We start from the raw sequence: 57671 nt of genomic DNA, 5'->3' as shown, positions 1-57671 counted from the left end.
GTCATTCAAGATGACGGGATCGGCTTCTCTGCCAGTCAACAAGAGGATCATACGATTCAGACAAAGATGAGAGCAGGAGGGGGAACCGGAATCGGACTGGATAATTTGAAGAAAAGAATGGAGCTTCAATTCGGTGAGGAAGCTTCCTTTAATATGACGAGCGAAATAGGATTAGGCACTACTGTTACTATCAAGATTCCTCAAATCAAACATGCGGGTGATGAAGATGTTCAAGGTAATGATCGTAGATGATGAATGGATTGTGCGCCAAGGAATAAAAATGACGATTCCTTGGCTGGATATGCATTGCCAGGTCGTGGCAGAGGCGGACAACGGATTGGATGCGCTAAGGATATTCCACGAGGTGCTGCCTGATATCGTGCTTACTGATATTCGAATGCCGGGAATGGACGGCTTGTCGCTAATGAGGGAGATTAGAGAACAGTACCCGACAGTTACCGCTATTTTTCTCACAGGGTTCGATGATTTCTCTTACGCTCAGGAAGCGATTAAGATAGGAGCGTTTGAGTTAATATTGAAGCCTTCCGACCCGGAGGATCTGCGGCGTGTAGTTGGGGAAGCTACTCGGCAAATCACGATACAGAGGCAGCAGATCGATTATAGGAGGAGTCTCGAAAATCATCAAAAAACGAATCAGCCTTTTGTTCTGGAAAAGGTGCTGTATCGCCTGATGATGGATAACGCCTCGATTAAAGAAGTGAATTTGCTGTACAAGGCGCTGGAGGGCAGGTTGGAGCTGTTCGATGATTATAGAATTGCCATTCTTGATTATTCCAAGGTTGAAGGGGATAGTGCAAGGACGCGGTCCCTCTCACCAGATCATTCAATTATTGACAGCTTTCTTATGCAGCATGCTTTAACTGAGGCCATAGCATTAGAAGATCATTCGTACGCCATTTTACTTAATGAATCCGGGGGATCAAAATGGCGATTTAGAATGAAGGAGCTAATGGAGCATAAGGATGTTGCTGTAACGTTGAGCTTAAGCCATGTGCATCATGGTTTGTTAACGCTAGGTCAAGCTTACGCGGAGGCCTGTCTGGCACATTTCTATCACGCGTTTCCTGATCATCCTCCCATTATAGATTATGAAGTGATTCATAACGAAGATCGTTCCTCTCTGGAGTGGAATGAAAGAGAGCTTGTTGAGGCCATGAAGTGGGGGGATGATCAGGCTGTCAGGCAGGCCTTGCAGGATTTGTATAAATCAGTGCTATGGGATTTAGGCGGTAGAAAGATGAAGCAGAAGCAGATTGGCATACAACTGTTGTTTGTCGTCTACCATTTGTTAAACCTTCATTTTCGGGAATTCGAAGGATTGCCTGAGCTAAAACAGGTGATGGATGAAGTCAATGGTAAGCGATCCTGCAAAGCGATACTTGAGTGGCTGGAAAATATGGTTACCCAAGTGAATAGCCAATACATAAAAAGCAAGCTTCCTATAAAAAACGAGATGGAAGAGGTACGAGACTATATTAACACCCATTTTACAGAAGAAGTGAAAATGTATGAGCTAGCTTCTGGACTGCATATGAGTGAAAGCAGCTTCAGCAAGCTGTTTAAGAAGCAATTCGGCATTAGCTTTGTAGATTACATTACAGAATTGCGAATCAATAAGGCGAAGGAATTGCTCCTTGATCCAGAGATTAGAATCGGTGAAATTGCTCGTATGGTTGGTTATACTGAGACGCGATATTTCAGTCAACTGTTTAAAAAAGTGACCGGAGAAACGCAGCAAACCTTTCGCATGAAGGTGCAAAAGCTACATTATCGTGCGGAAAAATAACGAACATTTTTGAAAATCTACTACGTTGTTGGATAGCTCTTGCGGTCTTATAGTAAGGATGTACTAAAAAACAGCAGGAGGTTGAACATGATTAAATTTAGAATTGCAGCGTTATCGATTATGGTTGTAATGAGTTTAATGCTATCGGCTTGTGGTACGAGCTCCAACAATGCGGGTACTGGCAAAACGAATAATGCCGGGGGATCGTCAACGACAAGCGAAGCGACTGCAACTGCAACAGATTCTTCAACAAATGCCGGGGGAACGGATACAGTTAAACTAAGCGGGAAGGTTGTTATCTACTCGCCTAATAATGCGGATATTAACAATCCGATCGTCAAGGAATTTCAAGAAAGAACAGGTGTACAGGTGGAGTTGATCGCCGGAGGCACAGGGGAGTTGTTGAAGCGTGTCGAGGCGGAGAAAGATAATCCGCTAGGCGATGTTTTCTTCGGAGGAGATACAGCATCCCTTGGAGCCTATAGCGACTATTTTGAGCCGTTCGAGACGAAAGAAAAGGCGAATCTGAATCCGGCATACCTGCCTGCAAGCAAACTGTATACGCCGTTTACACTTCTGCCAATGGTCATTATGTACAACAAAGAATTGGTTGCTGCAGGAGAAGAGCCAGCGAGCTGGAAAGATTTGCTCGATCCAAAATGGAAGGGCAAAATCGCTTTCGCAGATCCCGGTAAATCGAGTTCTTCTTTTACGCAGTTGGCAACAATGCTGACTGCATTCGGCAAGGACGATGAGAAGGGCTGGGAATTCGTTCAGAAGCTAGTAGCCAATCTTGATAGCAAGCTGTTATCCAGCTCAGGCAGTGTTTATAAAGGTGTAGCAGACAAGGAATTTGCAATTGGCATTACATTGGAAGAAGCAGCACTTCGCTATGTTGAAGGCGGAGCGCCAGTAGGAATTGTATATCCATCGGAAGGTACCGTTGTTACACCAGATGGAATGGCAGTGATCAAGGGTTCCAAAAATATGGACAACGCTAAAGCATTTATCGATTTTGCAGCGGGACAAGATGTTCAGGCGCTGCTTCAGAAAGAATTTTTCCGCAGATCGGTCAGAACCGATGCAGGAGCAATCTCGGGGTTGCCGGATATTTCAAGCATCAAAACTGTTGATTACGATTACGGTTGGGTAACTGCGAACAAGACAGCCATCAACGAACGATTTGCGAAAGTTGTAACGGGTCAATGAAGGTAAGGTTTGATCAGATAACCAAATATTTTGGCCAAGCAGCTGCGGTTAGCGGAGCGGAATTCACCATTGATGATGGTGAGTTCTTCACTTTGCTAGGCCCTAGCGGATGCGGCAAAACAACATTGCTCCGCATCATTGCCGGGTTCTATCAGCAAGATCAGGGTGATCTCTACTTCGGCTCGAAATTAATGAATATTGTCCCTACCCATCAGAGGAATATCGGCATGGTGTTTCAGAACTATGCGATTTTCCCGCATATGTCGGTATTTGATAACGTGGCTTACGGATTGAAAGCCCGCAATATAAATAAAACACAGATTGCCAAGAGGGTTATGGAAGCTCTGGAGATGGTTGAGCTGCAGCACTTGCGGGATCGCTCGCCATCCGATATGAGTGGCGGACAACAGCAACGAATAGCACTCGCCAGAGCCGTTGTCATCGAGCCAGAGCTGCTGCTTATGGACGAGCCCTTATCCAACCTCGATGCGAAGCTGAGAATTAAGATGAGAGCAGATATTAGAGCTTTGCAGAAGAAGCTGAATATTACGACCATCTATGTCACACATGATCAGGAAGAAGCATTGGCGGTATCCGATCGAATTGCTGTAATGAGCCGTGGTGTTATTCAACAGATTGGCTCTCCGCGGGATATCTATTTAAAGCCTGCCAACCAAACCGTAGCAAGCTTCATCGGTACATCGAATTTACTAGAGGGAATTGTGAAGGAGCATGATCCCTCCACAGGATTAGCGGTCGTTCAGTTGGGGAACCAACTGCTCCATATGAAGCTGGTACGAGCTTATGTCGGCAAGGCGTTGTTATCCATTCGCCCTGAGAGAATAAGGCTGTTTGACAACATGCGAAGCGATCTGGCCCATAAGCTAATTGGCATTGTAAGGCAATCAACGTTTCTAGGTGGAAAAATGCATTATGTGGTGGAATCCGAGCAGGGACACCTGTTGGAAGTAGAGCAGCAAATGAGCGTGCTGATTGAGCCTTTCGAGGAGAACCAGCGGTTAGTCGTGGATCTCCAACTGGAACATGCAGTACTGTTCGATGGCAAAGGAGAGGAGGTTCTCAACTTTGCTGCACCGTAAGGCAACCCGTTTAGGGCGAAGAAATTGGTTTGGGTTGAAATGGGATGTTTGGTCAGTCGTTACACTGGCTGCCTTTGCGTTTCTTACATTTTTTGTCGTGTATCCGCTAGTTTCATTATTGCTAAACAGCTTCTATGATCAGACAGGAAAGTTAACATTAGGTAATTATTGGGAATTTTTACGTTTGAAATATTACTACTCGGCCTTGTTTAACAGCTTTAAAATTTCAATACTAGCCACTTTGTTCGCAGTATTGATCGGGTTGCCGCTAGCTTATTTATCGACTCGGTATCAAATAAGAGGCAAAGGCGCTTTGAATATTCTTGTTATTTTGTCTCTGATGTCTCCGCCCTTTATTGGAGCTTATTCCTGGATCTTGTTGCTTGGCAATAACGGCGTCATCACAAGACTGCTGCATAGCATCGGTATTCCGTTTACTTCTATTTATGGTTGGCAAGGCATTGTATTCGTGTTTGCATTGCAATTTTACCCGCATATTTATTTATATGTTTCAGGCGCGCTCCGAACAGCTGATTCTTCACTGGAGGAAGCTGCCGAAAGCTTGGGGATGCCAGCCTGGAGAAGGCTGCTTACGGTGACACTGCCACTTGTTCTGCCAACATTATCTGCGGGTACTTTGCTCGTATTTATGGAGTCCTTCGCTGATTTTGGAACGCCGATGCTTTTGGGCCAAGGCTACAAGGTCATGCCGGTGCTCGCTTATGAGCAGTTCATCAATGAGATGGGCGGCAATATGTCTATGGCAAGCACGGTCAGCGCTTTAATGATTGTGTGTTCAACATTGGCGCTATTCGTTCAACGTTTTGTATCTTCTCGCAAAAATTATGCAACATCCGGCATGAGAATTGCAAAGGTGAAACCGTTGTCCAGAAAGAAAAGCTGGTTGTTCACGATCATTGCCTTCGTTCCGGCCAGTATTTCGATTTTGCCGCAAGCTACGGTCATCTACACCTCTTTCCTGGAGAGAAAGGGACCTGTGTTCCACCGCGGCTTCAGCCTGGATAGTTATATCCAAATAGGCTATAAGGTACAGAAGGCGATTACGAATACATTCAGCTTTTCGTTGATGGCTATGGGGATCATTATAGTTATGGGAGTATTGATCTCTTATGTACTTGTACGAAGGGCATCCCGATTAACCGCATTTCTGGATGGGTTAATTATGATTCCTTACATTATTCCGGGAACGGTGCTTGGCATCAGCCTTATTATCGCATTCAACAAGCCGCCGATCATTCTTACGGGAACGTGGATCATTATTGTTATTGCTTATGTAGCTCGCAAAATATCCTACACAGTCCGGTCTAGTGTTGGCATTCTTCAACAGTTGGATCGAAGTGTAGAAGAGGCCTCTATTAGTTTGGGCGTTCCTCCTATGAAGACGTTCTTCAAGACGACGGTCAGACTGATGATTCCAGGGGTGATGTCGGGCGCGATTATAAGCTGGGTTGCCGTAATTAATGAGTTAAGTACATCTATTGTACTTTACCACGGAGCAACAGCGACGATATCGGTAAGCATATATAGTGAGGTGTTCAGCTCTAATTACGGTACTGGCGCGGCGCTTGCTACAATTTTATCGGTATGCACAATTATTTCACTAATTATTGCCAATTGTCTGTCGAGGGACTCTAGAACGATTGCGTAAATAACAGGATGAGCGGAGGAGAAACATGGTCTGGAAAAATATAGCTGGATGGTCGATTGCGATCATAGGAGTTGTGGCAAGCTTGCTTATTTTAACATGGCTGCAGCCAATCAGCTCTAGCAAATCCCTCCAATATATGGTGCAGACAGAGGTTTCTCTGACGGCTTGGATTTATAGCAAGCCGGTAGGCGAGCTGTTAGCAGAGTACCAGTCCAAACATCCTGAAGTGAATATTGAAATACGTACCTTTCGTTCAGAGCGGCAGCTCTACGAGGAGCTAATGGCAGCGATATCGACGCGAATGCCCCCGAACATGGCAGAGATCGGCAGCGGTTTTGGAATAATTGGGCTAGCTGAAACAGGAGGGCTGGCCCCATTTGATCGATTATCTAGTGAGCCTATGCTTGCGATTGATTCCGATTACTTGGAAACGTTCAAGTATGACGGACAGCTATGGGCTATGCCTTATGGCATGGTTGTACCCGTCCTGTACTATAATGAGAATCTAATGCGCCTCAGTGATGCGCCTTCAGATGCGACATCGCTGAGCTGGGAACAGCTGACTTCGTTTGGAATGAAGATGACACAAGATATTAACGGTGATGGGAGTACGGATATTTGGGGTTTAGTAGCAGATAACAGTGCTCTATGGAATCAGATTCGCACAATTGGTGTAAGGGAGATCGATTCTGCAACGGACGTCGAATATTTGTTCAGTGTATGGCATGATCTGGTTCATCGCTACAAAATAATGCCAGCACTCGAACAGCATCTGGCTTTAAGCAGCTTTATTGACGGAACGGCAGGCATGTTGCTGGCGCCATCGGATATTGCAAAAATGCTTGAAGAATATATTGGCGGCACATTTGAATTCGGTGTACTTCCAGTTCCGCATATTGCGCATAATGATGCAACTCCCGCTCGGGTGAGCGGTTTTGTGATGCTGCGGTCTGGTGCAGAGACCGAACAGAATGTTCGTCAGATCATCTCTTATCTCCTTCAGCCGGAAATACAGCAGCGTCTGTTCAAGGAAACGTCCAAGCTGCCTATCTTAAAGGGGAGCATCGAACAATTGGTTGGGGAAGGCAAAGGTTTAACCGAGCGAGATTACGAATTGTTCCGAATTGCAGGTGGGAAGCTGCAGCTTGAGAGAGCAGGAATGACAAGCAAGGCAGGGCGCGAAAAGCTTCTTAATATTCAATTGCAGTTGGAGGCTAATTCAGAAGCATGTATCCCTTGTATGATGCAGGCTTACGAGGAAACCTTTATGAGGGGAATGAGGTGAGGCATCGATGATTATCGAGAAACTTAGCGTTCAAGGAGACGGAGTATGGAATGAGGATGCTCTTATCATCCGGGAAGAAACCGGCTTGTTCGGCGTGTTGGATGGAGCGACTTCGTTTGTACCCTTCCGAGGACCGAATGGAGAGACAGGGGGGTTCCTGGCCTCACGGCATGTGCAGGAGCAGTTAGAGAAAGTTGAAGGCCGGGAATGGGAACAGTTATCGCTGGAATCTGCCGTATTGCTGGCCAATACAACTTTGCGGCAAACGATGATCCATTACCAGGTGGATCAGACAAGTCCTCAGCAGCTATGGTCAACTGGAATTGCCGTCATTCGAATCACGGAGCAGCGGATTGATTATGCACAAGCGGGTGACTGCATGATCTTGGGGACATATGAATCGGATGAGGTACGGGTTTTGACAAGGGATCAGGTAGATCATTTGGATCAGCAGACGAGAAGGCGCTGGCAGGAGGCTGTCTCTGAAGGGAGTATCACTAAAGAGCAAAGAATGAGCAAGGAAGCCCCCTATATTCTGAAAAACAAAGCGTTGATGAATGGGAAGGGAGGTTACGGTATCCTGAACGGTCAGCCGGAGCTTGTCGATTTTCTTGAATATGGATCGATTAGCCGGAACCGGTTAACCGGGTTAATTCTTTTGACAGACGGCATGTTCCCCTTATCAGAAAAGTACGATAGCCCTGTGGATTTCGCTGAACTTGCAAGGGAGATTCAGACACGGGGATTGGACCAATATACGAAAGAACTTCTGTCATTGGAACAATCGGATGCGAACTGTACACGGTATCCGCGTATCAAAACCTCGGATGATAAAACAGCTATCTGGATCAGGTTCTGAACAGTTACAAATAGGTTTACCAAATTGGAGGTATGTAGGAAAATGAAATCCACAAGGTTTTCACTTAAACAGTTATTTGCTTGTACGATGTCATTTTTAATCTTTTGGTCTCTACTTACCGCAGCTTTCCCCCAATCCATCTCAGCTGCCACAGATGCAAGCGCAATGGCAGCTCCGCTTGAGGTGGGCGGCGCATTATCGGGACTAAGCATAAAGGGAGCAAAGCTGGAGCCGGGATTTGCCGCAGAAGTGCATAACTATGAAGTGCAGGTACCGATTAATACAACGAAAATAACGGTTACGCCAACAGCGATTGATGCGAATGCTAGAATTTCGGTTTCAGTTGGAGGGGGAGAAGCCCAGACGGTTCCAAGCGGAGCACGCAGCCTGCAGATTGCATTGCAGGGAGATCGTACGCTCATACAGATCAAGGTAGAGCCGGCGGCAGATGCTGGGGAAACCAATACTACGGCTACGGTATATTCAATTACAGTAAAGCACAGAGATACAGGTGGCAAAGGTGACGATATCATTCGTGAATTTCTGAACGCGAACGGACGCACGTTAATTGTTGCTCACCGTGGCAATTGGCTGAATGGACTGCCTGAGAATGGACTGGATTCGATTCGTGAATCGATCGATGAAGGAGTGGATATGGTTGAGCTGGACATCCGCACCACAAGAGATGGCGTTCCCGTTCTTATGCATGACAGCAACGTTAACCGTACAACGACTGGCAGGGGAGAAGTGAGGAGCCTTACACTTGCTCAGCTTAAACAGTTGTGTCTCAAGAATAGCGATGGCTCCATCACCAGTCCTTGCGAAACGATCCCAACGCTTGAAGAAGCCATGGCATTGGCTAGAGGCAATATTATGGTGAATTTGGACATTAAGGACGCGAATTGGGATATTATGTGGGACATTTTGGTGAGGACGGATACGACGGATCATGCCTTATACAAAACCAGCGCCAGCAAAGCTTCAACTGCTACCTGGATGGCTCAATTCAAGGATTCTGCCGTGCAGCCGCTCTTCATGCAGCTTACATCAGATCCAGCAGTTGCCTATGACTTTATGAACCCGAATACGACGCCGTTTACAGTGAATGCCTTTGAGGTGAGCTTTGCAGACGATGACGCTGCGGTCATGAACCCTGCTTTTATTGCTGACATGCATAGACTAGGGGCCAGAATATGGGTAAATACCATCTTCTCTGTACCTGGATTGGCAGGCAGGCACGGGGATTATGCTTTCCTGACAGACCCGAACGCTGGCTTCCCTTGGTTGTTGAACCGGGGCGTGGATATGCTCCAGACGGATACGACTGCTCTCCTCATTAAGTATTTGAAGGAAAGAGGAAATACGGATTCTTCTGAGGTGACCCAGACCGTGGTTCTTCAGCAAGGAATCAACGGATATGAGGGCACAGCAGATACACAAGTTGTGGAGCTTCCCGAAAATAACAATCATATTCACAATTTCGGCGGAAATGCCCAGGTTAAGATTGGTCCTCAGAAGCTTGCTCTGCCGTTAATGGCAGGGAACGTAACGTCAAAGATTGCTTCTCTTACTACACTAGGTTCAAGTCCGGCAAATGAAGGCAAGAATAATCTTATTGATTCATCCCTGCAGAGCAAATGGCTCACAGGGCAACCGACCTCTATTATCACTTTTGTAATGAAGGAGCCTACTGTCGTGCGTGGTTATGCGATATCATCCGCTAATGACTCGCCGGCCAGAGATCCTCAAGATTGGAAATTTGAAGGTTCTCATAACGGAAGCAATTGGGTTGTCTTGGACACAAGAACCAGTCAATCCTTCTCGGAACGATTTCTTACAAAAACGTATCAAGGTTTTACGAATGACACTGCCTATTCACAATATCGGCTTAATATTACCGCAAATAGTGGCGAAGTGAATTTACAAATCGCTGAAATTCAGTTATCTGATGGAAGTATGACAGCTCCGGAAGAGCCTGAAAATAAGGATCATCGCTATGGGTTGCTGAAATTCGATCTCTCATCCATACCATCGGATGCCAAGGTAATTTCTGCGAAGCTGGGATTATACTTGGTTGAGACGGGTAGTGCGAATGGCTCTCTCGCGAATGACATTGCTGTGCATAAGGTGACTTCGCCTTGGATCCAGGGCAAGGGTATTGGTGAAAATGGAAGTGCAATCCCTAACGGACAGAATTGGGTGAATTGGGTCACGAAACCTTCCTTTGATGCCGCTCCGTTTGCAATATTCCCGACGGGAATGGAGTTGTATAAATGGAAATATTTTGATATAACCAATATGGCGAAGGGATGGCAGGAAGAGCATTCATCTAACTACGGCTTGCTGCTAAATAATGAAAAGCGGGCGGTTTCATTTGCTTCATCAGAGCATAGCGTAAAGGGCTGGCGTCCCAAGTTAGAGGTGACGTATTCAATTCCGGTCGCTGGACTTTCGGTATCGCCGTCTGTACTCTCACTTGAAGCAGGAGAAAGCTCTAAACTTCATGCAGTAGTTACGCCGGACAACGGTTTGAACCGCGAGGTATTCTGGAAATCGGAAAATGAAGCGGTGGCGCGCGTAGATCGCACAGGCTTAGTTACAGCGACTCGCAAAGGGACGACTACGATCGTCGCTACAACAGCCGAAGGCGGACATACCGCATCCATTCCAGTGACGGTAACCCGATCCGGTGCAGACGCTTATCTGAGCGATCTTAAGCTCAATGCCGGTAGTCTGATCGGGGATTTTCATCCTGAAACGACAGAATACAATGCAGATGTGCCGGAGGTTTACAATCATCTCGCAATAACACCCTTCGCCGAAGATGAAGATGCAGTTGTGACCATATCAGTTAACGGTGGACAGCCTGTGCGGGCGGTTAGCGGACAGCAAAGTGATTCTTTCCCGCTTGAAATCGGAAACAATGTCATCATAGTTAACATATCGACCAATGATGGATCATATGTAAAATCGTATAAAATTAATGTTCCAAAAGCTGCGTTCGCCTTCCAAGAAGGAATTGACGGTTATACAGGAACGGCAGATACTCAGCTGTCCAAAGGTACTGGCGGATCAGGTACTAAATACTATCAGTACAATTTGGGCGCTCAATACGGCTTCGAGGTTGGCTATTATAACCAAACGATTGACGATGAGAAATATGGTTTGGTACGTTTCGATAACCTGCCAATTCCTGAAGGAGCGATCATCAGCGAAGCCAGCCTGAATCTTTACCATTACGCCCAGCGCAGCACGGCAAGAGCAAGGGATGTGTTCGCTCATCAGGCTAATGCGCCATGGGTAGAAGGTCGAGGCGGAAGCGGCAATTCCAATGATGGTTCAATGGCATCTCCGGGCGAGGTTACATGGGAGAACTATATTACGAACAATACGAATCCTTTCAATCCTTTGGCAAGCGGGCAAACTAACATTTCTGGAGTACCGCAATGGTATGCGTTTGAGATTACGGATATGGTGCGGAACTGGACAGATGCTCCGGAAACTAACTACGGCGTCGTGCTCAAGCCGCAGTCTTACCCGAATTCAAATGATCCAACTATGACGGGTACGAAACGATTTTATACAAAGGATTATACAGATTCACAGCTGCGACCATACTTGCGTGTCGTCTACATGATGCCTGTTACAGGTATCGAGCTGGATCAATCTGAAATGGCTCTTAAATTGGGCGGCAGCGGCGGCAAGCTTACAGCATTTGTTAAACCGTTAAATGCAGTCGACAAGTCGGTAACATGGTCCTCCGATAACGAGGAAGTAGCTGTAGTCGATCAGAGTGGGTTTGTTACTGCTATCGCTGAAGGCGCAGCAACCATTACAGCAACGAACGTAAATGGTCAAACAGCTCATGCGGTTATTACTGTTCAAAAGCCGGGTACAGAAGCAGAACTGCATGGGCTGGAGTTGAGCAATGGACAACTGTCATCAGCACTTACAGCGGGTCAATACAAGTATGATGCCATTATACCGATTAGTATGAATGAATTAAGTTTGACACCTACAACTGAACCGGGTACTAAGATTATAGTAAGTTCGGGGAATGGTGCTGAGCAGCAGGTAGAGAGTGGAACTCGCAGTCTTCCGATTGCTATTCAAAATGGGATGGATATTACCATTGTCATTACATCTGAGGACGGACAAACGGTTCGGACGTACACGATTACAATTATCAAGAAATCGGGTTTAATCGGTCTTCAGCTGTCAATTGGCAATTTATCGCCTGCATTCTCTACAGATCAACTGCAATATACGGTTAACGTGCCAAGCTCAACAAACGATATTATGCTGGAGCCTTATGCCATCGATAGCGCAGAGACCATTCGGATCAGCTCCCCAGATGGACAAGAGCAGACGATTTCAAGTGGAAATAGAAGCAATCCGATTAAACTAAAATCTGGCGCGAATATTTTATGGCTGGAAACCAATGCATTCAATAGGGCGGACAGCCGCACTTACACGATTGTTATTCATCGGGAGGCTGCAGCTAATTCCGGTTCAGGCTCTTATGGTTCAGGTTCTTCCGGCTCAGGATCAACGCCGACAGATGCAACTGGAGAAACGATTAAGCTTGGCGATGAACTTGTCGTAAATATTCCGCATGAAGATGCAGGTAATAAATGGACACTTAAGAAATTGCCTCAAGAAACAAATATCGCCCCCTATGATTTATTGAGTGCGGTATATTCGATTACGGCAGAGAAAAATAAGAAAAGCAGTAAGCCATTGACGATTTCTTTGGCCTTCAATTATTCGAAAGTGAAAGAAGGCCGCGCTTCTGTATTCCGATTTGATGAATCGGTTAATCAGTGGATTGAATTGGGCGGATATGTACAAGATGGGATAATTACTATAGCGACCAATTCAATAGGCAAATTTGCTGTATATCTAGTGGATCGTGAACGCGAACATGAACGTGAAGAGCCTGTTGCGACTTGGCCGGATGTACGCAATCACTGGGCAGCGAGCATAATCGCCAAAGCGGCTGAGAAGGGTATTTTGACTGGTTATTCGGATGGTACTATGCAACCTAATCGTCAGATCACGCGTGTTCAATTCGCTGCAATGTTAGTTCGTGCACGCGGATTTAATGAGACATTGAATGCTGGTAATTACAAGGACCAGTCGGAAATTCCGACATGGGCGGAGGGAATTATCGGTGCTGCGGTTGACAATGGTATTATCTTCGGTTATTCAGATGGGTCAATCCGTCCTAATCAACCCATTAATCGGGCAGAGATGATTACCATGTTAATGAGAGCTTTCGATATTAAATTGGATCATCAAGAACAATCCGGCTTCAAAGATGCAACTGCGATTCCTGAATGGTCGAAAGCTTCAGTATTCAAAGCGGAACAACTAAATATTATTGCAGGCAATCAGGGTGTTTTTAAGCCAACTGGTGCCGCAACAAGGGCTGAAGCAGCGGCTGTCATCACTCGTATGCTGGAAGTTTTGGATACATCGAAATAGTTCGCTGAATGGTTAAATAATTAAACAGACAACATTTGTACATTTTATATGTGCAAATGTTGTCTGTTTTTGGTTTGGCGTAATTCAATATGCTACCAAGTTAATGAAGAAATTAAGGTCAACACGCAACCAGACTCTGTAGCCAAAGAGTCTGATTTAAAAGAGAACTATATAATTGCATTACTATAATTTATTGGATATAATCCATAGTAATCCTATTAGAATGATTATACAAAGATGTATTTTGTATATTTGCTGCTAGTAGAAACAGGCGAGGCGAGGGAATGAGCCAAGTTTCGTTAAGCAGACAAGATCGCATACAAACACAGATCGATGCTGCCAAACAGTTATATGTTGAAACCAGTCACGCCATGATGCACTGCACAAGGTGAAAGAGGATTTTGAGCGGAACGTTACCAAACCCAATCCGACAAAATAGGGTCTATTTCATAAAATAGCAATTGACAAATCAGACCCAAATATGGAATATTAGATGTTATACCGATTATTTCTATATGAATAGTATGCTAGATCGGTTTAAGAGCGGTCATATGTGTGCACCATGATTATCGCTCTCAAACAAATTTGCAAAGGATGATGATGTATGAGTAACAAGTTAAAGTCTGGTATGCTATCAGTCTTAATTCTGGCGTTTGTGCTGGCAGGATGCTCGTCCAATTCGAAGAGCCAGTCCGAACAGCCAGCTGCCGCGGAAAAGCCGAAAGCGTCCACGCAAGAACCGGCTGCCCCAGCTCCAGTGTCGCAGGAATTAAACTGGATTATCGCAGCGGAAGTGCCGACTGCCGATTCTGTGAAATCATATGATAGAGTGAGTTCCTCCCAAATTGAAATTTTTGCTGAAGGTCTTTACAAAATTGACGGCGATAACAAAACCGTGCCTGTGCTGGCAACTGGCGATCCGGTTATCAGTGAAGACGGCTTGACCTATACTATCCAACTGCGCAGCGGGCTGAAATGGTCGAATGGCGAACCGCTGACGGCGAAAGATTTTGTATACGCTTGGAAGCGGCTATTTGACCCGAATACGGCAGCGCAGCAGGCGAGCACGTACTATAACATCAAAAATGCCCAAGCAATTAACGAAGGCAAGGCTGCGCTTGATACGCTGGGCATTGAAGCGGTAAGCGACACCGAGCTGAAGGTGACGCTGGAATACCCGGATACATACTTTACCTCCTCGCTGACTTCGGTCAATCTGTTCCCTCAGAACGAGAAGTTTGTTACCGAGAAGGGCGATGCCTATGGATCGTCCAGCGAGAACACACTTGGCAACGGTCCGTTTAATCTGACGAACTGGGATGGTACCGGCTTGACCTGGAGCTTTACGAAAAATGAACATTACTGGGATAAAGACAACATCAAACTGGACAAAATCAACATTCAGGTCGTTAAAGAAGTCGGCACAGGCATCAATTTGTATGAATCCGGAGCGGTTGATGTAGCCGAGCTGTCCGGCGAATATATTAGCCAATACATTAACAATCCGGAATATGTCACTGTTTCGGCGCTGTCCGCTTCCAACGTGGAGCTCGGCATCAGCTCGAACAAGTTCCTGCAAAACGAGAATTTGCGCAAGGCGCTGTCTCTTGTCGTTAACCGGGAAGAACTGGTGAAAAACGTATTGATTGACGGCTCCCTGCCGCTGACCGGCATTGTACCGAAGGGCATTGCGGTCAATCCGGATAACGGTACAGACTTTGCGGATGAAGCGGGCGTACTGGCCAAAACCGATGTGGAGGAAGGCAAGCGTCTGTGGGAACTGGCCAAGCAGGAGCTTGGCACAGATAAAATTACGTTTGAGCTGATTACGAGCGACCACGATGCGGCTAAAAAGACGAGCCAATACTTGCAAAGCCAATTCGAGACAAACTTGCCAGGCTTGAAAATTGAAGTCAGCAACGTGCCGACCAAGGTGCGATTTGAAAAAATGATGTCATACAAATTTGATCTTGCGCTTGGCGGCTGGACCGGCGACTTCGATCCGGTAAGCTATTTGAACCTGTTCTACTCGACGTATGAGCATAATCATGCCAAGTATAAGGACGAAACCTATGATGCGCTTATTACCAAAATCAAAACGGAGGATTCCGTGAATCCGCAGCAGCGCTGGAAGGACCTGCAGGAGGCGCAGAAGCTTGCGCTTAGCAAGGCTGTTGTCATTCCGCTCTATCAGGGAGCTTCCAATTATTTGATTAAGTCCAAGGTAAAAGGCGTTGTGACGCATAATCTGGGCACGCCGCTTGAAATTACCCGCGCCTATATTGAGTAGGACTCTGCCAAGTCATAATCCTCGCCAGAGAAAGGTAAAGTCTGTTCTTGGAATAGGCTTTGCCTTTTCTGGTTTCATCCGCTTCATGATGCTCGTACAAGCAAGGAGATGACTCCCATGACTTTTTTCAAATTTATCCTCAAGCGTTTAGCCTTTATGCTGGCAACGTTATTTTTAATCAGCACGATTACGTTTCTCTTAATGAACTTTTTGCCGGGAAGCCCCTACCAGAATGAGGAGAAGCTTACTCCTGTCCAGCGGCAGATGATGAATGAAAAATACGGTTTGGATAAGCCGGCAGGCGAGCGGTATTTGATCTATCTGTCTGGGCTCGCAAAGGGGGATCTCGGCATCTCCTTGCAGTTTGGCAACCAGCCGGTCAGCAAGCTGTTGTCCAGCCGGATCGGACCGTCCATCCAGCTTGGGCTCCAGGCGATGCTGCTGGGAACGGTCGCTGGCATTATACTCGGAACCATATCTGCGATGTACCAAAACAGCTTCATCGATACGTTCGCCTCTTTGTCAGCGATTATCGGACGCTCCATTCCTAACTTCATATTTGCTGTTCTGCTGCAGCTCGTGTTTGCGGTCAGCTTGAAGTGGCTGCCGATTGCATTATGGGATGACGGCTTCCGATCAACGATATTGCCGACCTTAGCGCTTGCCATAGCGCCAATGGCCGATGCAGCCCGATTTATTCGTACGGAAATGATTGAGGTGCTGAACAGCGATTATGCCGAACTGGCTAAGGCAAAGGGGCAAAGCAAGGTGCGCATTGCATTTGTGCATGGTCTTCGGAATGCGCTAATCCCGCTCATCACAATTATCGGACCGATGACCGTAGGCCTCATGACCGGCTCTCTCGTTGTCGAAAACATTTTTGCCATTCCGGGTATCGGGGAACAGTTTGTCAAGTCAATCGTTACGAATGACTATGCGACCATTATGAGCGTAACTTTGCTGTATTCGGTGCTGCTCGTCGTCATTATTTTGATCGTGGATATTTTGTACGGCTTGATTGATCCGCGAATCAGATTGGCAGGTGCAAAGCAATGAGCGAAGCGAAACGCAGCGTGCTGCATATTCCTGACGCTTATTTCGAGCCTGCGGACAGCAACCTGCTCGCGAAGCAAGAGCGTACGGCTCGCCCTTCCATTTCGTTCTATCAGGACGGATGGCGGAGGCTGAAGAAAAACAAGGCGGCAGTCATTTCCCTTTACATTCTAATCGTCATTGTGTTTATCGCTGTGGCTTCCATCTGGTTTACGCCGCGTGATCCGAATCTCCAGCATGTGCCGCATGCCAATTTGCCGCCGCTCATCCCTGGCATGGATATCAATGGGTGGAACGGATATGCGAAAGTAGCGGATAAATGGGTCAATAAATATGAGCAAGCACAGGTGCCGGAAGGCGTCTATTACTATTTTGGCACAGATGCGTTTGGCCGCGATTTGCTGTCGCGGATTTTGGCGGGTACGCGCGTATCGCTGCTAATTGCCGTACTGGCTGCTTTATTCGATTTGCTGATCGGCATTGCCTACGGTCTCATATCGGGCTGGAAGGGCGGCAAGACGGATATCTTTATGCAGCGCATACTGGAGATTATTGCTGGAGTTCCGACGCTGGTCGTTGTCATTCTGATGCTGCTGATCTTTAAGCCCGGCATTGTCTCGATTGTGGTGGCGCTGGCGCTTACAGGCTGGCTCACGATGGCCAGGGTTGTGCGGGCGCAGACGCTTAAGCTGAAGGAGCAAGAATATATTTTGGCGGCGCGCACACTGGGCGTGTCTTCCTGGAATATTGCGATCAAGCACCTGATTCCGAACTTAAGCGGCATTATCATTATCCAGACGATGTTTACGATTCCTAGCGCGATCTTTTTTGAGGCCTTTCTAAGCTTCATCGGGATTGGCATGCGCGCTCCCGACGCATCGCTCGGCACACTGCTGAACGAGGGGTACAAGACGTTCCGCTTTTTGCCGCATCTGATGTGGCTGCCGGCTGCTGTGCTCTGCCTCATTATGATTTCCTTTAATCTGCTGGCGGACGGACTGCGGGACGCGTTTGACCCGAAGATGAAAAACTAGGAGGAGAGGTTCTATGAGTGAATCGCTATTGGATATACGCAACTTAAATGTATCCTTCCAGACCTTTGCCGGAACCGTCAATGCGGTGCGCGGCGTCTCGCTGACTCTGGAGAAAGGCGAAACGCTAGCCCTTGTCGGAGAATCCGGCTCGGGCAAATCGGTCACCTGCCGAAGCGTGATGGGGCTGCTGTCCAAAAATGCGACTATAGAGCAGGGCGAGATTTTGTTCCGCGGCAGCAATCTCTTGGCCAAAAGCGATAAGGAGATGCAGCGTATCCGGGGCAAAGAAATTTCGATGATTTTTCAGAATCCAATGACGGCGCTCAACCCGACGATGACGATCGGCAAGCAGGTAGCTGAGCCGCTGCGCCTGCATCAGAAATTCAGCAGAACGGCTGCAAGGCGGCAGGCGCAGGAACTGCTGGAGCTGGTAGGCATTCCAAGCAGCACGAAGCGGCTGAATGATTATCCGCATCAGTTTTCAGGCGGCCAGCGGCAGCGTATCGTAACGGCTATTGCGCTTGCCTGCGGGCCTGAAATACTGATCGCCGATGAGCCGACCACCGCGCTGGACGTTACGATTCAAGCGCAAATTCTTGAACTGCTGAAGGAACTGCGGCATACGACCTCGATCATATTTATTACGCATGACCTTGGCGTTGTCGCGAATGTCGCTGACCGGGTAGCGGTTATGTATGGGGGCAGAATCGTCGAAATCGGCAAGGTCGAAGAAATCTTTTATAACCCGCAACATCCTTACACCTGGGGGCTGCTGCGCTCGATGCCGACGCTGGACGACAAAGACGGCGAATTGTACGCGATTCCGGGAAGCCCGCCGGATTTGCTATCCCCGGCGCCTGGCGACCTTTTCGCAACGAGAAATGAATATGCTTTGCAGGTGGATGCCCATTATGAGCCGCCGCTGTTCCAGGTTTCGCCGACGCATTACGCAGCTACCTGGCTGCTCGATGACCGCGCTCCATCGGTTATTGTGCCGGAGGCGATTGCGGCCCGTCGGCAATATTATCGTCAGCGGCAAACAGGTCTGACTGCAAAAGAGGGATTGCTATGACAACGAATATATCCGACTTATTGAGAGTGGAAGGTCTGACCCAAACGTTCAAATCAGGCACGGGCATCGTCAAGGCAGTTGATAATATCAGCTTTAGCGTGTACGAGGGCGAAACTTTTGGGCTTGTCGGCGAGTCCGGCTGCGGCAAATCAACAACTGGCCGAACGATTATCCAGCTATATAAACCAGCTGCTGGCAGCATTTTTTTTGACGGCGTTAACTTATCGGGCTTGCGCGGCAAGAAGAACTGGCTCCAGTTCCGCCGCGACGTGCAGATGATTTATCAGGACCCGTATGCTTCGCTAAATCCGCGCAACAAAATCAAGGATATTTTGGGGGAGGGTATTGACGTCCATAAGCTGGCTAAGGGTGCCAAGAACCGCAATCGCCAAGTGGCGGAACTTCTGGAAACAGTTGGGCTAAATCCGGATCATGCGAACCGTTATCCGCATGAACTTTCGGGAGGTCAGCGGCAGCGGGTCGGTATTGCGCGCGCCTTGTCCGTTCAGCCTCGCCTGATTATTTGCGACGAACCGATCTCGGCGCTGGATGTATCCATTCAGGCCCAAATCGTGAATCTGCTGAAAAAGCTGCAGCAGGAGAAGCGGCTGACGCTGCTGTTTATTGCCCATGACCTGTCGATGGTCAAATATATCAGCGACCGGATCGCCGTAATGTATCGCGGCAAAATCGTAGAGCTGGGGGATGCCAGGAAAATTTATCATTCCCCGCTGCATCCGTATACCGAAAGCCTGTTGTCCTGTATTCCATACCCTGATCCGGATTTGGAGAAGAACCGGCGCCGGATCATTTATCATCATCATGAGGAAGCATCAGGCTCCCTCCACCAGATTTTCCCCGATCACTATGTATACTGCCGACCATCCGATGTTGCTTTCTACCAGCAGAAGGGGGCGTCGAAAGAGGCAGGCGGCTTGGATTTGGTGTCGATAACCCCAACCAATACCGGAATATTGGAGGGAGTTGTAGAGTAGCGGAAGGTATTTACTTTAGAGGATGACCCCCAACATCATTTTAAGGCTGCATAGTATACTGTTCAATAGTAGTCGGCAGATTGCGCAAGAAAATCGTCCTTTCCCGAATGGGTTGTGCGGTAACTCCGTTCAAGAAAAGACGGTTTTTTTGTGTCTATTTTTAACATTTAACAAAAAAAAGGCGTCCAGTAGTCAGTTTTCATTGACTATCTGGACAGCCTATTTATACTTATTCGAAGCTTAGGACTTAGCGCCGGCTTGCTGCTTTATCGCTGCCAAAATGCCAAGAACTCGTTCATCATAGGCGTCATCGAAGGAAGGAATCAGCTCGTCAATCCGGGCTTGATACCCTTCAGGCTCTACTTCACCCAACTCTGCCCGCAGTTCCAGTTCCTCTGGCGATCCGCCATCATTCAAGAGCATTGCCAGGATATGCGCATTAAAGAACTCCCGCGGCGGGAGGATCAATCCGTTCATCATGAATACGGCGCCGTGCATGGACTTGTCATTGTGCTCGACAGCAAGCTTTGTAGCCTTCTTGGTATATAAATCAATATATTTCTGTGCGAAAGCGGCACCTTGCAGAACATCTGCATCGCTATGCTCAACCCCATCCCAACGTAAATCCGAAATCGAGCTTAGCCACCAGGCGGGTGCGATCGCTTTTTGAATCCTTTGAAACACACGGCGTTCGAAATCAGGATGAGGGTTGCTTTGCTGCTCTTTCAGACAAGCACCCACCGTTTCAGCTTCTATCGCCGCTACGGTCATGCCCTGACCATAAATGGGATCAAACGAGCATAACGCATCCCCGAGCACGAGCAAGCCCGAAGGCCATTTTTCCATTTGCTCAAAATGATTGCGCACAGATTCCTGAATCCGGTATCCGCGCGGCCCCTGAAGCGGCTCCAATTTCTGCAGAAGTTCATCCAGGCCCTTTGCCTGAACCTCTTTCATTTCTTCAAGAAATTGCTCCGGGTCCGTTGAAGGGTAATGGTTGCCCCCTGCACTGAATAGAAGCGCCATGACAATGTTGTCTTCAATTCTCATAAGCAGGGAAGTGCTGGTCCCCTTCTCGGGATTAGCATCGGACATGATCGACTTCCATTCCTGCTGCATGTGTTCAGGAATATGATAATAACGTGTGCTGTAGCCAAGCGAGACCTTCAGCCGCTCAGTTGTCGGAATCGCATACCCCAACGCTTCGAGCCAGCGGCTTGCCTTGGAGGAACGGCCTGCAGTATCAACCACCAGATCAGCTGTCAACGTGTCTTCGGTCCGCGGTCCGCTGCGGTCTTTCGTCTTGACGCCCGTTATTGTCTGCCTGTCATCAGAGGTTGTCAATCCGGTTACTTCTGTATCCGAAATGATGTGGATATTCTGAATTTGCTGCACACGCTTCCGAATGACCCACTCCAGCAAAGCTCGGCTGCTCGAAGCGCTTTTGTCTGGCGACTGAGCCGCAATCGATCCATGCCGGTTCACCAGAACAGTCTGTTCCAAATGGGCGGGCTGAGCTCCTTTATCCAACATATCATCTATAAAACCGGGAAAAAACTGTTCCAGGATGATTTGGCCGCGCGGTAGCATCCGATGCGGATGAAAGGATTGCGGCACACCCGTCCGGTCAACGGGCTCATCCGGGAAAGTATCTCTCTCCACGATTATAATCTGTTTGAAATAATCCGACAGTACCCTGGCGGTCACTAACCCTGCCATTCCAGCTCCAACTACAATTGCTTTTTCATGATTTTGCACCATTCCGATCCATCCCTTCGTTTATGATTCATCATTCATGAATAACGCTTGCTGTGTGACGGCTCTATCAACTGTTCAGAAAATAATTCCTGCTCGCATCCCAGTTACTCGAGACAGTTTCACCTCACTTTATGTTTGCCAGTATGCAAAATTTGTATGACCCTTTAAAAATCAATTATAGTAATGGATAGGATAGACGGTCAATAAAATGGACAGAACTTACACAGTAGAGGTGATGTGTGACATGCTGACTCGCGCTCATCCGCGTGCAGAACAGTCGAAGCGATGGCTGTGCGAAGCGATGCTCGAAATTTTGAAAGAAAAGCCCTATCACCAGATCACAGTGACGGAGATTTGTCAGAGAGCCGACCTGGTCAGGAAGACCTTTTATCGGCATTTTACATGCAAGGAGTCTGTTCTTATAGCCATTATGGATTGGATGTATGAAGAATTTAATGAGGATGTACAGGCCCATCAGTTGGAGTCCTGCGAGATACCGCTGGCCTATTTTACCTACTGGGAGAAGCATAAGTTCTTTTTGAAAATGGCGGTCGAAAACCAGATGTTCTCATTAATAAACGATCAGTATATTCGGTATCTGCAGGCAATGGAGCCCTGGTTCGGGGAACAGGTTATCGTTAATGAGCTGGAGAAGGAGTATATGCGAATTATGGTGGCCGGCGGTCTGTGGAATATGCTAAGAAAATGGGTCGTTCGCGGCTGTATGGAAACTCCGGAAGAAATGGCCCGCATGGCGATCACTTTCTTTAATTTGGAGGATTGTCAAGCGAGGTAGCGCTTGGAAAGCGCATGACAACAGCAACCGGAAGAACCTTTCACATGGAGGCACTGCATGAATCAGGATCATAAACAATCCACATTCGCCATTTGGTTAAGCTTTATAAGCAATATTATCCTCACCGCAATTAAACTGGTGGTCGGGCTTATGTTCAACAGTCCGGTGCTTGTTGCAGATGGCGTCCACAATGCGGGGGATGTTGTAGCAACGGGGACTGCGCTAAGCTCCATGCGGATTTCCAAGCAGCCACCGGATCAGGATCATCCGTATGGACATGGGAAGGCTGAGGTTGTCGGAGCGGGAATTGTAGCGATCATATTGGGTCTTGCAGCTATATATATGGCTTATCACTCGGTCATGGTGCTGTTCGAGCCTCCGCAGGAAACAACAGTGATTGCGCTTTCGGCGGCATCATTTTCGCTAATCGTCAAACACCTTCTGTACCGGTATACCATGTCGATTGGAAAAAGGCTTAGAAGCAACGGGCTGATCGCAACTGCTTACGATCATTTGGCAGATGTGTATGCCTCCATAGCGGCTGTTATTGGTATCGGACTTGCAATGATCGGGGATCATTATCAAATCGGCATCCTGTCTTACGGCGATCCGGTAGCGGGGATTGTAGTCGCTTATTTTGTCCTCAAGCTCGCTATCCATATGGGAAGAGGGTCTGCGGATGTATTAATGGAGAAAACCGTCGGCGAGGAAAAACTCAATGAACTCATCCAGCTTGTACGATCTGTCCCTGAGGTTAAACGGATCGACAGGGTTCGTGCAAGAGACCACGGTCACTATATAATTGTGGATGTCAGAGTCGGAATACCGGGACAGTTCAGCATCCAGACCGGGCATGACATTGCCAGAACGATCAAGCAAACGATTATGGAGAAGCACGCCGATGTTGGAGAAGTAATGGTACATCTTAACCCCTGGTACGAAGGGGAGGGGCATTAAAGCCCCCCGTCAAGCTTCAAACTCCAGGCCAATGCGGCGCGCTTCGCTCAGGAAGGCGTCGTAATGTGCTTTGGCTTGCTCTTCATTGCCGCCAAAATCAGGTACGGTATTGTACAGCAGATGAACCGTTGAATCTTCCACACCGCAAAAGCTTGCAATATAACTGTTCAACAGTGTATTAAGCAGCACATCACATTCCCGTTTTGCAAATTGCTCTTTTGTCTCCCCAACGAGACCGATCCATTTCACTTTGGATATGGGAATCTTGGCATCCCCGTATGCAAATCCGTAATTCCACACACGATCTATATACCCTTTTAACATTGCCGGCAAGCCGTACCACCAGACCGGGAAGACAAACACAATCGCATCCGAAGTCTGAATTCGCTGGATCTCGCGCTGCACTTCCGGCGAATAGGTTTTTCTAGGATTTGCCCAGTCCGGCTCGTCCGGTGGGTACAGGAGCGGATTGAATTGCTCCGTATACAAATCGGCAAACTCAAATTCATGTCCAGCTTCCACCAGCCCGTCTGTCACTTTCCTGGCTATACTTAATGTAAGAGAATTTTGTCTTGGATGTGAAGCGACTACAAGTACCTTCAATGCCAATCCCTCCGTCTTTATATGAAATTTTCCTAATCATTACAAAACCCGCGGTTGAATGTTATTATAAGAGCTATAGCTCAAAAGCAACAGTAGGCACTTTCATGATCTATGGGCACATCAATGTTCTATAGGATCATCGAGTATCCTTGGGATCTTGGACTGCCCCTTTACATGTTAACTTGCTTGATTCGCGGTTGAAAGGAGATGGAGGGCATGGATCACAAAGAGTTCTATAGAAAAACCGGAGTCGAAGTAACGCTGGAGGTGATCGGGGGGAAGTGGAAAAGCATCATTCTCTACCACCTGACTACTGGAAAAAAGCGCACTAGCCAATTAAAAAAGCTGACCCCGAACATTACGCAAAAAATGCTGACCAAGCAGTTGAGGGAGCTTGAATGCGATGGAATTATCAGCCGGACCTTCTATAATCAGATTCCGCTTAAAGTTGAATATGAGCTTACGGAATACGGCTGGAGCTTGAAGCAGTTGCTGGATAGCGTATGTGAGTGGGGGGAGAGGCACGCCGTACTTTGCGACAAGCACCGCCCGGTTGATACCGGAGTTGAGGGAGCAGGAGTAGATTCGGAGTGGATCAAATAATAGACAGAAGAGGAGAGCCGTCCCCATGATTGGAACGATCGTCAACGTTGCAGCTATCATTGCCGGTAGTGTTGCCGGAAGCTTGTTCAAGAAAGGGATGAAAGAGTCGTATCAGGAAATACTGATGCAGGCCATGGGACTGGCTGTGACTGCGCTCGGCATCTATTCCATCGTTAAATATATGCCGGACAGCAATTACCCGGTCCTGTTCATAGCAAGCCTGGCGATCGGAGCATTAATCGGCCAGAAGCTGGATTTGGAGAGCCGGTTCCAGCAAGTTGTATCCCGCTTTTCCCAAGGAAACCTGGCGGAGGGACTGTCGACCGCCATATTGTTATTTTGCATCGGCACACTCTCCATCATCGGGCCGATTGAGAGTGCGTTGAATGGCAATCATACATACCTGTATACGAATGCAATTTTGGACGGTGTTACTTCTATTGTACTGGCATCGACATTTGGAATTGGCATTATTTTTTCCGCTGCAGTGCTGTTTTGCTGGCAGGGGCTTTTGTATCTGCTGGCAGGCTCGGTAGCCGGATTTCTGACGCCGGAGCTGCTTACCGAAATTTCTATTGTTGGCGGCATTTTGATACTCGGCTCAGGGATCAGCATTCTGGGCATCCGCAGCTTCAAGATGATGAACCTGATCCCGTCGCTAGTGGTCCCGGTTTTATTCATTGTGTTGAAGAACGGACTGGGTTAGTGCCTCTCAATTGTTTGAGCGACTTCAGATTTACCAGTACGATTCCGAGCATAACCGTAATTCCTCCTATTGCAGATAATAAAGACACAGGCTCATGATAAAGCAATGCGCCGAGTACCAGCGCAATCAGCGGCGAGACATAGAGCCAGGTTGACGGGAATACAGGATTCGTCTTCGACACAAGCCAATAAAAAATCGTATGTGCGACCATGGAACCGGCAGTAGTCAAGTAAATCAGAGACAGCAGGGACTTCGGCTCCAGTATGGACGCTGGGGTCACGCTCTCTGTGAACAGTGACAGCAGAAGCAGCATAACCCCGCCATATAACATCTGGGCTGCATTAAGCGCAATCGGAGAGGTATCCTCGAACCGACGAATGACACGCTGCGAATAGACGGTCCCTGCGGAATAACAGAACTCCCCTGCCAGCAAGACCAGACTGGCCACAATCCACATGATACTGAATGAGATTGTAACACCCGGAACAACCAGAAGAATGACGCCGATTGTTCCGACCAGACACCCTGCCCAGGTGCTGACAGGGAGCTTTTGTCCAGATGCGCGATTTTGAAGCAGTATAATCATCAGCGGTCCTGTAGCGGACAACACTGCTGCAACACCCGAGCTGATATACTGCTCGGCCCAGTACAAGGCTGCGAATACACCGAAGGTCAGGGCGGCTCCCGTCAGCACCATTTCTTTGCGAAGCAGCAGGGACAGTCTCGCTTTTCCCCTCCATACCGACCACAATAACAGGATAGCCCCCGCCAGGAAAAAGCGGATGCCTGCCGAGAAGAATGGCGGCGCTCCCGTGTCCACCCCTATTTTAATTGCCAAAAAAGTAGTCCCGAAAATCAGACACATGACAATGTAATTGATGAAAATCATTGATGCTTCCCCCATTTCTAAAACCTATTGTATATGATCTGCAACAGAACAGAAGAAACTGGATAGAACAGATTGCAGGGAGATCATTTATAATAGGGGAACAAAGGAGGCGTCCGTGTTGCTGTTCAAACAAGTGTATGACTATCTGCTGGAGCGGATTCAGCGGGGTGAATGGAAGGAGGGAGAGAAGCTTCCATCCATCCGAGCTTTGTCTGCCGAGCTTCATGTTCACAGACTGACCGTGTTCAAGGCGTACCAGCTTCTCAAGAAGAACAGCAAGGTCTACGTCAAGGACAAGCAGGGCTACTATGTCCGCTCCACAGTGTCCGAGTCTGTTCATCCCCGCCAGGACCCGATTATTCGGGGCTTTGTGCAGGGAAGCAGTCTCTCGGAAATCCGTGATGTGAAGGCGGACTATACATTTTCCATCGCGCTGCTCGACCCCAATTTATTGCCCAATCATTATTTCTCCGAATATGTGAAAAAGGTATTCGATCTCTATCCCAAAGTGCTTGGGACCTATTCAACCATACAGGGGGATGAGGAACTGAGGGAGGCGCTCAGCCATTATTTCACGGAGAAGCATCGCTTCTATCTGTCGTCGGATGAGTTGCTCGTCACATCCGGCTCGCAGGAAGCGATTGACCTGATCGCCAGAGTGATCGTCAAGCCACGGGATATTGTATTGTTGGAGCGTCCTACATACAGCCCGGCGATTGATGTATTCACAAGGCAGGGCGCCCGAATCCTGCCCGTCGAGATTCATCGGCAGGGGTATGACCTGGAAGAGGTCGAGAGGTTAATGAAGCAGTACAAACCCCGACTATTCTATCTGAATCCGACGTTTCACAATCCGACGGGGTACACCGTTCCGGCGGAGCAGCGCAAGAAGCTGGTGGAGCTGGCGCAGAAGTACCGGTGCCTGCTGATAGAGGATGACCCTTACCGGGATATATACTTTGACAAGGAGCCTCCGCTGCCCATGTTTGCTTATGATACATCCGGTTATGTCATCTATGTCCGCAGTTTCAGCAAATATGTAGCTCCGGGTCTTGGCATCGCTGTAGTTGCCTGCCGCCCTGCAGTCATGAAGGAATTGCTGCGTGCCAAGTCTTTGTCCGATAGCGGAACGCCGCTGCTCAACCAGAAAATCTTTTTGCGTTATTTCTTCTCTGAAAGGTTGCAGCAGCATCTGGCCAAACTGAGGATAGCCCTTGCTGTCCGCAAGGAAATCATGGAGCAGGAGTTAACAGACACCGGATGTAGCTGGGAGAGTCCCTCAGGGGGATTCAACCTGTGGGTCCGATTGCCGGGGCATGTGCATTTGGAGACGCTGCTGGAGGCGAGCACGGCCAGTTCAATCACCTTCGTGCCGGGCTGCATCTGTGATCCGCTCAAGGAGTACCGATCCTGGATTCGGATCAGCTATTCCTTCCTCAATGAGCAGCAAATTCGAGAGGGGATGAGCCGATTCAAAGGTCTGTTTCGGCAAAATGTAGCGGCATCAGCGCTTGCTTTCATGCTTCCTAACCGGGATAATAAGGCTTAAAATTATGCAAAGAATCATCTGAAATGGTTCTTCATTTCATCTCGATGGAGGCTTGGTTGTGAACCACAATGTACCGGAGTGGGCGGAGTCCCGCTTCCCTTTATATACGATGAACAGCATCGATTCGCTGTATGGTACTGCCAATTTGCCAACCCACACCCTTCAAGAAAACGCTGCGGTTCTCGTTGCCATCGCTTCTGGCAAAGGCAGCTTGAATATCGCAGAACAGACCTATGAGCTTATTGAAGGGAGCGTCGTGTTGATTCCGGCATTTCAGCAAGGAGTTCTGCTGGCCGACCCCCGTTCCCCTATGCATGTTCTAAAGTTGTCTATCGGTATCTGCAAGCCGGTGTCAGTGGGGGATGAAGATGTCATGATACGGCGAAGCGATGTCGCTTCTGGCCATATTCAATTCTTTCCGCATGAACCGTCCATTGTCGCGAAGATGGAGGCGCTGTATCGGCACCGGCTTCCGGCAGATGAGCTTCGGTATGTGAAGAACCAGATTTTGTTCCACCAGTTGATTCTTCAACTGCTGGAGCGGCAGGAAACCGACCATGAAGCAGGAGAGCAGCCGAGTTTAGAGCGCAGCATTTCGTATTTGGAGAATCGTTTCAATGAGAAAATAACGCGGGAGCATCTTGCGGCAATGGCAGGCATCAGTCCGTCCCATTACTCCATCCTGTTCAAGAAGGTGACCGGCTTCTCTCCCAATGAATATTTGTCCCGGCTGCGCGTGCACCGGGCGATGGAACTGCTGATTGGCGGCACAGCTACGCTGCGGGACATTGCGCTCAAGGTCGGCTACAAGGATGAATTTTATCTCAGTCGGCGCTTCAAGCGTCAGACTGGAGCTTCGCCTTCCTACTACGACCAGGGCTCTGCCCCGCGTGTGGCAGTCATGCTCGCTCCTTATGCCAGCCATCTGCTGCAGCTTGGGCTGGAGCCTGTCGTTACCATTGCGGAAAGCGGCGAGTATGTTCATGCGGAAGATGTGACTGTGCCACAATCGATGATTTTTGTCCCGGCAGGCTCTTCGGTTCAGCATGTTCAATCTGTACTGCTTGAGAACAACGTCGGTCTGATCATAGCAGCCCGGCAGCATCTGCAGCGGTATGGAATGAATGCAGAGCAGCTCCGGGCAGCTGCGCCTGTCATTGACGTCTCCTGGATGGGACTTGGCTGGAAGGATCATTTCCGTCTGATTGCGCATGCGATTAATCGCAGCGAGAAAGCCGAACAGTGGCTTGCTGATTTTGAACAGGAAGAGCAGAGGGCACGTCAGATCGTTCAGCAGACAGATGCGGCGGGTGAAGTCATTGCAATTTTCGTACTTCGTCCGCAGCAGTTGCTTGTTTATGGCGCGCGCAATGTCGGTTATGTCCTGTATCAATCGCTGGGATTGAACCCTCCAGACAAGGTCAGAGACGAGATGGAGCGAAAGAAAGACCTGTTCCATTCATTTCCGATCGAGCTGGAAGAGCTTGCGGATTATGCGGGTGACCGTCTGCTTGTGATCGTCTACCCGGATGCGAACGGCTCTACGACACATGCCGAAGCTGTATTCCGGTCATCGGAATGGCAGCAACTTGCTGCAGTACGGCAAAACCGTACGCATCATCTAAATCTGGATGATTGGATTCCTTACAATCCGGTCTCCATTCGCCTTCAGCTTCAACGGGCTGTAGCATTATTAGTTGGCGATTAATAGTCCAAGCTGATTTTCCAACAAAAAGGCATGGTTTCGCGCATGAACCCTCTCTATAATAATTTAAGTAAATGGGAATGGTTTTCATTATCATTGATAAACTCATTTTGAAATCCAGTTTTCCATGGAGACATACATGAATAAGGGAGAGCGAAACTTGTATGAAAAAGCATTTTGTTCCGGTTGTCTTACTAATCGTTATGCTGATAAGCGCTTGCGGAGGCAATCAGGCGAATAATACCGTCAAGGGCGGTGATGCCCCCACTGAGCCTGCCTCGAATACGAGCACGCAGGATGCTGGCACCGTTACCTACCAATCGGAGGACGGTCCGGTTGAGGTGCCGAAAAACCCGCAGCGAGTCGTCGTATTGACCCGTTTTCTGACCGGTAATGTGATGGCGCTGGATGTGCCTATGGTTGGCGTAGATGAAATGTCCAAGCAAAACCCCCGATTCGCAGAGCTCTTGAAGGATGTGGAATCGGTCTCTGACGAAAGCCTGGAGAAGATCATGCAGCTGCAGCCGGACCTTATTATCGGACTGTCAGGTATTGCAAATGTGGACAAGCTCAAGCAAATTGCATCTACCGTAACCTATACCTATAACAAGGTGAATTTCCTGGATCAGCAGATCGAGGTCGGCAAGCTGCTGAATAAGGAGAAGGAAGCCAGGGCGTGGGTAGAGGACTTCCAGGCGCGGGCCAAGAAAGCCGGTGAGGAAATTCGCTCCAAGGTCGGCGAGGGCGCAACCGTATCTGTTGTTGAGACCTTCAACAAGCAATTGTACGTATACGGCTATAACTTTGGCCGCGGGACGGAACTTCTGTATGGAGAGCTCAAGTTCGACATGCCGGAGAAAGTAAAAGAAGGAACAAAAGAGAATGGCTATGCGGCGCTATCCACGGAAGTGCTGGATGATTACTTCGGCGATTACGTTATTTTCAGCAAAAACGCCGATGAAGACAACTCCTTCCAGGATACAGCCATTTATAAAAACAATGCAGCGGTGAAAAATAATCGGCTCTTCGAGGTCGATGCCAAATCATTTTATTTCAATGATCCGTTGAGCCTGGAATACCAGTTGGAGTTCTTTACCAAGAGCTTCCTCGGCAAGTAATTCGCGAACTTATTGTCGGTTGCGTGTGAGCAATTCATATTATGATGCATAAGCAAGCCCGTCCATGATTGCAATGGACGGGCTTGCTTGTCATTCAGCACGAAGGAGCAAGCTCTGTTCGGTTCTTGATTTAATAGTATGGGGAAATCATCACATAGACGAGAACGCCAGTCAGACTGACATACAGCCAGAGCGGCATCGTCCAGCGGGCGATCTTTTTATGGCGCTCGTTCTCCATATTCCAGGCCCGGGCGACCGTAGTCAATACGAGCGGGACAATGACGGCAGCAAGAACAATATGAGTAATGAGAATAAAGTAGTAAAGCCCCTTCAGAAAGCCGGTGCCCCCATAGCTCGTAGAGCTGGACAGAAAGTGGTAGCTGACATAAGTTAGCAAAAACAAGGCAGTCGTCGTCAAAGCGCCATAGATAAAACGCTGATGTGCCTTGACGTTGCGTTTCATGATAGCGATCAGCGCTCCTACAAGGAACAGGAAGGTAAAGCTGTTGAAGATCGCATTTAGAAGCGGCAGGATGGTCACATCAAAAGCGTCAAAATTTTCATAGCCCGGCATGCCTGAGAGAAGGATTACGAGTCCATTTACGATTATCGTGATGGTAATAATCATCGGCTTGTAGTTTCGTTTTTGCGCCGGAAGCGAGTGTTGGTTCTGAGACAATGCCAGTCCCTCCTATATCGTCATTCTTGTTTTTCACCACGAAACGAAGTTTTGCCCGTCAAAGGACGGCAAAGCCGTTTATGCTTGTTTCTTCTGAAATTATAAGCCCTGAATCGCTCCAGATGGGCCAGAAATGGAGCGACATCCATGAAGTGTTCATTTCTTTTCGAACAATTTTTGAAGATCATGCAAAAAAGATGTTCTTATCCTTCATTATATAGTAAGTTTGTATGTAGCAACATAGCTGGGAAGGAAGGCGAAATTCAAATGAGTGAAGCGAGGAGCATAAGTTTGGCTCATGAATCCCAATCCTGGTCCAGGATACTCGGGGAAACGATAAAAACGGGCATTATTCGTTCGAACCTGGTTGTGATGTTCGCCGGGCTGTCAGTAGCTTTATATACGAATCAAATCAGTCCTCTGGAGAAAATTCCGGAGATTATTTTGGCAATTCTCGGCTCCAGTCTGGTCATTGGCGCAGCGGGCACACTGAACAATGTATATGACCGGGATATTGACTCTATTATGGACCGGGTCAAAAACAGGCCAACCGTCACAGGGGCGATCACATTGGCGCAAGCGCTTTGGCTTGGAGGCGGCATGTCTGTCCTGGGGCTTGTCTTGCTGTGGCTGGCGTCGCCGCTTGCCGCACTGTTCGGATTTCTGGGGCTGTTCGCATACGCTGTCGCGTATACAATGTGGTCCAAACGCCATACGATCTATAATACGGAAATCGGCAGCTTGAGCGGGGCCATGCCGCCGCTGATCGGCTGGGCGGCTATTACATCCGACTTTAATATGGGAGCGCTGGGCCTGTTTGTGGTCATGCTGCTGTGGCAGATGCCGCACTTCTATGCGATTGCTATTCGCAGGCATGATGAATACAAAGCGGCAGGCATTCCGATGTTGCCGGTAGTTAAAGGTTTTCGGCGCACTTACTTGCAGACGAATTTCTATCTGGTTGCGCTTATCGCCTCAAGTTTCCTGTTCATGTCCTTAAGCGTCTGGGTGGTGGCGATTGCCCTGGTCTTGAGCATCGCATGGCTTGTAATAAGTATTGTTGGCTCTAAACGGATGCAGCCGGAGAAATGGGCAACGACTTTGTTCATCTTTTCGCTGAATCATGTGACGGTGCTGTTCACCGTAATTATTTTATATTCGATTATCGGATCTTTTTTATAAGTATGTTTTGAATAAATCTTCCCCCTTCGTGTATGCTTGGAGAACTGCCGAGCGTATATGAAGGGGGTGTTTTTTAAACGGTTGCCAAAGCTTATCATTTGCTGCTTTAATAGAAGGATAGGAATGATTAGGGAAGGAGGAATGCCGCGTGCAAAGTTTTAATGACAAAGAGCTGCTCTTGGACGATGCAGGTGGCTTTGAGGAAGGCGCATTTTGTGAAACGACAAGACGAGTTGTCATTATAAGCCCATTCCCTGCTCTGATTCGTTCACTGGTCATGGCGCTTACGATTCGCTGTTATGATGTACTGGTGTTTCATCATGAGAACGATCCGATTTTGGCAACGATTGAAAGCGATTTGTTCGTCATTGACCAGTCCAAGGCGGTAGCAGTGGAGCAGATGAAGATGCCGTCCAATTTCAGATCTGTGCTTCTCCTGGTGGGTGACGAGCAGCAGGTACCGCAGAGCGGCAACGATCATGCTGCGCTTGTGTGGCCGTGCCCGATCCCGGAAGCGCTCGAGAAAATCGATCAACTGGCGAATCAGAATCAGGCGCTGCCTTGGGTCGATGCAGACCAGCTGCGCTTTAAAGATATTACGATGGATTTGAAACGGTTTTCGGTTCATAAATCCGGGGTGAAAGTCGAACTGACCAAAACCGAATTCAATTTGCTCAAACTGTTGCTTTCCGTTGGGGGAGCGGCTTTGACCCGGAACGAAATTATGAAGGAATTGTGGGGCGATGATTACTTTGGCGGCAGCAATTCCGTCGATGTGCATATTAAAAGTCTGCGTCGCAAGCTGGAAGATGACTTGAAAAAACCGAAATTCATTATTACCGTCCGTGGCGTCGGCTACCGGATATCGGATGAGTAATATTCATGAAACCTTCATGATTTCTTCATGAAGGTTTCATTTTGTCTTCATTTGATGTTCATGAGAAACGAATGCGCGTAAGGTACAATTATTTACAGATGAATCCAGCACATATAAATGGATATGAGGAGAGAACTGCCATGAATAAAACGATCATTATCGGAACAGGTCCCGGAGGACTCACCTCTGCAATATACTTGGCAAGAGCCGGACTCGAGCCGCTCGTCATTGAAGGTCCAGAACCTGGCGGGCAGCTTACGACGACTACGGAGGTCGAGAACTTCCCCGGATTCCCTGATGGTATTATGGGACCGGAATTGATGAGCAATATGAGACAGCAGGCAGAACGGTTCGGAGCCAGATTTTTGACCGGGTGGGTCAATAAAGTAGATTTCTCCGAGCGTCCGTTCACAGTCCATGTGGAAGGTCAGGGAGAACTTAAAGCCGAATCGATTATCGTATCGACAGGGGCTTCAGCGAAGTATTTGGGTATCCCCGGGGAAAAAGAAAATGTGGGCCGCGGAGTCAGCACATGTGCAACCTGTGACGGCTTCTTCTTCCGCAATAAGAAAATTATTGTCGTGGGCGGAGGAGATTCGGCGATGGAGGAAGCAAACTTCCTGACCCGTTTTGCCAGCGAGGTCGTACTGGTGAACCGCCGCAGTGAGTTGCGGGCCTCCAAAATTATGCAGACCCGGGCGCAGGCCAATCCGAAAATTAGCTGGAACCTGAATGCGACCCCGCAGGAAGTGCTGGCCGGCGATCAAGGCGTTACCGGGTTGAAAGTTGTAAATAATGAGACCGGCGCCGAAGAGGTGATCGAGGCCGCAGGTATCTTTATCGCGATTGGTCATACGCCGAATACGAAGTTCCTGGACGGACAATTAACGACTGATGATCACGGGTACTTGCTCGTAACTCCGGGCACTACAGCCACGAACATCCCAGGCGTGTTTGCCTGCGGCGATGTGCAGGACAGCCGCTACCGTCAAGCGATCAGCGCAGCGGGCACCGGGTGTATGGCGGCACTCGATTGTGAACGGTTTTTAGAAAATGTCGAATCGGCCGTACTTGCTCACTAAAATCGGGGTTGGGCAATAAAATATGTAAAACCAGCTATACTGCTTTTTAAATGGATATTTCTGTAAAGTGTAGAGCTTGATAGACTGCTGTAGGGCATAACAAATAAATCTCATTTAAAAAAGCGGAAGGCTGCCCTGTTTGAGCAAAGGTAGACGTGATGTACTACCTTGCTGGCACAAGCGATTACGACTGCTGTGTAGGGCCTGCCTTCGTTTTTTCTTGTGGTAATATTCTCTTAGGCGCGAGTGTAGTCCCTTTCTTAATTCGGATATAACTGCTATATAAGTTATCATGAACGAGAATAACTCTCCGTTGTGCAAAATTGTGAATTATTTGGAGAAACGGTTCAGTAAGGACTATCTTTACTAAAAAGAGGTCAGCCAGTTTTTAGCTGGCTAACCTCATAATACGAAAAAACTTGACAGACCCCATTACATTACTCATAATCGGTCATGCTAAGAAGCTGGTATCCTAAATTGAATGTAATCGACTCCGTTTACCGAGTTCAAGTGTACAACCACTCATTTTTAGATTGAGCCAGATTTTGATTTATTTTTATTATACCTATAAATAGAAATAGGCAAATTAATGCTACCGATTAGTAATCCGCTAAAAAATGGGAGTAACGTAATTAAAGAAGGTTTTTTAACTTCGCTATTAATCGCACCTGTTTTTAATTGTAGTATGTCCCAGTAAGAAAGAATTATTGCTCCCAAACAAAAGAGAATTAAGAATACTGACAGCACAATATAGAAAACATACTTGTTCAATCGTACCTCCTAATAATCGTTTAATGAAAGTTTAATAGGTATCCCTAATATGCAATCCCTTATAACGGTATGATTAGCGCGTTATCAGTCCGAAAAAATAGAGAAATACTAATAACCATCAACTATACTCCACGCAGTAGTTCCTGTGTCCCAATTACTATTTCCCCAAATTTTATTATATGCTGCACTTTTTAGTTCTGCAGCATTCTTGCTTAATTGAGTTCGTTGAACAATGGCATACGCTGTTGAAGTAAAACCAATAAAAAAAGCAAACATCTCAGCAATAGTTTTGGCATTGAAAATAGCAACCCAACCTACTGGTCCAGTTGCAAAACTAGCAAGTAATAAAGCTCCAGATGTTAGTGTAGCAACCCAACCAGCAACTTCACTCCAGTGCGCACTTTCCATTTGCTTTATTACGGTATTCTCATAATTATCAACAATTTTTTTATAGCTAAAAAGGGTAGATGCATTTTTCGGGTTACCGATTGTACTGCCAGTATATTGTACATATTTTCGATTAGCTACTAAAGCCTGAACTGTAAAGTTACCTGTGGTAGTGTTGTGATTATAATAAGTATCAAATGCACCGGCAGCCTCAGATGCCATTAATTGCATATTATTATTTTGGTTTTGAACTGAGTTATATATTGCTTCCCTCTTTATTTCATCAACTCTTTCAAGTGATAGCCCCTCTTTTTCTTGATAATTTTTTGGAATATCCAATGCATGAATGTTTTGATTAATATTATCAATAATTTCTTTTTCTTTATTGGGATCAAATTTATCAACTTCTGTCAATGAGTTAAAGCTGTTAAAGTTTTTATATTGAAAGCTGACCAACAATTCAAACAATAAATTTTTCCATATTTGGATCTTAACATTATGTAACTCTAAAGTAAAGAGCATTGACTTGTCTGAATATGATTTTAAACTGAATTTCAAAAGCGAATAAGAATGCGTCATTGATTATCGAAAAGCGAACCACAACTGTAAATAAATGGGATTAAATCCGCAGGATTAGAAGCCGTTATCCACATGGGGATAACCAGTGAAGGGGCATGGTCATTTTACATGTGAAATGTTGAAACCGTCATTTCATTGAACCACTCTGGCTTCGATTCGTTTCCGGGCATGGCGACCAGCAAAATCCTTGGTCAGCTTGAGCATGACAGAGCGACTATGCCGAGTCAGCGGGATTGACGGGCATCGGGCAAATCATATTGAAGATGCTTCCCGGGCAACTCCAATGGGAAGCCACTGCAGGTGCCATCTCTGTGATTCGCCCACGGGTTCGGGCAGCTCCCGGTCCGTTTTGTAAGGGTTTTCCTGAACTCCCAAACATTCGGGCTTGACCTGATCATACGAAGAAACCGTTCCTCGGTAACGGGGGCAGGGCCCGCCATTACGAAAGGAACGGTTTCTTTTTTCCGGGTCGGTCTCTTATTTTCTATACAGCCAGTTCTCAGGAATGGTTTCAAGATCTGTCGGCAGCACATATTTTTCGCCGATTTCTTTAAACCGCGCTACAATGTTCTCATCCAGCAGTCCATGCCGGTTAGGAGCACCGTTGAGCAGGAACGATACATTATGCTTGTTGCAATCTTGAATTTTCTCTACTGCCCAATCAGCAGTTTTGAGCTCCATTGTGGTATCTTCAGTTCTCCAGAACCAGGTTTTGGTCAAGATGTTGCAGCTTGCCCCTGGACCGTTAAAGGAATCATCGATTTCCTGACCGGCTGCATTTTCATAGAAGACAATGTCGGTATGATCCAGCCCGGATTCGCAGCCGATATTCATCAGCAAGCAGCCCGGCTGCAACCGTTTTACCAATTCATCCACTTCCTCGAAAGGCAGGGCCTCATAGCTTGGACCACCCCAAGGCGCATTCCAGCCATCAATAATCAGGAACGAGATTTTACCGTAGCCGGTCAACAGCTCTTCAATCTGGTTCTTGATGAACTGTTTGTCTTCCGGCGTACATTTCTTCCGGCCGATCTGATGGTGCAGGTCCAGTGCCGAGAAGTAAAGTCCCGCTTCAATGCCCTCTGCTCGGAACGCGTCCAAATATTCTTTTACGACATCCCGCTTTACAGTTGCGTTCTTAACGGAATGCTCGGTATATTGGCTTGGCCACAGGCTGAAGCCTTCATGGTGCTTGGCGGTCAGCGCTGCAAATGTCATGCCTGCAGACTTGGCAGCTTTAGCCCATTGCGTACAATCCAGTTGCTCCGGATTCCAATCTTTCGGATCGAATACAGCCAGGCGCGGCTCATCGAAGTTTTCATGTCCGTATTCCCAGTCATTAATTTCCGAATCTGAAAATTGAAATGTTGCGCTATTAAAATGAATGAACATGCCGTGTCTCAAGTTAACAAACCACTGTTGACGTTCTATCAATGATTGATTGCTCATGAAAAAAACCTCCCATAAAATCATATGATATCTACCACTCTATAGAATTTACAGACCTGATACAGCTGACAATAGCGACTTTATATAGTACAATTTCTATATTATAAATGAGTAGGTGAGATAAGATGTTCGTACTTGAATTGCAGGTTCCGCCTTTTCCGCTGCTGGCAACGATCGGACATGTATTGTGGCCAGCAGGGGTAGTACATGCCACACGCCAATTCAATGTATATGACCTGATTATTTGCGCCAAGGGAACGCTGTATATGGAGGAGGATGGAATTCAATACGATGTCGCGCAAGGCATGATGCTTGTGCTGGAGCCTGGCAAAACCCATCAAGGCTACCGTCCGTCAGAGACAGATACAGAGGTATACTGGATACACTTCCAATACCCGTCCGCTTCGCAGCCAAAACTGGTGGAGAAAACGAACTGGCAGCAGCCTTTGCTTGAAGCGTCAAATCAGGATACAGCACCTCATCCGGCCATCATCGATATTCCTAAATTCGCTGCTATTGATTTGCGCGTGGTTATGCCAATTCTGACAGAAATGCTCAAGCTGCACAGCGTGTTGACCACATACCGGTCCTTCGAACTGCACAATTTGTTCGGTCAACTGCTTACACATATGCAAAACGGCATGCGAAAGAGCAGCCCGCAGGCCCGCTCCTATTTTCTTGGCGAGAAGGTAGCCTCTTACTTGGCTGACCGCCTTGATTCGCCCTTCAACTCGGAGCAGATGGAGCGCGAGCTGCACTACCATTTCGATTATTTGTCACGCTGCCTCAAGCACTATTCGGGCATGAGCCCGTTAAAGTTCAGGCATCACCTGCAGATCGAACGCGCGAAGCGGCTGCTGGCGCATTCGGAGCTGCCCTTGATCAGAATCGGCGAACAGTGCGGGTTTCAGGATCAAAATTATTTTATTCGGCTGTTCAAACGCCAAACTTCATTCACGCCGGGAGAGTACCGGAAGCAGCATCAGTTGTTTTTGTGAATGGAAGGAGCAAGTTCACTTATCAACACAAGTCCCAGTCAGCAAGGCCCGGTCGACGCCCGCGGAACAAGCTCCACCGGAATCGTCTGGATTACCGGCTTGCTGCCTGGCTCCAGAATCAATCTGGCGATCGCTTCTCCAATAGCCGGAAAGTTCTGATCAATTGTTGTAATTTGCGCATTTCCGGTAACAGCCCACTCAATATTGTCAAAGCCGGTGATATTCATCTGCTCCGGTACCTGAATCGACAGGCCAAGGCAGCACATATGCACATGAAAGGCCACCTCGTCATTCTCACATTCAATAGCCGTTACTCCGGATCGGTAGAGGCTGTTAATAATGTGCTTGAGCATATGATAATCCATGCTTGCATTTACCTTTACATGTTCAGGATCAACCGTCAGACCGTTATCCTTCATACATTGCATGAACCCCTTGAAACGGGCAGACAAGCTGCTCATCTCTTCAGGAGAGTTTCGTGACAAATAAGCAATTTTGCGGTGCCCATAGCTGATTAAGTGACTGGTCAGCATGTAGCTGCCGCCGTAATGATCGCAGACCACACTGCTTAAATAGTCGATTGCATGCGGCTTGTCCAGGATGATTACCCTTCTGCCGCTATCTGTGAACATTTTCAAAATATCGGCATGCAACTCCTTGCCCGCCGGGTAGAAAATCAGACCGGCAGCATGCTGTGCATAGAGGTGAAGCAGCAGATTACGTCCTTTGTCCGGGTCGTGTTCACAAATATGGATGGCCAAATGATAGCCATGCGAGGCCAGCTCTCTGGCTGCCGCCTCCACAGTGCGCATCATGCCGCCTAGCGTAACGGCAAACGGCAACACCAAAGGAATGGTTATGCCTTCAACTGCTTCCGGCAAAGCAGGATCAAGCTCGGCCTTCTGATCCTCCAAGGCAGGACCAGGCTCACGCCGGACAAAGCTGCCCACGCCGCGCTTGCGGTACAGAATGCCTTCCTTCTCCAAATCGTCAATCGCCCGCTTGGAGGTAATGCGGCTGACTCCGTACTGCTCGGACAGGCTCTTCTCCGTACAGATCGGCTCGTCATAACTGAACTGCTGGTTTTCAATACGCGATAGAATATCTTCTTTTATAATTTGATATAACATTTTAGGCGGGTCTTTCGGCATGATCTTTCTCCGGTTTCATTTTTTTGTCATCGTATATCAAACCTTCCGCATAAGTCAATTCCGTCCATGCTGTTTCATAACATGCAATCGCGCGTCCCTCTTGATCAGCTTGGAGTTCCATCCATCAAGGGCAGCCGAATCAGCGCCGTGTGGGCGCCTCCCCAGTATACGGTCTGGGAGGCTGTCGTTACCTCTGCATGCTCCGCCCAGTTCCCGGGAAGATTGGGGTGCACATGATAGGCTGGGAAGTTGGAGGATGAAATATCCAGCCGGATACGTGAGCCCTTCTGGATCGTCCAGGCTGTCGGCCACAGCTCAAGCTTGACTTCTGCCTGCGAGCCGGGAACATACGAAAGAGCGGAGGTGGAGCCATTGCGATAAGCTAGTGAAGTAATGCCGTCTCCGATATTATAGGTTGCTCCTCCTGGCATCACCTCGCTGATCTTGACGGTGAAGGCTGTATCCTCAGCTGAAGAACTGATCTGCAGCACAGCCTCGATTGCGCCGACGATTCGAAGTTCGCTGTCCGTTTCGTCGGAGATAAAGGTGAGAACATCGTGACGATACCCTGGTTCAGGCTGCAGCACACAAGCTGTCCGAGGCTGTCCGGGCGCGTTCTCGAACTCGGACAATAGCCCGCTGCCCCCAACCGTAGTCACCGGGTCCAGCGGATCATAGAGATAGGAGGCGCTGTGCTCCTGCTCGTCTGCCTGCGTGCTTAACCCGTTCGCGCCATGAAGATAATAGGTTTCGATTAGTTGGCGGGGCGGCCAGGCGGCCCATTCTTTCCAGCTATCCTCACCGATGACGTAGGCTTTGATAATGCCTAGCTTATCTTCATACGGCAACTGCTTCAACATATGATCGAACCACGCCAAAATCTCCCGCGTGCCGCCATTGCCCCCCTGTACTGATCCGTTTGGGAAAAAACGGTCGCCGTGCGGGGCAAGGGAATGCACCCATGGTCCGATAATGAAACGGCTGCGTTCCCGCACTTCGGGACGCAGTTTATTATAGGCCGTGAACATGCTGTCGATGGCGATATCAAACCATCCGCCTACCATGCAGACCGGAACGCTAATACGGGACGCCATGCTGCTCAGTCGTTCCCACAACCCTTCTTGCCACAGCGAATCGGCAGCTCCGGGATTTTGCAAAAGGCTTCGGTACCAGTCCAGCCTTTTGCCCAGCAGACTCTCGTCCATATCAATGGGGGGGCGGAATTTGCGGGCCTGATCCTCCAACTCCTTATGATTGCGCCCGTCCAAATCAACAGAAGAATTCGTTACAGCCCATCCGGTCAGGATGTCCGGCCGGAACATGCCGTCCATATACATAAACCGGTGCATTTCTGTACCGAGAACCGACAAGTATAACGTTTTGACTTGAGATGGCAGGCTGTCAGCCAGCGTCCATTGATTGAAACTCAGGTAAGACCCGCCAAGCAGGCCGATGTTCCCGTCGCACCATGGACTTGCGATAATCCAGTCCAGCGTATCCAGGCCATCCTGTCTTTCATTGACGAACGGCTCCCAGACGCCTTCCGAGGACCCGCGCCCTCTGCATTCCTGAATGACCACCGCATAGCCGTATTCGGCGAACAGGACCATCTCAGGATCGGGAACAAAATCACCATCCACATAGGGGTTCCGCACCAGAATGACGGGCCAGGTGCCGTCCCCCTCCGGTAGCCACAGATGTGTCATCAGACGCACGCCATCTTGCATTTGAACTTGAATATCCCGGCGTTCCCCAATTACCGATCGCGCTTTTGGCAGTTCTTTTCCAGACAGTTCAGACATCGCAGGACCCCCTAAGCAAATTATGGTTTAATCATACCATAGCAGGCAGCATAGCGAATATAGAGCACAACAAGATTGATATATCAAAATAAAAAGTTGTTGCAATTATACCATACAAATGAATAATATAGTTATATCAAACTGATTTCCCTATTCATATTTAACAACCCTGCAGGAGGTATAAAATGCTTACCAACAAACAGATTGAGCGCATGCTGTCCAAGCTGCAGCGCTTTGAGACAACATTGGAACCGCTGCTGTTCCAGGCGATCGGTCAAGCGCCGATGAGCAAATTCCATACAGATCGCCAGTGGCATGTGATTCCGGAGGACGCTCTTTTTGAGGCCAGTCAGCCCGGCGACAGATACCAGGGGGAGGGGACCTATTGCTGGTTCAAAGGCAGTTACACCGTGCCGCCCCAGTATGAAGGCAAATCCTTGTATATCAGGCCGCATATCGAAGGCTATGAGGCGATGCTATGGGTGAATGGCAAGCCGTTTGGCACCTTTTGCAGCAAAATCGTCGTAACGGGACACGGCAACCATTATTGCGACCTGCTCAAGCAGAATGTAGCTGCAAATGAACAGATCGAGATTGCGCTGGAATATTATGCAGGACATTATGTCAAGGGCTGTATGCCGTTTGAAGAGATCGGCCATCGCAGCTATGACTATGAATACAACGGTGTAGATATTTGTCTTATGAACGAAGAAGTATCTGATTTTCTGTTTGATTTAAAAACGCTGAATCAGCTTGCGTCGTCATTGGACGAGAACAGTTTCCGCCGCGCCAATGTTGTGAATGCGCTCGCAGAAGTCCACAAAGTTTTATATTACTCCTTCGAGAACGTAGACAATGAAGTGTTCTATGAGGCATTGAGACAGGCCGCTCCGATACTGAAGGAAGTGCTGAAGGCGACAAACTCTGCATCAGCGCCTTTTGCCGGCTTGATCGGCCATTCCCATATGGATACGGTCTGGCTTTGGCACCGCGACGAGACGATCAAAAAATGCGCGCGGACCTATTCCAATCAGATCAGCCTGATGGAGCGTTATCCCGAATATAAATTCATTCAGAGTTCTTCCTACCATACGGAGATGATCCGCAAGCATTACCCGGATCTGTTCGAGGACATTCGCCAGAAGGTTGAGGAAGGGCGGTATGAGCCGAACGGAGCGGTATGGGTAGAATGCGATTGCAATTTGACGGGCGGTGAATCGCTTATCCGGCAATTTTTATGGGGACAGCGCTATACCCGGGAGCATTTTAACTACACCTCCAACGCGTTCTGGCTTCCGGATACGTTCGGCTACAGTGCAGCCATTCCGCAAATTATGAAAGGTTTCGGCGTCGATTATTTCCTGACGACCAAACTTAGCTGGAACGACACGACTCCTTTTCCGTATGAGACTTTCTATTGGAAGGGTATTGACGGAACAGAAGTATTGACACACTTCAACCGGACGCATATATGGCCGGATGCCGAGAGTCTGATTGATTTTGTCGTCGACGGGAAAAAGCACAATGACCCCATACGAGAAAAGACCGTTAACAATATGCGTTTGATCTCCTATGGCTTCGGCGACGGCGGCGGAGGGCCGCAATTTGAAATGATCGAGATGGCGCGCCGGGTCCAGGATCTGGAAGGCGTACCGCGTTCAGCCCATGTCACTGCCGGGGAATTCATGAAGGAGCTGGAACGCACAATTGTGAATCCGTCCACGCATACCGGAGAGCTTTACTTGCAGCTTCACCGGGGAACGCTGACCAACCAGCATAACATTAAGCGAAATAACCGTAAAGCCGAGTTCCTCCTGCGGGATCTGGAATATGTGACGGTTCAGGAAGCGGTGAGAGCCGGACAGGTTGCCTCGGATGAAGGTATTCGTCCGCTTATGGAAATTTTGCTGGTGAACCAGTTCCATGATACGCTGCCGGGTACGAGCATACCAAGAGCCCATGATCAGACGCATGAGGAGATGGCCGAGCTGTTTGACAAGGGTGGTCAACTACTTCTCGAACGGGTATCCGTTCAGCAGACTGAGAAGACCGTTTCGGTCATCAATACGCTGTCCTTTACACGCCGCGATACCGTCTATTTGGACATTGAAGGCGATCAGAAGGTCGAGGGCGCGTATGCGCAGCAGGTATTTGAGGATCTGCAAGGGAACCGGAAGCTGGCGCTGTCCGGGCTGGAAATTCCGGCTTTCTCATCCGTATCCTTGAAATTAACAGACGGCAAGCCGGAAGGAGAATCCCCGTTTGTTTATACCGAAGGTTCGCTGGAGACGCCTTTTGCTTCGATCCAGTTTGATTCACAGGGCTATCTATCCTCCTTCATCGACAAGCGGAATGGCCGCGAGCTGAAAGGCTCTGGCTTGTCCCTGAATACCTTCCTGATGGCGGAAGATGTTCCAAATGCATGGGACAGCTGGGATATCGATGCTGATATTGAGCTGAAGCTGGCGCCTGCGGGAGAATTGCTCAGTCGGCAGATTGTTGCTGACGGACCGGCAGAATTCCGGCTGCGCAGCGAGTATCGCGTATCTCCAAAATCAACGGTGAAACAGGACATGATCTTCTTTGCGGACAGTCCCGAAGTGCGATTCGAGACATTGATGGATTGGCAGGATGACCACAGGCTGCTCAAAACTGCTTTCAGCACGTCCATTCATACCGGATTTGTTCGCCAGGAGGTGCAGTTCGGGTACTTGTGCCGTCCGACCACACGAAATACAAGCGAGGAAAAGGCGATGTTCGAGGTGCTGAATCATAAGTACAGCGATCTGTCCGAGAACCGTTATGGGGTAGCGCTGCTTAATGATTGCAAATACGGCATTTCTGTTGAAGGTGGAGAGATGCGTCTGACATTGCATAAGGGCGGGGTACGGCCGGATTACCGTGGGGACAAAGGATTGCATGAATGTACGTATTCCTTCTACCCGCATGATGAAGGCTTTGGCGCCTCTTCCGTCATCCATCCTGCGTACGAGTTGAACAGCCCGCCGGTCATTGTGCAGGGACAATCCGAGACGCATTCGCTAGCGCTGGTGGAAGCGGACAATATTATTATTGAGACTGTGAAGCCTTGCGAGGATGCGGAGCGTGCATTTATTCTCCGTCTGTATGAAGCAGAAGGAACATACACCCGCACCAAGCTCAAGCTTGCCGCCGGTACGCGTGCGGATCACATTACCAATATGCTTGAAGAGCCTGTAGAGGCGCTTGGCGGCAAAGAGGAAGCCGAACTGACATTCCGTCCGTTCGAGATCAAAACCGTCAAAGTTACCTACTAAAAAAGTGAAAGCCGTGAATTCCCGTTACGAAGGGATTCACGGCTTTTTAATCGTATTTATCCTTATTTTCACATAATTCCCTTTCCTTCAACAAACAATAAGCTGAAAATGATTGTAATGGAAGGGGATATGTGCAATGAACAAAACGAAGGGAATGTGGATTCCAGCTATCGTACTGCTGATTGCGGCGCTGCTGGCCGGTACAGCGGCGGACAAGCCAGACAAGAAAGTAGCTATTGTCATCGATGATTTCGGCAATGGGATGAAGGGCACGGAAGAAATGATGAAGCTGTCCATCCCTTTTACAGCGGCAGTGATGCCCTTTATGCCCACAACTAAACAGGATGCCGAAGCTGCCTTCAAGCGGGGGCTGGATGTAATCGTGCATATGCCCATGGAGCCTAATCGCGGAAAAAAAGAATGGCTGGGACCGGGAGCCATTACAACGGACCTGAGCGATGAAGAAATCCGCAAGCGCACAGAAGCGGCAATAGATGACGTTCCTCATGCTTCCGGTATGAATAATCATATGGGTTCGAAAGTAACGGCAGACGAGCGGGTGATGCGGATTGTGCTGACAGTTTGCAAGGAACGGGGGCTTTTTTTCTTGGACAGCCGTACGACATCGAAATCCGTAATTCCCGACGTAGCCGCCGAACTGGATGTTCCGCTTGTGTCCAATCATATCTTTTTGGATGATGTGTATACGACTAGCCACATCGTGGGGCAGGTGGCAAGGCTGAAAAAAAAGCTGGCCGATCATGCCGCCGTTGTTGCAATCGGTCATGTCGGCCCGCCGGGTCTGAAAACATCCGCTGCAATTCGGAATTCAATCGGGGAAATTTCCAAGCAGGCACAATTTGTGCGGGTTAGCGAACTGCTTCCATCATCCGCCTATGAGAAGCAGATATTTCCGTAAGCCTGCTGCGATGGCAGTGGCGACTTCTGCTTGTCCTTTCGTGCTTGTCAACATCGCCCGGTCATGCGAATTGCTGATAAAGCCCATCTCGATGATAACGGCTGGAATTTTAACCTGGCGCAGCAAATAAAACGGCTTCCCTAATTGGGGAAGTCTGTTTGTATGCTGCTGGTCATTCAGTGCCTCCTGAATGAGGGAAGCCAGCAGTGCGCTGCCGCCGTCTTCCTGATGCAGCACAAGCGGCCCGAGTTTGTTGCTGCCGCGCGCCCAGTTCACATGAAGACTTACCATCACTTGCAGATGAATTTCTCTGGAAAGCTGGAGGCGCTGAGACAAATCCCGAAGATGGCGGGAGCGAACGCCATGCCAACGGTTATCATCGCTCAAGGCGTAATCGCCGGTGCGGTTCATTGCAGTGAGAATCCCTTGTGAATTCAACTGCAAATAAAGCTGCTTTGCTACGGCGAGGTTGATATCTTTTTCCAATATATCCTTATAGCTCGTGCCCCCGTCAATTCCGCCATGCCCGACATCAATCAGCACTTGCGCTTCTGGCAGCTGCTGTTGACCAAAATGAGGAGTATGACCAATTCGGGAAGCGGCAACGCTGTCTCCTGCGACCGCAAACAAACAAATAACCAGCCAAAACGCGATTACATATCGCCCTGTTTTTGAATTCAGATGTTCCCTACGCATACGGATTATTCTCCCCTGCATTTTGCATTTTTCTATCTTTATCGTGCGCAAACTTCCCGGAGTCATACCTAACAAGAATGCTGCCTGATATGCTTTTTACTGCCAGCTTCTAATTTGCATGGACAGTTAAAATTTTGGTCATACTAGAAGCAAGGAATGGGGCTATTGAGCGGCATCAATGGTATGTTAGGAGGGCGCCGAAAATGGCAAATGGTACGGATTGGGTCAAGTTTATGACCGAACGGGTCGTGAATTACATGGAAACCCCGAGAGAGCAGAGAAAGCAGAGCCGGCTAGAAGCAAGAAGCATGAGAGAGCCTTGGCTTACCAGATGGTTTGGACTGGCGCCGCTGGGCCTTAAGGTATGGTGGCAGGGGCACAAAAAAAGACGGTTAAAATAGCACGAATGAATAGAGCTGAACATAAATGGCGGTGCAGGATGATTTCCTGACACCGCCATTATATTATTTTCGAGCCGTTGTCATTTTATGATGTATAAGTTGAACAGGGTATGATGATCAGCATGGGAGCATATTGTCCATGAAGTGACAATAAAGAGAAATTAAAGTATATTTAAAAAGAATCGAAAGCGGGCAGAGCATGAAACTTTTTAAGAAGCAGATCTTTGTCATGAAGGACGGTGATTATTGCTGAAGATTGATCATTTAGTCGTCAATGTGGACCCGTTCATCCAGGAAGATCGGGCTTTTATCTCCAGTGTTCAGGCAGCAGGTCTTCCCTATCAGCCGAAATGGGGCAAGGGGACAAAAGGATTTAAAGTATCAAATATTTGGATCGGCAGCGAGTATTTTGAGCTGGTGCGTATCAAGAAGCCGGATGGCGGCGGGTGGGTGAAGGACTGGACGGAGCGATACAATAACGGTCATCGAGGGCTTGTCGGTTTGGCGCTGGATGTGGAGGATATCGAAGCATCCTACCGCAAAATTAGCGGTAAGGAAATTTCAATTACGCCTCCCGAGCCGCTTCGCTTCCGCTGGTTCTTTAATCTGCTTCAGCGGACGATGCCGTGGCGGAACGCTTATTTGACCGCGCTTCAGGGCGTGCCTCTCCAAATTTTCTTGCAGCAAATGAAGGACGAGAAATCCAGGTCCTTTATGAATCAGTACATGGTACCGAACAGCAGGGACAATGCCATTAACGGAATTCGGGAAGTTATCATTTATGGCGAGCTTACAGATGATGATAAGCGGCTGCTTCGCGCTTTATTCGACAACTGCGAGGAGCAGGAGGATGAGCTGACCGTCCGCTTGCAGAGTCAAGTGATCCGGTTCATCAAATCCGCCGAGCATAAAACCGAAGTCATTTTACAGTGTGATAATCAGGAGCTCGCGGATAAAACACTTCAGCTGCATAATATACATATCAGGAATGGTTAGGGACAAGGCTTTCATTTAAATAATGTTACCTACATATAAGGAAGCAGCTTCGACGAGTCGTGGCTGCTCCTTATTTTGTTGATATGGTCATGGGAACAACAGCGACCGGAAGAACCTTTCACACGGAGGCTCTGCCACAGTTTTTATGATAGCTCATAAAAACTGCCGTGACTTACAAGGGAGTTAAAGGGGATATAACGCAGGCCGTTCTGGTCAACTCCGACGTAAAGCTGATTATCATTCCACAAATGATAGCTGTTGACTGCCCACACGTAACGCAAGGCGGAGTCCCAGGGCTCGGAAGTAAAGATCAGACGTTTGTTTTGATCAAGCTGTTTTGCCAGTGATTTTTGCAAGACGTCAAGCGGGGCCTTGGTCAGCCATGGAAAGCTGTCATAAGCGTCGAATTCCGGCAAGTAGGCTGCGTGGGAAATGGCAATAACGTTTTCAGTCTTAGTTGTGTCGAGTGGTGTTTGTACAGATTTTGCCCGGGCTTTCGGCAGTTGATCTGTATAAGGAAGTTGCTCCGCTGTCTTGGCGTCTACATAAATGACCTTGCTGTCCCCGGACTGAGATTCTGGTTCAACCTTCCATACAGCATGAAGCGGGTCAACATAAATTTGCTCGGCGACGTGGTCTGCAACTTTGCCCGCTTGTCCTGATTCAAGGGATGACACGGAAGGAATAATTGCAAGCTGCACCAGTGACCGGTACAGCGATTGATAGGAATACAACGGCTCGTCCCCAAGACCATACTCACCTAGTTGATAACCGCCCTCAGGACGTGCATGAATGATCATGTATCCGACAATTTTGCCGTCAAGATTCAGATTGACAAGCCAGCTGTGCGTTCCGGGACCAAGAGCGGAAATATCGGTTTGAGCGGTTTTCCAGGATTGAAATGGCTCCTGCCTGGCAATTTCTCGCTTCCAGATTGTAGCTTGTGCTTCCAATTCAGATGGAACAGGAGGGGGAGAGCTGGAAGCTGCTTTCATATAGCTGCCCTGAACAACGGTGATGCTGGTAAAGAGCAAGACAGTAGCTGTCAAATAAGAAACCCATTTTTTTTTCATGTTCTAATTCTCCTTCAACAAAGCTTTTTAAAAATATAAGCATTTATAAAGTTTCCTTTGTAAATGAGCTTATATTTCACCACGAAACGAAGTTTCTGCCGGTCAAAGGACGGCAAAGCCGTTTACGCTTGTGAAGCCGGATTTCTGCGGCCATATGCAAAGACTATAATCATTTTACCGAATGGGGCTTGTGAAGGGTGTTGGAACATGTCGCGGCGGACAACCGCGGCATGTTCTATTTTTGACGTTATGGTGCGAACTCCGTCTGATTGCCGTTATCCGATGCCAGCCAAATGAAAGATTCCGCAATTTATGACGGATGCCGTCACGCGAGGTCTAAACTGCCAGTCGATCTCCGCCTTGCGGCTATCATATTGTGCTTGAATCGTTTCCCGCTTGTCCTCTTCCACATACGAGAGCAGCTTGTCGTAGTAATGCCGGACAATTTCCTGCTCCTCCTCAAGCCGCTTGCCTGCTTCCTCGGCCCATTGGTAATTCTGCGCCCTCAGCTTGCGTTCCAGCGCGCTCTCTATGGTCTGCACCGCTTTTTTCAAGCTGATTCCCGCTGGAGCAATGTGAACATTAGCTGGAAGGCGAGGGGTCATTTTAAGAGCGTTCAGCTGCTGCTGAAACGACTCCACATAATGACCGGTGGCCATCGATATGCCGAAGGAGTACAACTCCTCGCGCTTTCTGTCGCATTGGAATTCTACTTTGATATTAATGCCAAGCCAGGGCGTATACGGCGTCGATTCGAACGGATTGCGAGAGCGGGTATCCGGCTCCTGAAATAAATATACATAGCTTCCTTGCCCTCGAGCAGCCTCAAACAGTTGCTTGAGCCGCTTGGAGCCGAAGTGGACATCATCCCGTGGAATCCGGTTCATCGCCAGTACCTGTGTCGGCACAATGCCGTAGGAGCGGGCCAAAGCCTGATTCACCTGATTGTTCATCTGTCCGGCAATCTGGCTGGCCGCAGTCTGGGGAGATGCTTGCAGCCTGGCAGCGCCGCTCTTCTCATCGTTTCCTTCAGCCAGACTGTCATATTTAGCTTTATCGGTAACCAATAAGAAGGACATCGTCTCCGGCTCTGCCCCTGTACGATCCACGAAGCTCCAATAATACGGTCGGTTCGTCAGGACGCGGTCGGCCTCCGGAGACAGCTTGACGGTAAAGTGGGCAGGGGATTTCTCGATAATATGGCAGTTGGTAGCCTCCAAATACTGCTGCAGAAAACGGTGGATCTGCTTTTGGTTCATGGCTTGACCTCCACTTCATGACTGACACGATCCAGGAAAGCGCCGATCGCTGCTTTGGATTTAAGTTTGGCCATAGGGACTTCAGTATCCGTATCCGGGTTGCGCAGATGGCCGATCGTATTACCCAATTCATCCAGCCGATTTTTCAGTTCCGAATTTCCTGATGATTCAAGCATCATTTTGGCGATCTGCTTCTCCAGCGGCTGCTCTTCCTTTTCGAAGCGCTCCAGAATATGGTCCAGCTCGCCAATTACCAGCTCGAACAGATTGATTTTCTCATGAAGCAGATTGACGATATACTCCTCGATCGTGCCCATCGTGCATAAATTATAGATTTTTACATCTTCCGTTTGCCCAAGCCGATGTACGCGTCCGATTCGCTGTTCGACCCGCATCGGGTTCCATGGCAGATCAAAGTTGATCATATGGTGGCAAAATTGCAGATTGATTCCCTCGCCACCTGCCTCAGTAGCAATCAGCACCTGGGCTCGCCCGCGGAACAGATCCATCATCCAATCCTTTTTGCCGCGGTTCATTCCACCCCGATAAGGGACGGCTACCAGGTTATGACTGCGGAAAAATTGCAGCAAATATTCCTGGGTGGCCCGATACTCCGTGAACAGAATAACCTTATCATTCATTTGCTGGATCAGCTCCAGCGCCTTTTCCGCTTTGGTGTTTGAGGTAATTTGCTTGATCGTATCCACAAGCTCCCATATTTTCGGACGCAGCGGGGAGTCCTCCCCTGTCTTTTTGAACAGGTTGACCAAAGTAAGAAATACAGCATCGCGGCTGCTGCATACTTCCCGCTGCAAGGTCACAAGCGAAAGCATGCTGGTCAGGTCGCCGCCGCTGCGGTCATACTGTTCCTTTACAAAGGCGGTTACCCCGTTATATAGCGCCATTTCCTCAGGAGACAGCTCGATCGGAATATTTTTAACAATTCGTTTGGTGAAATGAATGCCGCCATCGCCCCGTCGGTTGCGGATCATAACCGTAGAAAGCGCTTCGTGAAGCTGCTCTTCATTTTTAGGCATTCTTTTATCGACCACAAAATTGGCAGCAAAGTCGCTCTGGCCGCCTAGTTGTCCCGGCTTGAGCAATGTAATGAGATTGTACAGCTCATCAAGATTGTTTTGGACAGGGGTAGCGGTAAGCAGCAAACAGTATTTTTTGCGCAGTTCTGTGACGAATTGATAATTGGTTGTCTTCTTATTCTTAAGCTTATGAGCCTCATCGATAATCAGCATATCGAAATCGGAGCCAAGAAGAAGGTCGCGATGCGGGTCGCGCTTGGCGGTATCGATTGAAGCTACGACGACATCATAATGCCACATATGCGTCTTCTTTTGCGCGACGGCAGCAATGCCGAATTTTTGGTTCAGCTCGCGAACCCATTGCAGTACGAGGGAGGCGGGTACGAGAATGAGAGCTTTACGCACAAGTCCGCGCACCATATATTCTTTCAAAATGAGTCCAGCCTCAATGGTTTTGCCGAGCCCGACTTCATCTGCAAGTATAGCCCGCCCGCCCATTTCATGGACGACCTTCCCAGCCGTTGACAGCTGATGGGGCATCGGTTCCAACTCAGGCAAGCTGCGCAGACATTGCATCTCATCAAAGCTGCTGATCGCTTCGGCTTCATGCGCCTCAACAGCGAGCTTGTAGAGCGTCCAGTCATCCCAAGGGCCATTTTTGGACAGGCGGCTCTGTAGCTCATCCTGCCAGGAGCGGTCAAAATGAAACTCGACAAGCGGGTGCAGCTTTGTGGCGGACGAAACGGGCAATGATGATCCGGGGGCCGTACGGATCTCCGGGTTGGAGGTACTGTTCATATTGTCAGCCATACGAGGCTCCTTTCCAGTACAAGGAATCAGATAGAATTAGTATGGCCCTAAAAGGCGAGAATCATAAGGGAGACTTGAAATTAGATGACAGACGACGAGGGAATATATAAAGATTTTGGAAAGCGGAGAGGGTAGAGGGAAATGAGAATAAAAAAACACGCACCAAAAGATGCGTGTATTAAAAATCATGCAGCATATGTCATATATAGAAAAAAGGCAAATAAAAAAACCTGCTACATCAGGTTTTCCATAACATCTATTCAATATAATGGTCGGGACGACACGATTTGAACATGCGACCCCCTGGTCCCAAACCAGGTGCTCTACCAAGCTGAGCTACGTCCCGAAAGTGGTGCCGTCGAGAGGACTTGAACCCCCAACCTACTGATTACAAGTCAGTTGCTCTACCAGTTGAGCTACAACGGCGTACCAACAATGTGCTGCGAAGGAAATTGTTTCAGCTTAGCACAAAAAGAATTATGCCATAAAATGAATAACTGCGCAATAGTTTTTTGAGAAAATTTTTTTATAACCGGAGACCTGCTTTCCGCATGGGAAAACAAGGCATCCAGTCATAATTTTAGGAGGGAAATTACAGAAGCTGCTTAATGTCGCTCTCGAGGGAGGAAGGCTCGGTTCTGGACCCGAAACGTTTGACAACATGACCTTCACGATCCACAAGAAACTTGGCAAAATTCCATTCGATGTCCCCGTTCTGATAAGGAGCCGGCGTATGCTCAAGCAAATAGGCGTATAATGGGTGGATGTTGTCGCCCTTCACATCAATTTTGCCGAATAGCGGGAAGGTTACCTGGTAGTTTAGCTCGCAAAACGATTTGATTTCCTCTTCTGTTCCGGGCTCCTGTCCGGCAAACTGGTTGCACGGGAAACCCAGCACCACAAGCCCTTGATCGCCGTAATCCTCATAAAGCTGCTGAAGACCTGCATAGTGAGGGGTCAAGCCGCATGCGCTCGCTGTGTTGACGATAAGCAGGACTTTGCCCTCGTAGTCTTCCAGGGTCGTATCAGTGCCTTCAATTGTGCGGACGTCAATGTTATAAATGGACATCGTTTTTTCCTCCAGTATGAAGAATTTAAGCTAAAAACCTCCAGCCTGTATAAAGCTGGAGGTGTGTTGATTTCACGACAGACTACTGGTACAATAGAAATGATCGCTAAAAAGAGAAAAAAGTAACACAATTATTATTTATTACTTTTATTATAATCCCTGTTTTATCTCTTGTCAATATCGCGCATCTTGTTTCTGATAGGGTTTGAACATTTTTTTCTGGAGGGGAGCGAAGACCGATGAGTATTTCTGAAGAACAGTGGCAGGCTGAACAGGAGCGGGTCGACTCGGTTACGCGTAAAATCCGTAAGGAAGTCGCTGCGCTGGAGGAACGAACAAGCGGAGTTCGTTCGGATGTTGTAGAAATTCGCAAGCATTTTTGGGATGAGGTCACCATCAACTTGAGCAATGCGGAGGACCTGATCGAAACCTATTTCAGCATGAAGCAGCAAGCAGATATTATGAATGAGAGAGAGCGGAGCCACCGCCATGCGCGTATGCGGCTAGACAAATATAAGCGCCTCATTCAGTCGCCTTATTTCGGACGAATCGACTTCCGAGAGGAAGGCGGGAAGCAAGTTGATCAAATCTATCTTGGGATTGCCTCCTTTATTGAAGAGGACGGCCTCGATTTTCTAATCTATGACTGGCGCGCTCCCATTTCAAGCCTGTATTATGACTACGGTCCGGGCGCTGCACAGTATGATACGCCGTCCGGGCGCATTGCGGGGGAGATGGAGCTGAAGCGGCAATTTGTCATTCGTGACGGGCAGATTCGTTTTCTCTTCGATACCGGCATCACGATTGGCGATGAATTGCTGCAGCAGGCGCTGAGCCGGACAGCCGATGCTCAGATGCGGAGTATAGTAGCGACCATTCAGCGCGAGCAAAATCAGGTGATTCGCAATGAGCAGGCCAAGATGCTTATTGTCCAGGGAGCAGCAGGCAGCGGCAAAACATCCGCCGCGCTGCAGCGAGTTGCGTATTTGCTTTACAGGCATCGTGAGACGCTTAAAGCGGATCAGATGGTGCTCTTTTCTCCAAATCCGTTGTTTAACAGTTATGTCTCCACTGTTCTTCCTGAGCTTGGTGAGGAAAACATGGTGCAGACGACGTTCCAGGAATATCTGGAAAGCCGACTTGGCAGCGAGTTTGCAGTGGAAGATCCTTTTGATCAAATTGAATACGTACTTGCACAGGAACAAGCCGGCGGTTATGAGATTCGGCTGGAGGGAATCGGGTATAAATCTTCCGCCGCTTTTCTTCATCTGCTGCAAAGTTATGTCCGGAAGCTTGGCACGGAGGGTATGGTGTTCAAGCCGGTACGCTTTCGGGGCTATGAAGTCATCTCTGCAGAGCGATTAAGCCAACATTTTTATTCTCTGGACCCAGCCATTCGTATTCCTAACCGAATTGAACTGCTCAAGGAGTGGGTACTCGGAGAGCTGAAGTCATTTGAGAAGCTGCAGCGCAAGCAGCAGTGGGTTGAAGAAGAGATGGAACTGCTGAGCGAAGAGGAATATCAGCGCGCTTATCAGCGTCTGCGCAAGTCAAGCCGGAATGAAATCGAAACCTTCGATGATCTGGATCAGGAAAAAGTCATTCTCGCCGGCATTATCGTACAGCAGCAGCTGTCCCCGGTGCGCACATGGGTAAAGTGCTTGGAATTTGTAGATGTCAGAAAGATGTATAGCCTGTTGTTCAGCCAGAACGGCTTGGCAGCGTCCCTGGCGCTTCTGGAGGAGGAGCTGCCGCGGACTTGGACTGAAATTGCAGGGCAGACGACGGCAGCGCTGGCTGACGGCTGTTTGTCCTATGAGGATGCGACTCCATACCTGTATTTGACCGAACTGCTTAACGGCTTTCGCATGAATACGCATGTCCGCCATGTTGTTATTGATGAAGTCCAGGATTACTCGGCGTTCCAGCTTGAGTTCATGAAGCATCTGTTCCCGCGAAGCAGGATGACGGCGCTTGGGGATTTTAATCAATCCATCTACGCTCATACTTCTGTCCTGGGGAATCTCCAGCCAGCTGCGGACTTGTTCGGTGGGGATCAGACCGAAGTCATTCGCTTAACCCGCAGCTATCGTTCGACAAAGGAGATTGTTGAGTTTACTAAATGCATGGTCGAAGGCAAAGACATTATTCCCTTTGACCGGAGCGGCGAACTGCCGAAGGTTGCGGTGGTGGACAGGAATGAATGGCATGACAGAATACATGAAGAAATTCGGCAGCTGCAAAGCGAGGGCTATGAATCGATCGGTCTGATCTGCAAAACCGCCGCAGAGAGCCTGAATGCTTATGAGAGTCTAAAAGAGCGCATCTCGCTGCAGTTGATCAAGAAGGGCACGGGCTCATTCGCCAAAGGAGCTCAGGTAATTCCTGCTTATCTGGCCAAAGGAGTCGAATTTGACGCGGTTATTGTATATGATGGTTCCGTTGCGTGTTACGCCAGGGAAAGCGAGCGCAAGCTCTTCTATACGGTTTGCACACGAGCGATGCATGCGCTGCGGATTTTCTCAATTGGCACACCAAGTCCCTTCATTACCTCGCAGCCCGAAGAGTGTTATGTCCTGGTTAAATGATCCTCCGGGCTTGGTTGAGCATGTCCTTCTCCATCGTTTAAAATAGACAAGAGACCGCAAAGGAGAGGGTATAAATGGAATGGAAGCGATGGACGGCGAGTATGATCATCTCGACTGTGCTTTTGTCAGGATGTGCTGCCAATACACCGGCAGAGACCATAAACCATACGAATAACGGGCAGCAGACGGATGAATCGGAGGAGAAACAAGTGCCAACGTCTGAAGACGGGATAGAGAAAAAATTCCCATCTTCAGCTTCGGAAGGCCTTATTGAGGGCATTGAGTTTGGAATTGGCGATTTAACCAGCGATGTCATCAGGGATTGGGGGGAGCCTGAGACCATGGATTATTGGGAAGGCGGTCTGTATTTCTCTTATCCCCGACTTGTCCTGTTCACCGATGCCCGCAAGGATAACGACGATCAGCTTATAGACGGAACGATCCAGCAAATGGGTTTTAGGAGTGGAAGCGAACTGTTCGGCGTCAAAGTAGGGCAGACCTTCGAGGAAATAGCGGCTGTGCTCGGAGACGGCTATACCATGCATTCCCCGGGGGACAATAGCCATAATGTGTTCTATGCCGATACATGGTCGATGGAATATGAGATTGGCGACTATGTGCTGGTATTTAGCGGGAAAGCGGAGAAAGGGGCCACAGATGCGGCCTATTACATGCGCAAATGATAATTCTCATTATTTATTTGCTGATTATTAATACGGCAGGTCTGCTGCTGATGCATGCGGATAAGCGGAAAGCCCGGCGGCGGGTCAGACGCATACCGGAAAAGCAGATGTTTGGTACAGCTGCTTTTGGCGGGGCAGCGGGAATTTGGCTTGGTATGCGAATGTGGAGCCACAAGACGAAGCATGCGTCCTTTGTCATCGGCATTCCACTTCTGTTCATTGTCAATACGGCACTTGTATGGGCAGTTGTATGGCTGATAAACGGGAATGGACAATAGCTGTTCCACTCACTCTTGAAGCTTGTCCGTTCCAAATTGCTGGCGGACAAGCTTTTTATATGAATTACGCATCTTAAGGGTTGTCACTGCCCATCTGCTCCTCAGGTGTGGTCAGCGAGATGCCGGACGTGAAACTGCGTCTGAATTCAGCCGGTGAAATGCCGTGCTTTCTGCGGAAGATGCGGAAGAAGTAGGAGTAGCTGCCAAAGCCGCATGTCTCGGCGATTTGCTCGAGCGTCATGGAACTGTATTTGATACGCTCCTCCGCCACCGACAGCCGTATTTCAAGGGCGTACTCGATAATGGATTTGCCCACGTATTCTTTGAACAGGTGAGAGGCGCGCGATACGCTGAGCTGGACATGGTTGGCCAGGTCTTCGACGCGCATGGATGAGGTAGCGTGTTCCTCGATATAGGCTTTCATGCGCGAAGCGATAAAGAGACGTCCCTGTTGCGAGGATTGTTCATCAATCTTCCGATCGATGCTCAGACACAGGCTGCGCAGCATGTAATCGGTCAATTCCGGCTGATCTCCTCCAATGGCCCGTCTCTCCAGAATGAGATTTCGCCATAGCGACAGGAGCCGATCCTCAGGATCAATCCGAATCAATTGAGGCCTTTTGCGTCGCTTCCACCATTTGTCAATCCAGCCGCCGTAGCAGGACAAATAATAGTCACTGCTGGATATGACGCGTCCCCGCTGGGGATGGTCGAAGGGCGAAATTGTTAATTGATACGGGTCTTCCGGGGCATAGAGCAACAAGTCGCCTCCCGTAATTTCGCGCATAGCGCCGTTGACCAGCGCGGTTGCGCGGCCTTCGGTCTGCAGCCGGAACAGATACCCGGAGCGGTTCGGTTCATACATATGGGAGAAGAGTTGGGTATGATGCGAAAAACCACACATTAATAATCCTGCTTCCATGCTAAGCATCGGCTCCTTTTCCTCATGATTTGAAATTCGGCAGCAGAATTGTTCATATAATAACGATATACGGCATGGCGGCACTCATGCAAGTTTTTTTATAATAGAAGATAGAAATGAAGGTTTTAAGCGAGTCTGCCGCT

At 48.4% G+C, this 57671-nt stretch carries 46 protein-coding genes and 2 tRNA genes (1 of these 48 running past the window's edge); 31 read left to right on the top strand and 17 right to left on the bottom strand.

Annotated features, from left to right (window positions below; all coding sequences use genetic code 11):
• The 13 genes from JFN88_RS24235 to JFN88_RS24175 all read left to right on the top strand — a co-directional run.
• On the top strand, positions 1-252 hold the end of the coding sequence (locus JFN88_RS24235; protein ID WP_199021914.1) for a cache domain-containing sensor histidine kinase. It extends 1569 nt beyond the left edge of the window; the window shows 252 of its 1821 coding nt (coding positions 1570-1821); its start codon lies beyond the left edge, outside the window; its stop codon occupies positions 250-252.
• Positions 227-1807: a response regulator gene (locus JFN88_RS24230; RefSeq protein WP_199021913.1), complete on the top strand. Its 1581-nt coding sequence runs from the start codon at positions 227-229 to the stop codon at positions 1805-1807. Before JFN88_RS24235 ends, JFN88_RS24230 begins: the two co-directional genes overlap by 26 nt.
• A gap of 87 nt (positions 1808-1894) precedes the next feature.
• On the top strand, positions 1895-3016 hold the full coding sequence (locus tag JFN88_RS24225; RefSeq protein WP_199021912.1) for an ABC transporter substrate-binding protein: 1122 nt from the start codon (positions 1895-1897) through the stop codon (positions 3014-3016).
• Positions 3013-4116, top strand: coding sequence for an ABC transporter ATP-binding protein (locus JFN88_RS24220; protein WP_199021911.1), 1104 nt, complete (start codon positions 3013-3015; stop codon positions 4114-4116). Before JFN88_RS24225 ends, JFN88_RS24220 begins: the two co-directional genes overlap by 4 nt.
• Complete coding sequence (locus tag JFN88_RS24215) at positions 4103-5785, top strand: ABC transporter permease (RefSeq protein ID WP_233168392.1); 1683 nt, start codon at positions 4103-4105, stop codon at positions 5783-5785. Before JFN88_RS24220 ends, JFN88_RS24215 begins: the two co-directional genes overlap by 14 nt.
• A gap of 25 nt (positions 5786-5810) precedes the next feature.
• Positions 5811-7070 (top strand): extracellular solute-binding protein, encoded by a 1260-nt coding sequence (locus tag JFN88_RS24210; RefSeq protein WP_199021909.1) that lies wholly within the window; start codon positions 5811-5813, stop codon positions 7068-7070.
• 7 nt (positions 7071-7077) lie between these two features.
• Complete coding sequence (locus JFN88_RS24205; RefSeq protein ID WP_199021908.1) at positions 7078-7929, top strand: protein phosphatase 2C domain-containing protein; 852 nt, start codon at positions 7078-7080, stop codon at positions 7927-7929.
• Between the two features lie 42 nt (positions 7930-7971).
• Complete coding sequence (locus JFN88_RS24200; protein WP_199021907.1) at positions 7972-13416, top strand: cadherin-like beta sandwich domain-containing protein; 5445 nt, start codon at positions 7972-7974, stop codon at positions 13414-13416.
• A 604-nt stretch (positions 13417-14020) separates the two neighbouring features.
• Entirely contained in the window at positions 14021-15706 is a 1686-nt protein-coding gene (locus tag JFN88_RS24195; protein ID WP_199021906.1) for an ABC transporter substrate-binding protein, read from the top strand.
• 117 nt (positions 15707-15823) lie between these two features.
• Positions 15824-16762, top strand: a complete 939-nt coding sequence (gene opp3b, locus JFN88_RS24190; protein ID WP_233168389.1) for an oligopeptide ABC transporter permease — start codon at positions 15824-15826, stop codon at positions 16760-16762.
• Positions 16759-17793, top strand: a complete 1035-nt coding sequence (opp3C, locus tag JFN88_RS24185; protein ID WP_199021905.1) for an oligopeptide ABC transporter permease — start codon at positions 16759-16761, stop codon at positions 17791-17793. Before opp3b ends, opp3C begins: the two co-directional genes overlap by 4 nt.
• A gap of 13 nt (positions 17794-17806) precedes the next feature.
• Positions 17807-18865: an ABC transporter ATP-binding protein gene (locus tag JFN88_RS24180; RefSeq protein ID WP_199021904.1), complete on the top strand. Its 1059-nt coding sequence runs from the start codon at positions 17807-17809 to the stop codon at positions 18863-18865.
• Complete coding sequence (locus tag JFN88_RS24175) at positions 18862-19860, top strand: ABC transporter ATP-binding protein (protein ID WP_199021903.1); 999 nt, start codon at positions 18862-18864, stop codon at positions 19858-19860. The genes JFN88_RS24180 and JFN88_RS24175 overlap by 4 nt, the downstream gene beginning before the upstream one ends.
• A 240-nt stretch (positions 19861-20100) precedes the next feature.
• Here the strand turns inward: JFN88_RS24175 and JFN88_RS24170 are convergent, their stop codons facing one another.
• A complete protein-coding gene (locus tag JFN88_RS24170; protein WP_199021902.1) occupies positions 20101-21621 on the bottom strand; it encodes an FAD-dependent oxidoreductase in 1521 nt (506 codons plus the stop codon).
• Between the two features lie 205 nt (positions 21622-21826).
• Between JFN88_RS24170 and JFN88_RS24165 the strand changes: the two genes are divergently transcribed.
• Together JFN88_RS24165 and JFN88_RS24160 are read left to right on the top strand one after the other, a co-directional pair.
• Positions 21827-22414 (top strand): TetR/AcrR family transcriptional regulator, encoded by a 588-nt coding sequence (locus tag JFN88_RS24165; protein ID WP_199021901.1) that lies wholly within the window; start codon positions 21827-21829, stop codon positions 22412-22414.
• A gap of 57 nt (positions 22415-22471) precedes the next feature.
• The gene (locus tag JFN88_RS24160; protein WP_199021900.1) at positions 22472-23371 is read left to right on the top strand and encodes a cation diffusion facilitator family transporter; all 900 of its coding nucleotides are present in this window, start codon (positions 22472-22474) and stop codon (positions 23369-23371) included.
• A gap of 9 nt (positions 23372-23380) precedes the next feature.
• Here JFN88_RS24160 and JFN88_RS24155 read toward each other — a convergent pair whose 3' ends face one another.
• Positions 23381-23974: an NAD(P)H oxidoreductase gene (locus JFN88_RS24155; RefSeq protein WP_199021899.1), complete on the bottom strand. Its 594-nt coding sequence runs from the start codon at positions 23972-23974 to the stop codon at positions 23381-23383.
• Between the two features lie 216 nt (positions 23975-24190).
• Here JFN88_RS24155 and JFN88_RS24150 point away from each other — a divergent pair, with 216 nt between their 5' ends.
• Both JFN88_RS24150 and JFN88_RS24145 read left to right on the top strand, forming a co-directional pair.
• Entirely contained in the window at positions 24191-24577 is a 387-nt protein-coding gene (locus tag JFN88_RS24150) for a winged helix-turn-helix transcriptional regulator (RefSeq protein ID WP_199021898.1), read from the top strand.
• Between the two features lie 25 nt (positions 24578-24602).
• Positions 24603-25283: a DUF554 domain-containing protein gene (locus tag JFN88_RS24145; RefSeq protein ID WP_199021897.1), complete on the top strand. Its 681-nt coding sequence runs from the start codon at positions 24603-24605 to the stop codon at positions 25281-25283.
• Here JFN88_RS24145 and JFN88_RS24140 read toward each other — a convergent pair.
• Entirely contained in the window at positions 25255-26172 is a 918-nt protein-coding gene (locus JFN88_RS24140; RefSeq protein ID WP_199021896.1) for a DMT family transporter, read from the bottom strand. The two genes, JFN88_RS24145 and JFN88_RS24140, sit on opposite strands and share 29 nt — an antisense overlap.
• A gap of 118 nt (positions 26173-26290) precedes the next feature.
• Here JFN88_RS24140 and JFN88_RS24135 point away from each other — a divergent pair, with 118 nt between their 5' ends.
• The 3 genes from JFN88_RS24135 to JFN88_RS24125 all read left to right on the top strand — a co-directional run bounded on the left by JFN88_RS24135 (position 26291) and on the right by JFN88_RS24125 (position 30544).
• A complete protein-coding gene (locus JFN88_RS24135; protein WP_233168386.1) occupies positions 26291-27721 on the top strand; it encodes an aminotransferase-like domain-containing protein in 1431 nt (476 codons plus the stop codon).
• A 58-nt stretch (positions 27722-27779) separates the two neighbouring features.
• Entirely contained in the window at positions 27780-29429 is a 1650-nt protein-coding gene (locus tag JFN88_RS24130; RefSeq protein ID WP_199021895.1) for a helix-turn-helix domain-containing protein, read from the top strand.
• 161 nt (positions 29430-29590) lie between these two features.
• Entirely contained in the window at positions 29591-30544 is a 954-nt protein-coding gene (locus tag JFN88_RS24125; RefSeq protein ID WP_199021894.1) for an iron-hydroxamate ABC transporter substrate-binding protein, read from the top strand.
• 130 nt (positions 30545-30674) lie between these two features.
• Here the strand turns inward: JFN88_RS24125 and JFN88_RS24120 are convergent, their stop codons facing one another.
• Positions 30675-31172 carry a DUF420 domain-containing protein gene (locus tag JFN88_RS24120; protein ID WP_199021945.1) on the bottom strand — a complete coding sequence of 166 codons (498 nt, stop codon included), beginning with the start codon at positions 31170-31172 and terminating at the stop codon, positions 30675-30677.
• A gap of 318 nt (positions 31173-31490) precedes the next feature.
• Here JFN88_RS24120 and cyoE point away from each other — a divergent pair, with 318 nt between their 5' ends.
• From cyoE to trxB, 3 genes are all read left to right on the top strand, one after another.
• Positions 31491-32405 (top strand): heme o synthase, encoded by a 915-nt coding sequence (cyoE, locus tag JFN88_RS24115; protein ID WP_199021893.1) that lies wholly within the window; start codon positions 31491-31493, stop codon positions 32403-32405.
• 148 nt (positions 32406-32553) lie between these two features.
• A complete protein-coding gene (locus JFN88_RS24110; RefSeq protein WP_332908548.1) occupies positions 32554-33282 on the top strand; it encodes a winged helix-turn-helix domain-containing protein in 729 nt (242 codons plus the stop codon).
• A gap of 140 nt (positions 33283-33422) precedes the next feature.
• Positions 33423-34364: a thioredoxin-disulfide reductase gene (gene trxB, locus JFN88_RS24105; RefSeq protein WP_199021892.1), complete on the top strand. Its 942-nt coding sequence runs from the start codon at positions 33423-33425 to the stop codon at positions 34362-34364.
• 528 nt (positions 34365-34892) lie between these two features.
• Here trxB and JFN88_RS24100 read toward each other — a convergent pair.
• The 3 genes from JFN88_RS24100 to JFN88_RS24090 all read right to left on the bottom strand — a co-directional run bounded on the left by JFN88_RS24100 (position 34893) and on the right by JFN88_RS24090 (position 37550).
• Positions 34893-35135 carry a hypothetical protein gene (locus JFN88_RS24100; RefSeq protein WP_199021891.1) on the bottom strand — a complete coding sequence of 81 codons (243 nt, stop codon included), beginning with the start codon at positions 35133-35135 and terminating at the stop codon, positions 34893-34895.
• A 108-nt stretch (positions 35136-35243) separates the two neighbouring features.
• The gene (locus JFN88_RS24095; RefSeq protein WP_199021890.1) at positions 35244-35990 is read right to left on the bottom strand and encodes a hypothetical protein; all 747 of its coding nucleotides are present in this window, start codon (positions 35988-35990) and stop codon (positions 35244-35246) included.
• 588 nt (positions 35991-36578) lie between these two features.
• Entirely contained in the window at positions 36579-37550 is a 972-nt protein-coding gene (locus tag JFN88_RS24090) for an alpha-L-fucosidase (protein ID WP_199021889.1), read from the bottom strand.
• 125 nt (positions 37551-37675) lie between these two features.
• Between JFN88_RS24090 and JFN88_RS24085 the strand changes: the two genes are divergently transcribed.
• The gene (locus JFN88_RS24085) at positions 37676-38548 is read left to right on the top strand and encodes an AraC family transcriptional regulator (protein ID WP_199021888.1); all 873 of its coding nucleotides are present in this window, start codon (positions 37676-37678) and stop codon (positions 38546-38548) included.
• Positions 38549-38586: 38 nt separating this feature from the next.
• On the opposite strand, the gene JFN88_RS24080 is transcribed toward JFN88_RS24085, so the two are convergent.
• Positions 38587-39699 (bottom strand): GntR family transcriptional regulator, encoded by a 1113-nt coding sequence (locus tag JFN88_RS24080; protein WP_199021887.1) that lies wholly within the window; start codon positions 39697-39699, stop codon positions 38587-38589.
• Positions 39700-39803: 104 nt separating this feature from the next.
• Positions 39804-41501 (bottom strand): CocE/NonD family hydrolase, encoded by a 1698-nt coding sequence (locus tag JFN88_RS24075; RefSeq protein WP_199021886.1) that lies wholly within the window; start codon positions 41499-41501, stop codon positions 39804-39806.
• 185 nt (positions 41502-41686) lie between these two features.
• Between JFN88_RS24075 and JFN88_RS24070 the strand changes: the two genes are divergently transcribed.
• Positions 41687-44797: an alpha-mannosidase gene (locus JFN88_RS24070; protein WP_199021885.1), complete on the top strand. Its 3111-nt coding sequence runs from the start codon at positions 41687-41689 to the stop codon at positions 44795-44797.
• Between the two features lie 136 nt (positions 44798-44933).
• A complete protein-coding gene (locus JFN88_RS24065) occupies positions 44934-45716 on the top strand; it encodes a divergent polysaccharide deacetylase family protein (protein WP_233168383.1) in 783 nt (260 codons plus the stop codon).
• On the opposite strand, the gene JFN88_RS24060 is transcribed toward JFN88_RS24065, so the two are convergent.
• Positions 45684-46412 (bottom strand): N-acetylmuramoyl-L-alanine amidase family protein, encoded by a 729-nt coding sequence (locus tag JFN88_RS24060; protein ID WP_199021884.1) that lies wholly within the window; start codon positions 46410-46412, stop codon positions 45684-45686. The genes JFN88_RS24065 and JFN88_RS24060 overlap by 33 nt on opposite strands.
• A 203-nt stretch (positions 46413-46615) precedes the next feature.
• On the opposite strand from JFN88_RS24060, the gene JFN88_RS24055 reads away from it, so the two are divergent.
• Together JFN88_RS24055 and JFN88_RS24050 are read left to right on the top strand one after the other, a co-directional pair.
• Entirely contained in the window at positions 46616-46813 is a 198-nt protein-coding gene (locus tag JFN88_RS24055) for a YqzE family protein (RefSeq protein WP_199021883.1), read from the top strand.
• A gap of 246 nt (positions 46814-47059) precedes the next feature.
• On the top strand, positions 47060-47809 hold the full coding sequence (locus tag JFN88_RS24050) for a VOC family protein (RefSeq protein WP_233168381.1): 750 nt from the start codon (positions 47060-47062) through the stop codon (positions 47807-47809).
• Between the two features lie 143 nt (positions 47810-47952).
• Here JFN88_RS24050 and JFN88_RS24045 read toward each other — a convergent pair whose 3' ends face one another.
• From JFN88_RS24045 to JFN88_RS24020, 6 genes are all read right to left on the bottom strand, one after another.
• Positions 47953-48882 carry a hypothetical protein gene (locus tag JFN88_RS24045; protein WP_199021882.1) on the bottom strand — a complete coding sequence of 310 codons (930 nt, stop codon included), beginning with the start codon at positions 48880-48882 and terminating at the stop codon, positions 47953-47955.
• Positions 48883-49157: 275 nt separating this feature from the next.
• Positions 49158-50141, bottom strand: a complete 984-nt coding sequence (locus JFN88_RS24040; protein WP_199021881.1) for a YqhG family protein — start codon at positions 50139-50141, stop codon at positions 49158-49160.
• Positions 50138-51988 carry a DEAD/DEAH box helicase gene (locus JFN88_RS24035; RefSeq protein WP_233168379.1) on the bottom strand — a complete coding sequence of 617 codons (1851 nt, stop codon included), beginning with the start codon at positions 51986-51988 and terminating at the stop codon, positions 50138-50140. Before JFN88_RS24035 ends, JFN88_RS24040 begins: the two co-directional genes overlap by 4 nt.
• 269 nt (positions 51989-52257) lie before the next feature.
• Positions 52258-52334, bottom strand: a tRNA-Pro gene (locus tag JFN88_RS24030).
• Between the two features lie 4 nt (positions 52335-52338).
• Positions 52339-52414 (bottom strand) — tRNA-Thr (locus tag JFN88_RS24025).
• A gap of 166 nt (positions 52415-52580) precedes the next feature.
• Positions 52581-53057, bottom strand: a complete 477-nt coding sequence (locus JFN88_RS24020; RefSeq protein WP_199021880.1) for a glutathione peroxidase — start codon at positions 53055-53057, stop codon at positions 52581-52583.
• A 239-nt stretch (positions 53058-53296) separates the two neighbouring features.
• Between JFN88_RS24020 and helD the strand changes: the two genes are divergently transcribed.
• The 3 genes from helD (at position 53297) to JFN88_RS24005 (ending at position 56606) form a co-directional block, all read left to right on the top strand.
• Positions 53297-55645, top strand: coding sequence for an RNA polymerase recycling motor HelD (helD, locus tag JFN88_RS24015; protein ID WP_199021879.1), 2349 nt, complete (start codon positions 53297-53299; stop codon positions 55643-55645).
• A gap of 74 nt (positions 55646-55719) precedes the next feature.
• Positions 55720-56328 (top strand): DUF4309 domain-containing protein, encoded by a 609-nt coding sequence (locus JFN88_RS24010; RefSeq protein WP_199021878.1) that lies wholly within the window; start codon positions 55720-55722, stop codon positions 56326-56328.
• Positions 56325-56606: a DUF1294 domain-containing protein gene (locus JFN88_RS24005; protein ID WP_233168377.1), complete on the top strand. Its 282-nt coding sequence runs from the start codon at positions 56325-56327 to the stop codon at positions 56604-56606. The genes JFN88_RS24010 and JFN88_RS24005 overlap by 4 nt, the downstream gene beginning before the upstream one ends.
• A gap of 73 nt (positions 56607-56679) precedes the next feature.
• Here the strand turns inward: JFN88_RS24005 and JFN88_RS24000 are convergent, their stop codons facing one another.
• Positions 56680-57528, bottom strand: coding sequence for a helix-turn-helix domain-containing protein (locus JFN88_RS24000; protein WP_199021877.1), 849 nt, complete (start codon positions 57526-57528; stop codon positions 56680-56682).
• Positions 57529-57671 lie beyond the last annotated feature (143 nt).

Source organism: Paenibacillus roseus (assembly GCF_016424485.1).
Taxonomy (GTDB): Bacteria; Bacillota; Bacilli; order Paenibacillales; family Paenibacillaceae; genus Paenibacillus_D; species Paenibacillus_D roseus.
Note: the sequence above shows the minus strand (reverse complement) of the source record. Positions and strands in the feature narration are given on the sequence as shown.

Excerpts from the sequence above, each read along its gene's own strand:
- JFN88_RS24045 (WP_199021882.1), bottom strand. The coding sequence starts at position 48,882 with ATGAAAAAAAAATGGGTTTCTTATTTGACAGCTACTGTCTTGCTCTTT.
- JFN88_RS24040 (WP_199021881.1), bottom strand. The coding sequence starts at position 50,141 with ATGAACCAAAAGCAGATCCACCGTTTTCTGCAGCAGTATTTGGAGGCT.
- JFN88_RS24175 (WP_199021903.1), top strand. The coding sequence starts at position 18,862 with ATGACAACGAATATATCCGACTTATTGAGAGTGGAAGGTCTGACCCAA.
- JFN88_RS24085 (WP_199021888.1), top strand. The coding sequence starts at position 37,676 with ATGTTCGTACTTGAATTGCAGGTTCCGCCTTTTCCGCTGCTGGCAACG.
- JFN88_RS24160 (WP_199021900.1), top strand. The coding sequence starts at position 22,472 with ATGAATCAGGATCATAAACAATCCACATTCGCCATTTGGTTAAGCTTT.
- JFN88_RS24170 (WP_199021902.1), bottom strand. The coding sequence starts at position 21,621 with ATGGTGCAAAATCATGAAAAAGCAATTGTAGTTGGAGCTGGAATGGCA.
- JFN88_RS24140 (WP_199021896.1), bottom strand. The coding sequence starts at position 26,172 with ATGATTTTCATCAATTACATTGTCATGTGTCTGATTTTCGGGACTACT.
- JFN88_RS24225 (WP_199021912.1), top strand. The coding sequence starts at position 1,895 with ATGATTAAATTTAGAATTGCAGCGTTATCGATTATGGTTGTAATGAGT.
- helD (WP_199021879.1), top strand. The coding sequence starts at position 53,297 with ATGAGTATTTCTGAAGAACAGTGGCAGGCTGAACAGGAGCGGGTCGAC.
- JFN88_RS24090 (WP_199021889.1), bottom strand. The coding sequence starts at position 37,550 with ATGAGCAATCAATCATTGATAGAACGTCAACAGTGGTTTGTTAACTTG.
- JFN88_RS24205 (WP_199021908.1), top strand. The coding sequence starts at position 7,078 with ATGATTATCGAGAAACTTAGCGTTCAAGGAGACGGAGTATGGAATGAG.
- opp3C (WP_199021905.1), top strand. The coding sequence starts at position 16,759 with ATGAGCGAAGCGAAACGCAGCGTGCTGCATATTCCTGACGCTTATTTC.
- JFN88_RS24055 (WP_199021883.1), top strand. The coding sequence starts at position 46,616 with ATGGCAAATGGTACGGATTGGGTCAAGTTTATGACCGAACGGGTCGTG.
- JFN88_RS24065 (WP_233168383.1), top strand. The coding sequence starts at position 44,934 with ATGAACAAAACGAAGGGAATGTGGATTCCAGCTATCGTACTGCTGATT.
- JFN88_RS24220 (WP_199021911.1), top strand. The coding sequence starts at position 3,013 with ATGAAGGTAAGGTTTGATCAGATAACCAAATATTTTGGCCAAGCAGCT.
- JFN88_RS24070 (WP_199021885.1), top strand. The coding sequence starts at position 41,687 with ATGCTTACCAACAAACAGATTGAGCGCATGCTGTCCAAGCTGCAGCGC.
- JFN88_RS24060 (WP_199021884.1), bottom strand. The coding sequence starts at position 46,412 with ATGCGTAGGGAACATCTGAATTCAAAAACAGGGCGATATGTAATCGCG.
- JFN88_RS24020 (WP_199021880.1), bottom strand. The coding sequence starts at position 53,057 with ATGTCCATTTATAACATTGACGTCCGCACAATTGAAGGCACTGATACG.
- JFN88_RS24230 (WP_199021913.1), top strand. The coding sequence starts at position 227 with ATGTTCAAGGTAATGATCGTAGATGATGAATGGATTGTGCGCCAAGGA.
- JFN88_RS24035 (WP_233168379.1), bottom strand. The coding sequence starts at position 51,988 with ATGGCTGACAATATGAACAGTACCTCCAACCCGGAGATCCGTACGGCC.
- JFN88_RS24195 (WP_199021906.1), top strand. The coding sequence starts at position 14,021 with ATGAGTAACAAGTTAAAGTCTGGTATGCTATCAGTCTTAATTCTGGCG.
- JFN88_RS24075 (WP_199021886.1), bottom strand. The coding sequence starts at position 41,501 with ATGTCTGAACTGTCTGGAAAAGAACTGCCAAAAGCGCGATCGGTAATT.
- trxB (WP_199021892.1), top strand. The coding sequence starts at position 33,423 with ATGAATAAAACGATCATTATCGGAACAGGTCCCGGAGGACTCACCTCT.
- cyoE (WP_199021893.1), top strand. The coding sequence starts at position 31,491 with ATGAGTGAAGCGAGGAGCATAAGTTTGGCTCATGAATCCCAATCCTGG.
- JFN88_RS24120 (WP_199021945.1), bottom strand. The coding sequence starts at position 31,172 with ATGATTATTACCATCACGATAATCGTAAATGGACTCGTAATCCTTCTC.
- JFN88_RS24210 (WP_199021909.1), top strand. The coding sequence starts at position 5,811 with ATGGTCTGGAAAAATATAGCTGGATGGTCGATTGCGATCATAGGAGTT.
- JFN88_RS24180 (WP_199021904.1), top strand. The coding sequence starts at position 17,807 with ATGAGTGAATCGCTATTGGATATACGCAACTTAAATGTATCCTTCCAG.
- JFN88_RS24150 (WP_199021898.1), top strand. The coding sequence starts at position 24,191 with ATGGATCACAAAGAGTTCTATAGAAAAACCGGAGTCGAAGTAACGCTG.
- JFN88_RS24080 (WP_199021887.1), bottom strand. The coding sequence starts at position 39,699 with ATGCCGAAAGACCCGCCTAAAATGTTATATCAAATTATAAAAGAAGAT.
- JFN88_RS24200 (WP_199021907.1), top strand. The coding sequence starts at position 7,972 with ATGAAATCCACAAGGTTTTCACTTAAACAGTTATTTGCTTGTACGATG.
- JFN88_RS24165 (WP_199021901.1), top strand. The coding sequence starts at position 21,827 with ATGGACAGAACTTACACAGTAGAGGTGATGTGTGACATGCTGACTCGC.
- JFN88_RS24000 (WP_199021877.1), bottom strand. The coding sequence starts at position 57,528 with ATGGAAGCAGGATTATTAATGTGTGGTTTTTCGCATCATACCCAACTC.
- JFN88_RS24125 (WP_199021894.1), top strand. The coding sequence starts at position 29,591 with ATGAAAAAGCATTTTGTTCCGGTTGTCTTACTAATCGTTATGCTGATA.
- opp3b (WP_233168389.1), top strand. The coding sequence starts at position 15,824 with ATGACTTTTTTCAAATTTATCCTCAAGCGTTTAGCCTTTATGCTGGCA.
- JFN88_RS24145 (WP_199021897.1), top strand. The coding sequence starts at position 24,603 with ATGATTGGAACGATCGTCAACGTTGCAGCTATCATTGCCGGTAGTGTT.
- JFN88_RS24010 (WP_199021878.1), top strand. The coding sequence starts at position 55,720 with ATGGAATGGAAGCGATGGACGGCGAGTATGATCATCTCGACTGTGCTT.
- JFN88_RS24005 (WP_233168377.1), top strand. The coding sequence starts at position 56,325 with ATGATAATTCTCATTATTTATTTGCTGATTATTAATACGGCAGGTCTG.